This is a genomic window from Georgenia phoenicis (assembly GCF_047302425.1).
In the GTDB taxonomy this organism is placed as follows: domain Bacteria; phylum Actinomycetota; class Actinomycetes; order Actinomycetales; family Actinomycetaceae; genus Oceanitalea.
In genome coordinates this window covers 3212551-3270221 of sequence record NZ_CP154855.1, presented here as the reverse complement: position 1 = coordinate 3270221, position 57671 = coordinate 3212551, and the positions used below count along the sequence as shown (strand labels likewise).

44 protein-coding genes (2 of these 44 only partly in view) are annotated in these 57671 nt (G+C 74.0%); 25 read left to right on the top strand and 19 right to left on the bottom strand.

Annotation, left to right across the window (positions count from 1 at the left end; translation table 11 throughout):
• The 3 genes from AA0005_RS15500 to AA0005_RS15490 form a co-directional block, all read left to right on the top strand.
• Positions 1–1348: the 3' portion of a hypothetical protein gene (locus tag AA0005_RS15500; protein WP_413451028.1), read on the top strand. The gene continues 392 nt to the left of window position 1, outside the view; the window shows 1348 of its 1740 coding nt (coding positions 393–1740); its start codon lies beyond the left edge, outside the window; its stop codon occupies positions 1346–1348.
• A 103-nt stretch (positions 1349–1451) separates the two neighbouring features.
• Positions 1452–2747, top strand: coding sequence for a nucleotide sugar dehydrogenase (locus AA0005_RS15495; protein ID WP_413451027.1), 1296 nt, complete (start codon positions 1452–1454; stop codon positions 2745–2747).
• An 82-nt stretch (positions 2748–2829) separates the two neighbouring features.
• Positions 2830–3675, top strand: coding sequence for a glycosyltransferase family 2 protein (locus AA0005_RS15490; protein WP_413451026.1), 846 nt, complete (start codon positions 2830–2832; stop codon positions 3673–3675).
• A gap of 29 nt (positions 3676–3704) precedes the next feature.
• Here the strand turns inward: AA0005_RS15490 and rfbB are convergent, their stop codons facing one another.
• Positions 3705–4700, bottom strand: coding sequence for a dTDP-glucose 4,6-dehydratase (rfbB, locus tag AA0005_RS15485; RefSeq protein ID WP_413451025.1), 996 nt, complete (start codon positions 4698–4700; stop codon positions 3705–3707).
• Between the two features lie 173 nt (positions 4701–4873).
• Between rfbB and AA0005_RS15480 the strand changes: the two genes are divergently transcribed.
• Entirely contained in the window at positions 4874–6880 is a 2007-nt protein-coding gene (locus AA0005_RS15480) for a DUF6541 family protein (protein ID WP_413451024.1), read from the top strand.
• A 1-nt stretch (position 6881) separates the two neighbouring features.
• On the opposite strand, the gene AA0005_RS15475 is transcribed toward AA0005_RS15480, so the two are convergent.
• The 3 genes from AA0005_RS15475 to AA0005_RS15465 all read right to left on the bottom strand — a co-directional run bounded on the left by AA0005_RS15475 (position 6882) and on the right by AA0005_RS15465 (position 10371).
• Positions 6882–8102 (bottom strand): ABC transporter ATP-binding protein, encoded by a 1221-nt coding sequence (locus AA0005_RS15475; protein ID WP_413451023.1) that lies wholly within the window; start codon positions 8100–8102, stop codon positions 6882–6884.
• Between the two features lies 1 nt (position 8103).
• On the bottom strand, positions 8104–9006 hold the full coding sequence (locus tag AA0005_RS15470; RefSeq protein WP_413451022.1) for an ABC transporter permease: 903 nt from the start codon (positions 9004–9006) through the stop codon (positions 8104–8106).
• A gap of 75 nt (positions 9007–9081) precedes the next feature.
• Positions 9082–10371 carry a polysaccharide pyruvyl transferase family protein gene (locus AA0005_RS15465; protein WP_413451021.1) on the bottom strand — a complete coding sequence of 430 codons (1290 nt, stop codon included), beginning with the start codon at positions 10369–10371 and terminating at the stop codon, positions 9082–9084.
• A 241-nt stretch (positions 10372–10612) separates the two neighbouring features.
• On the opposite strand from AA0005_RS15465, the gene AA0005_RS15460 reads away from it, so the two are divergent.
• From AA0005_RS15460 to AA0005_RS15420, 9 genes are all read left to right on the top strand, one after another.
• A complete protein-coding gene (locus tag AA0005_RS15460; RefSeq protein ID WP_413451020.1) occupies positions 10613–11173 on the top strand; it encodes a hypothetical protein in 561 nt (186 codons plus the stop codon).
• Positions 11173–12765 (top strand): glycosyltransferase family 2 protein, encoded by a 1593-nt coding sequence (locus AA0005_RS15455; RefSeq protein WP_413451019.1) that lies wholly within the window; start codon positions 11173–11175, stop codon positions 12763–12765. The genes AA0005_RS15460 and AA0005_RS15455 overlap by 1 nt, the downstream gene beginning before the upstream one ends.
• The gene (locus AA0005_RS15450; protein WP_413451018.1) at positions 12762–14102 is read left to right on the top strand and encodes a glycosyltransferase; all 1341 of its coding nucleotides are present in this window, start codon (positions 12762–12764) and stop codon (positions 14100–14102) included. The genes AA0005_RS15455 and AA0005_RS15450 overlap by 4 nt, the downstream gene beginning before the upstream one ends.
• 33 nt (positions 14103–14135) lie before the next feature.
• The gene (locus tag AA0005_RS15445) at positions 14136–16652 is read left to right on the top strand and encodes a glycosyltransferase (protein ID WP_413451017.1); all 2517 of its coding nucleotides are present in this window, start codon (positions 14136–14138) and stop codon (positions 16650–16652) included.
• Positions 16649–19402 carry a YfhO family protein gene (locus AA0005_RS15440; RefSeq protein ID WP_413451016.1) on the top strand — a complete coding sequence of 918 codons (2754 nt, stop codon included), beginning with the start codon at positions 16649–16651 and terminating at the stop codon, positions 19400–19402. The genes AA0005_RS15445 and AA0005_RS15440 overlap by 4 nt, the downstream gene beginning before the upstream one ends.
• Positions 19403–19545: 143 nt before the next feature.
• A complete protein-coding gene (locus AA0005_RS15435; RefSeq protein ID WP_413451015.1) occupies positions 19546–20619 on the top strand; it encodes a glycosyltransferase family 2 protein in 1074 nt (357 codons plus the stop codon).
• On the top strand, positions 20616–21716 hold the full coding sequence (locus AA0005_RS15430; RefSeq protein ID WP_413451014.1) for a glycosyltransferase: 1101 nt from the start codon (positions 20616–20618) through the stop codon (positions 21714–21716). The genes AA0005_RS15435 and AA0005_RS15430 overlap by 4 nt, the downstream gene beginning before the upstream one ends.
• Positions 21713–22648: a lysylphosphatidylglycerol synthase domain-containing protein gene (locus AA0005_RS15425; RefSeq protein ID WP_413451013.1), complete on the top strand. Its 936-nt coding sequence runs from the start codon at positions 21713–21715 to the stop codon at positions 22646–22648. The genes AA0005_RS15430 and AA0005_RS15425 overlap by 4 nt, the downstream gene beginning before the upstream one ends.
• Positions 22649–22763: 115 nt before the next feature.
• A complete protein-coding gene (locus tag AA0005_RS15420; protein WP_413451012.1) occupies positions 22764–24035 on the top strand; it encodes a D-alanyl-D-alanine carboxypeptidase family protein in 1272 nt (423 codons plus the stop codon).
• Between the two features lie 7 nt (positions 24036–24042).
• On the opposite strand, the gene AA0005_RS15415 is transcribed toward AA0005_RS15420, so the two are convergent.
• The 3 genes from AA0005_RS15415 to AA0005_RS15405 form a co-directional block, all read right to left on the bottom strand.
• Positions 24043–24993 (bottom strand): glycosyltransferase family 2 protein, encoded by a 951-nt coding sequence (locus tag AA0005_RS15415; protein WP_413451011.1) that lies wholly within the window; start codon positions 24991–24993, stop codon positions 24043–24045.
• Positions 24990–25607, bottom strand: coding sequence for a dTDP-4-dehydrorhamnose 3,5-epimerase family protein (locus AA0005_RS15410; RefSeq protein ID WP_413451010.1), 618 nt, complete (start codon positions 25605–25607; stop codon positions 24990–24992). The genes AA0005_RS15415 and AA0005_RS15410 overlap by 4 nt, the downstream gene beginning before the upstream one ends.
• Before the next feature lie 90 nt (positions 25608–25697).
• Positions 25698–27653, bottom strand: a complete 1956-nt coding sequence (locus AA0005_RS15405; RefSeq protein WP_413451009.1) for a SpoIID/LytB domain-containing protein — start codon at positions 27651–27653, stop codon at positions 25698–25700.
• Between the two features lie 159 nt (positions 27654–27812).
• Here AA0005_RS15405 and AA0005_RS15400 point away from each other — a divergent pair, with 159 nt between their 5' ends.
• The gene (locus tag AA0005_RS15400; protein ID WP_413451008.1) at positions 27813–30638 is read left to right on the top strand and encodes a BNR-4 repeat-containing protein; all 2826 of its coding nucleotides are present in this window, start codon (positions 27813–27815) and stop codon (positions 30636–30638) included.
• A gap of 162 nt (positions 30639–30800) precedes the next feature.
• Here AA0005_RS15400 and rfbA read toward each other — a convergent pair whose 3' ends face one another.
• Positions 30801–31664, bottom strand: a complete 864-nt coding sequence (gene rfbA / locus AA0005_RS15395) for a glucose-1-phosphate thymidylyltransferase RfbA (RefSeq protein WP_413451007.1) — start codon at positions 31662–31664, stop codon at positions 30801–30803.
• A gap of 87 nt (positions 31665–31751) precedes the next feature.
• On the opposite strand from rfbA, the gene AA0005_RS15390 reads away from it, so the two are divergent.
• Positions 31752–32483, top strand: coding sequence for a hypothetical protein (locus AA0005_RS15390; protein WP_413451006.1), 732 nt, complete (start codon positions 31752–31754; stop codon positions 32481–32483).
• Between the two features lie 3 nt (positions 32484–32486).
• Here the strand turns inward: AA0005_RS15390 and AA0005_RS15385 are convergent, their stop codons facing one another.
• Positions 32487–33335, bottom strand: a complete 849-nt coding sequence (locus tag AA0005_RS15385) for a TIGR03089 family protein (RefSeq protein WP_413451005.1) — start codon at positions 33333–33335, stop codon at positions 32487–32489.
• 247 nt (positions 33336–33582) lie between these two features.
• Between AA0005_RS15385 and AA0005_RS15380 the strand changes: the two genes are divergently transcribed.
• Genes AA0005_RS15380 through AA0005_RS15370 form a run of 3 tightly spaced genes read left to right on the top strand, consistent with a single transcriptional unit; the run spans position 33583 to position 38804 of the window.
• Positions 33583–33897, top strand: a complete 315-nt coding sequence (locus AA0005_RS15380) for a WhiB family transcriptional regulator (protein ID WP_413453109.1) — start codon at positions 33583–33585, stop codon at positions 33895–33897.
• A gap of 6 nt (positions 33898–33903) precedes the next feature.
• Positions 33904–37245: a glycosyltransferase gene (locus tag AA0005_RS15375; RefSeq protein WP_413451004.1), complete on the top strand. Its 3342-nt coding sequence runs from the start codon at positions 33904–33906 to the stop codon at positions 37243–37245.
• Entirely contained in the window at positions 37242–38804 is a 1563-nt protein-coding gene (locus AA0005_RS15370) for a DUF5719 family protein (protein ID WP_413451003.1), read from the top strand. Before AA0005_RS15375 ends, AA0005_RS15370 begins: the two co-directional genes overlap by 4 nt.
• Before the next feature lie 9 nt (positions 38805–38813).
• Here AA0005_RS15370 and AA0005_RS15365 read toward each other — a convergent pair whose 3' ends face one another.
• Entirely contained in the window at positions 38814–39242 is a 429-nt protein-coding gene (locus AA0005_RS15365; RefSeq protein WP_413451002.1) for a metallopeptidase family protein, read from the bottom strand.
• A 101-nt stretch (positions 39243–39343) separates the two neighbouring features.
• Here AA0005_RS15365 and AA0005_RS15360 point away from each other — a divergent pair, with 101 nt between their 5' ends.
• Positions 39344–39745 carry a DUF3499 domain-containing protein gene (locus AA0005_RS15360; RefSeq protein WP_413451001.1) on the top strand — a complete coding sequence of 134 codons (402 nt, stop codon included), beginning with the start codon at positions 39344–39346 and terminating at the stop codon, positions 39743–39745.
• 54 nt (positions 39746–39799) lie between these two features.
• Positions 39800–40003: a Trm112 family protein gene (locus AA0005_RS15355; protein ID WP_413451000.1), complete on the top strand. Its 204-nt coding sequence runs from the start codon at positions 39800–39802 to the stop codon at positions 40001–40003.
• A 129-nt stretch (positions 40004–40132) separates the two neighbouring features.
• Here AA0005_RS15355 and AA0005_RS15350 read toward each other — a convergent pair whose 3' ends face one another.
• The 4 genes from AA0005_RS15350 to AA0005_RS15335 all read right to left on the bottom strand — a co-directional run bounded on the left by AA0005_RS15350 (position 40133) and on the right by AA0005_RS15335 (position 46117).
• Entirely contained in the window at positions 40133–41032 is a 900-nt protein-coding gene (locus AA0005_RS15350) for a glycine betaine ABC transporter substrate-binding protein (protein ID WP_413450999.1), read from the bottom strand.
• Between the two features lie 79 nt (positions 41033–41111).
• Entirely contained in the window at positions 41112–41978 is an 867-nt protein-coding gene (locus tag AA0005_RS15345; RefSeq protein ID WP_413450998.1) for an ABC transporter permease, read from the bottom strand.
• Positions 41975–43288 (bottom strand): quaternary amine ABC transporter ATP-binding protein, encoded by a 1314-nt coding sequence (locus tag AA0005_RS15340; protein ID WP_413453108.1) that lies wholly within the window; start codon positions 43286–43288, stop codon positions 41975–41977. Before AA0005_RS15340 ends, AA0005_RS15345 begins: the two co-directional genes overlap by 4 nt.
• Before the next feature lie 309 nt (positions 43289–43597).
• Positions 43598–46117, bottom strand: a complete 2520-nt coding sequence (locus AA0005_RS15335; RefSeq protein ID WP_413450997.1) for a glycoside hydrolase family 3 protein — start codon at positions 46115–46117, stop codon at positions 43598–43600.
• Positions 46118–46293: 176 nt separating this feature from the next.
• Between AA0005_RS15335 and AA0005_RS15330 the strand changes: the two genes are divergently transcribed.
• From AA0005_RS15330 to AA0005_RS15315, 4 genes are all read left to right on the top strand, one after another.
• Complete coding sequence (locus AA0005_RS15330) at positions 46294–47127, top strand: helix-turn-helix transcriptional regulator (protein ID WP_413450996.1); 834 nt, start codon at positions 46294–46296, stop codon at positions 47125–47127.
• Positions 47120–48271 carry a hypothetical protein gene (locus AA0005_RS15325; protein ID WP_413450995.1) on the top strand — a complete coding sequence of 384 codons (1152 nt, stop codon included), beginning with the start codon at positions 47120–47122 and terminating at the stop codon, positions 48269–48271. The genes AA0005_RS15330 and AA0005_RS15325 overlap by 8 nt, the downstream gene beginning before the upstream one ends.
• Positions 48268–50913, top strand: coding sequence for a multicopper oxidase domain-containing protein (locus AA0005_RS15320; protein WP_413450994.1), 2646 nt, complete (start codon positions 48268–48270; stop codon positions 50911–50913). The genes AA0005_RS15325 and AA0005_RS15320 overlap by 4 nt, the downstream gene beginning before the upstream one ends.
• A 133-nt stretch (positions 50914–51046) precedes the next feature.
• Positions 51047–51526 carry a DUF4262 domain-containing protein gene (locus AA0005_RS15315; RefSeq protein ID WP_413450993.1) on the top strand — a complete coding sequence of 160 codons (480 nt, stop codon included), beginning with the start codon at positions 51047–51049 and terminating at the stop codon, positions 51524–51526.
• A gap of 30 nt (positions 51527–51556) precedes the next feature.
• Here AA0005_RS15315 and AA0005_RS15310 read toward each other — a convergent pair whose 3' ends face one another.
• On the bottom strand, positions 51557–52417 hold the full coding sequence (locus AA0005_RS15310; RefSeq protein WP_413450992.1) for an RDD family protein: 861 nt from the start codon (positions 52415–52417) through the stop codon (positions 51557–51559).
• 18 nt (positions 52418–52435) lie between these two features.
• Here AA0005_RS15310 and AA0005_RS15305 point away from each other — a divergent pair, with 18 nt between their 5' ends.
• Positions 52436–53431, top strand: coding sequence for a stage II sporulation protein M (locus AA0005_RS15305; RefSeq protein ID WP_413450991.1), 996 nt, complete (start codon positions 52436–52438; stop codon positions 53429–53431).
• 1 nt (position 53432) lies between these two features.
• Here AA0005_RS15305 and AA0005_RS15300 read toward each other — a convergent pair whose 3' ends face one another.
• The 4 genes in view from AA0005_RS15300 to AA0005_RS15285 are tightly spaced (at most 59 nt apart) and all read right to left on the bottom strand, a layout consistent with a single transcriptional unit that may run on beyond the window.
• Positions 53433–54269 (bottom strand): carbohydrate deacetylase, encoded by an 837-nt coding sequence (locus AA0005_RS15300; RefSeq protein ID WP_413450990.1) that lies wholly within the window; start codon positions 54267–54269, stop codon positions 53433–53435.
• 59 nt (positions 54270–54328) lie between these two features.
• A complete protein-coding gene (locus AA0005_RS15295; protein WP_413450989.1) occupies positions 54329–55621 on the bottom strand; it encodes a DUF58 domain-containing protein in 1293 nt (430 codons plus the stop codon).
• Positions 55622–55661: 40 nt separating this feature from the next.
• Entirely contained in the window at positions 55662–56663 is a 1002-nt protein-coding gene (locus AA0005_RS15290) for an AAA family ATPase (RefSeq protein WP_413453107.1), read from the bottom strand.
• Positions 56664–56683: 20 nt separating this feature from the next.
• Positions 56684–57671, bottom strand: the 3' portion of a protein-coding gene (locus tag AA0005_RS15285) for a DUF4350 domain-containing protein (RefSeq protein WP_413450988.1). Its footprint extends 176 nt past the window's final position; 988 of the gene's 1164 nt are visible here — the last part of the coding sequence; the start codon falls outside the window, past its right edge; the stop codon is at positions 56684–56686.

Below are 57671 nucleotides of genomic sequence, written 5' to 3'. Positions count from 1 at the left end.
CGCCGTGCGCGCCACCGCGCAGGCCGCCGACATCCTCGCCACCGACGCCCTCGGCCCCGTCGTCACGCTCGCGGACACCCTGTGGTTCGGGCCTTACGACGAGGGTGACGGCTTCACCGAGCTCCTCCAGGCCACCGAGCTGCGCGGCGACGTCGAGACGGTCGCCGACGCCGTGGTCCGGGCGGACGCCGCCGTCGCCGGCGTGACGACGGACCTCGTCGTCCCCGAGCTCTCCGCGGCCTTCGCGCAGGGGCTCGCCGCGCTCGAGCAGGCAGCCGACGTCGCCGTGGGCCTCGGCCCCGGACTGGACGTCATGCTCGACATCTCCGGCTACCCGGAGGAGACGACGACCGCTGTCGTCGTCCTCGACGACAGCGCGGCGCGCCCGCTGGGCGGGGAGATCGAGCGGGTGTACCTCCTGCCCGTGGAGCGCGGGACCGTCCAACGGATGACCGTCCTCGACGTACCGGCCGTCCGGGCCGCGGCGGCCGCCGGCCCCACCTTCACGGCCGCTGCCGCGGGCCCGCAGGCTGCCCTGCTCACGACCCCCGACGTCACGCGGCTCGGCGCGGCCGCCGACGCGGGTGCCGCGCTGGCCGACGGCGTCGCCGCGGTCGCCGGTGTCACGCCGCGCACCGTCGTGCTCGTGACCCCGGAGGGGCTGGACCTCGTGCACGCCCCGGCCGCCGGGGACGCGGGCGCCTCGCTCGCCCAGACGGTGGCCGATGCGCCGCCGGAGCAGCGCGGTGCCCTCCTCGACGAGGGCGTGCGGACGGTCGTCCACGACGTCCTGGCCCTGCGCGCCGCCGCCGACGCGACGGCGCTCGCCGTGGGTGACGCGGTCGTCTCCGGCGAGCTGCGCGTGTGGTCGGCGGACCGGGGGCTCCAGGAGGACCTCGCGCCGATGCGCGGGGGCGGCGGCCTGCCGGGCGGGCCGGACCTCACGGTGACGGTGACGGCGGACGACGCCGGCGCGCCCAGCGGGCTGGCGCCGCAGCACGTCACCACCGCCACCGGGCAGTGCGGCGCGCTGTGGACGCGGCGCTCGGAGGCGGTGCTCACCGTCGCGATGGCGGACGTGCCCGATGCGCCCGAGGGCGCGGCCCCGCCGCGGCTCCTCGTCGGGCTGCCGCGCGGAGCCACCGTCCTCGGCGTCGAGGGGCCCGACGGGGCGCTGCCGCACGAGGTGCTCGACCTCCCCGGCCAGCAGCTCCTCGCCGTGACTCCCGCCGGCGCCGGTGAGGTCTCGGTGCGACTGGCCGGCGGGACGCGCTCGCTCGAGGGCGTCGACGTCGTCACCCGCGGCGGCCTGCCCGCCGCCGAGGAAGGGTCCTTCACCTGCGGGTGACGTCACCGCGCGGCTGGGCGGTGCGTCCCGGACGCCGGTGCCGACGACCTTCTATGATCGACGAGGCGCACCGCGCCGGAAGCCGTCATGAGGGAGCTGGAACTTGCGTATCGCCGTCGTTGCCCTGGGGAAGATCGGTCTGCCGCTGGCGGTGCAGTTCGCTGACGCGGGGCACGAGGTCGTCGGCGTCGACGTCCAGCAGTCCGTGGTCGACGAGGTCAACGCCGGCCGCGAGCCCTTCCCGGGCGAGGCCCACCTGCAGGAGAAGCTCTCCGAGCTCGTGCCGGCCGGCCGGCTGCGCGCGACCACCGACTACGGGGACGCGGTGCCCAGTGCCGACGCCGTCGTCGTCGTCGTGCCGCTGTTCGTGGACGACGCGACCTGGGAGCCCGACTTCGGGTGGATGGACGCGGCGACCCGCTCGCTCGCGGAGCACCTGACCCCCGGCACCCTCGTCTCCTACGAGACGACGCTCCCGGTCGGCACCACCCGCGGCCGCTGGAAGCCGATGATCGAGGAGATCTCCGGCTTGCGCGAGGGTGAGGACTTCCACCTCGTGTTCTCCCCGGAGCGGGTGCTCACCGGGCGGGTCTTCGCCGACCTCAAGCGCTACCCCAAGCTCGTGGGCGGGCTCAGCGAGGCCGGCGCGCAGGTGGCGCGGGACTTCTACGAGGCCGTGCTCACCTTCGACGAGCGCCCCGACCTCGCCCGCCCCAACGGCGTGTGGGACATGGGCAGCGCCGAGGCCGCCGAGATGGCCAAGCTCGCCGAGACCACCTACCGCGACGTCAACATCGGGCTGGCCAACCAGTTCGCCGTCTTCGCCGACACCGCGGGCATCGACGTCTACGCCGTCATCGAGGCCTGCAACTCCCAGCCCTACTCCCACATCCACCGGCCGGGCATCGCGGTCGGCGGCCACTGCATCCCCGTCTACCCGCGCCTGTACCTGTCCACCGACCCGGACGCCTCGATCGTGCGTACCGCCCGGCAGCACAACGCCGGCATGCCGGCCTACGCCGTGGGCCGCGCCGCCGAGCTGCTCGGCGACCTCACCGGCATGCGCGCCGTCGTCCTGGGCGCCTCCTACCGCGGCGGGGTCAAGGAGACGGCCTTCTCCGGGGTCTTCGCGACCGTCGACGCGCTGCGCGAGCGCGGCGCCCAGGTGCTGGTCCACGACCCCATGTACACGGACGCCGAGCTCACGGCCTTCGGCTGGGAGCCCTACCACCTGGGCGAGCCGGCCGACCTCGCGGTCGTCCAGGCCGACCACGCCGAGTACCGCGGGCTGGGTCCCGCCGATCTGCCCGGCGTGCGCCTCCTCGTCGACGGCCGTCAGGTGACCGACGCCGCGGCGTGGAGCGGCACCCCGCGCATCGCCATCGGCGCCGGCAGCTGACCACGCGCCCACACCGCGCGTGACTGACCACGCAGCACCCCGCGGTGCGGAGGCACCCGCGCCACCACATACCCTGGGGCCGATGAACGACGTACGCGTGGTGACCGTGGCCTTCAACCCCGGTGACGAGCTCGAGTCCTTCGCGGCGTCGCTGCGGGCGGCCACGAGCCGCACCGTCACCCTCGTCGTCGTCGACAACGGCTCCGAGGCGGAGGTCGTCGACGACGTCGCCCGCCGCCACGGCGCTCAGGTGCTGCGCACGGGGGAGAACCTCGGCTACGGCGGGGCGGCGAACCTCGGCGCCCGGGACGGCGAGGAGCCGTGGGTCGTCGTCGCCAACCCCGACATCGTCTGGGAGGCCGGGGCCCTGGACGCGCTCCTCGACGCCGGCGCCCGGCACGAGCGCGCCGGATCGCTCGGCCCGCGTATCCTCAACACCGACGGCACCGTCTACCCCTCGGCCCGGGCCGTCCCCTCGCTCACGCAGGGCGCGGGGCACGCCGTCTTCGTGCGGGTGTGGCCTGGCAACCCGTGGACCCGGCGCTACCACCAGCGCCAGGAGCAGGTGCAGCTCACCGAGCACGCCGTCGGCTGGCTGTCCGGCGCCTGCCTCCTCCTGCGCCGCGACGCGCTCGAGGAGATCGGCGGCTTCGACGAGAGCTACTTCATGTTCTTCGAGGACGTCGACCTCGGGGAGCGCCTGGGACTCGCCGGCTGGCACAACGTCTTCGTGCCGACGGCGTGCGTCGTCCACGACCAGGGCACCAGCTGGCGCGAGCGCCCGGCCCGGATGGTGCGCGCCCACCACCGCAGCGCGGAGCAGTACCTGCACCGCCGCTACGACGCGTGGTACCAGCTGCCCCTGCGGCTGGCGATCTCCGTCGGCCTGCGCGTGCGGGCCTGGTGGGAGACCCGCGGCGCACGGTGACCGCGCGCCGCGCGCCGCGGGCCGGTGGCCTACTGGCCCTGCTTGGCGTACTTCGCCTCGACCTCGGCCTTGCGCGGACGCCACCAGGCCTCGTTCTCGCGGTACCAGGCGATGGTGTCGACCAGGCCGGAGCGGAAGTCGGAGAACTGCGGCTCCCAGCCGAGCTCCTCGCGCAGCACCGTGTTGTCGATCGCGTAGCGCAGGTCGTGGCCGGGACGGTCGGCGACGTGCTCGTAGTCGCCGGGGTCGTGGCCCATGAGCTCGAGGATGAGCTCGATGACCGCCTTGTTGTTCATCTCGCCGTCGGCGCCGATGAGGTAGGTCTTGCCGATGCGGCCGCGGTCGACGATGTCCCACACGGCGCGGTTGTGGTCGCGCACGTGGATCCAGTCGCGCACGTTCTGGCCCGCGCCGTAGAGCTTGGGCTTGACGCCGTCGATGAGGTTGGTGATCTGCCGCGGGATGAACTTCTCGATGTGCTGGAAGGGCCCGTAGTTGTTCGAGCAGTTCGAGATCGTCGCCTCGACGCCGAAGCTGCGCACCCAGGCCCGCACGAGCAGGTCGGAGCCGGCCTTCGTCGAGGAGTAGGGGGAGGAGGGGTTGTACGGGGTGTGCTCGGTGAACTTCGCCGGGTCGTCGAGCTCGAGGTCCCCGTAGACCTCGTCGGTGGAGATGTGGTGCAGGCGGGTCTTGTGCCGGCGCACCGCCTCGAGCAGCGTGAACGTGCCCATGACGTTCGTGTGCAGGAAGGGGGAGGGGTCGTTGAGCGAGTTGTCGTTGTGGGACTCCGCCGCGAAGTGGATGACGACGTCGGACTCCGCGACGAGCGGGTCGACGACGTCCGCGTCGGCGACGTCACCCTCGACGAAGGTGATCCGGTCGGCGACCTCGGCCAGGGAGTCCCTGCTGCCCGCGTAGGTGAGCTTGTCGAGGACCGTGACGTCGGTGTCGGGGCGGTCCTGCAGGGTCTGGTGGACGAAGTTGGCGCCGATGAACCCGGCTCCACCCGTGATGAGTGCGCGCACGCCGCATCTCCTCCTGTTGTCTCGAGACGGCTCTACCCCGCGATTATGCCCCGGGGCGTGGGGCGGGGTCACCACGCCGTCACCGGTGCGACCGCGCGATGCCGTACCGTGATGCCGGTCGGGGACCGAGACGACGCCCCGCAAGGCCGCGAGGGCAGTGGGGAAGGGACGTCATGACGTGGGTTGAGATCGTGCCCACGGCTGCCCTCCTGCTCGCCGTGCTGCTCGTGCCCGGCTGGCTCTCCGCGCGTGCCCTGGGCGTGCGCGGGCTGCTCGCGGTGGCCGTCGCCCCCGCCGTCACCGCCGGGACGGTCGGCGTCCTCTCGGTGGCCTACGGCCTCGTGGGCCTGCGCTGGTCCCTGCCCACCGTGCTGCCGGGGCTCGCCCTCGTCGTGCTCGTGGCGCTCGTGTGCGGCCGCCTCCTCGTGCCCGCGCGCCCCCCGCGAGCTGCGCAGCCGCGGGCGCGGACCGGCCGGGGCGCGGGCTGGCTCGTCGCCGTCGGGGTGCTCGCCGGGACGGCGCTCACCACCACCGCCTTCGCGCAGGCCCTCGGCGCGGCCGACACCGTGCCGCAGATGCACGACTCGCTCTTCCACCTCAACGGCGCCGAGCTGGCCACGCAGACCGGGGAGGTGACGCCGCTGGGCGCGATGGGGGGCCTGTACGGCGACGGGAGCGGCGGCGGCTTCTACCCGACCCTGTGGCACGCGCTCGTCGTCCTCGGGGCGGTCGTCGGCGGCGTGGTCCCCGCGACGAACGCGCTGATCGTCGTCGGCATCGTCCTGCCGTGGATGCTGGGGGTGGCGGCGCTCGCCCACGTGGCGGCCCCGCGCCGGCCGCTCGTCGCAGCCCTCGCGCCGGTGGTCGCGGCCTCCGCCGTCGTGTACCCGGGTGTGGCGGTGATGTTCAAGGGCATGTACCCCTTCGGCCTCAGCGTCGCGCTCACGCCCGCCACCCTGGCCCTCGCCGCGGCCCTCCTGCGGGGGCTGCGGCTTGCCGGGGAGGGCCTGCCCCTGGACGCGCTGCGCGGCCGGGCCCGGCTCGCCCCGTGGCTCGCCCTCGCCGTGGCGGCCGCCGGCGTGGTCCTCGCCCACAGCAGCGGCCTGGCCGCGCTCGGCTTCCTCGCCGCCCCCCTCGTGGTCACCGCGGCCTGGCGGCTCGGCAGGGACCTGCGTGCCGCCGGCAGACCGATCCTCGGCTGGGCCCTCGCGCTGGCGCCGGTGGCCGGGCTCGTCCTCCTCGTCGCCGCGGTCTTCACCGTGCCCCGCCTCCAGGCGATGGCCGGGTACGCGAGCCCGGAGGGCTCGCGGCTGGCGGCCCTCGGCCAGGTGCTGCTCGGCTCCACGCCGGAGCAGACGGCCGGCACGCTCGGCGTCGCGCTCCTCAGCCTCGTCGGCCTCGTCACCGCGTGGCGCCGGGCGCGGTGGCTCGCGTGGTCCTGGCTCGTGGCCCTCCTGCTCTTCGTCTCCGCCGTGGGCCCGGACGGCCCGCTGCGCACGCTCACGGGCTTCTGGTACAAGTCCCCGGACCGCCTCGAGTCGCTCCTCGTCACGGTCGGGGCCGTGCTCGGCGCGTGGGGGGCGGTCGCCCTCGGCCGCGGCCTGCGGGTGCTCGTGCGCGACCGACGGCGTGGGCGCCGGCGTGAACCGGCTGCCGGGAGCGCCCTGGCCGGCGTCGTCGCGATCGCGCTCGTCGTCCTCGCCGTCACGGTGCCCGGCACCGCGGAGGAGCGGGAGGCGACGACGGCGGCCGCCTACCAGCCCGAGGTCATGGTCCACCCGGCGTGGGCGACTCCCGAGGAGCTCGAGTTCATCGAGGAGCTCGACGACGTGCTCCCGGAGGACGCCGTCGTCATCGGTGACCCGATGAACGGCGCCGCCTTCGTCCAGGTGCTCGCCGAGCGGCGCGCGTACATCCCCATCCTCGGGGACTCCGCCGTCTCGGCGGACCAGCGCTACCTGCAGGAGAACTTCCACGACCTCACGACCGACCCGGAGGTCTGCCGCATCCTGCGCGAGGACGGCGTCGAGTACTTCTACCAGGACGCCCCGATCCCCTACGGCGCCCAGGGCGTCGTCGGGATGCGCCCCGGGTTCTACGGGGTCGACGTGACGAACGGCCTCGAGCTGGTCGCCTCCTCGGGGACCGCCGCCGTCTACCGGATCGTCGCCTGCGGCTGACTCAGGCGGTGCTGACGGTGACCCGCGGCTCGGTGTGCAGGTAGCCCACCGTGCGGCCCTCGGTGACGACGGCGAAGTGCGCGGCCCGCGCGGCCCGGTCGACATCACGGCCCGCGGCGTCGCGCAGGGCGACGTTGACCGAGTAGTCGCCCTGGGCGATCGGCAGCGCCGGCAGGGTGACGGCGAAGGAGGCGGGGCCGGCGACGTCGGGCAGGTCCTGCTCGAGCAGCTTGGTGTCGGTCGCGAAGATGACCTGGCCGAGCGGGGTCTCGATCGAGGTGCCGAGCGACCAGCCGCTGAGCGGCTCCTGGGGGTCGATGAGGCCGGAGACCGTGAGGTCGTCGCCGGGGTGGATCGTCAGCGGCTCGCCCTCGCGGCCCGGGGCCGAGACGGCGACGGAGTGGAGGCGCGTGCGCTTGACGGCCTCCCCGCGCAGCTCGGCGGCGTCGCTCTCGCGGGCCTCGCGCTCGGCGATGTCCTGGTCGATGCGCTCCTCGTAGTCGTGGCGCAGGCGGCGCATGGCCTCGCGCGGGGAGCCGTCCTCGACGATGCGGCCGTTCTCGAGGACGACGGCGCGGGTGCACAGCTCGGTGACCTGCTCGGCCGAGTGGCTGACGAGGATGATGGTGCGGCCCTCGGACTGGAACTGGCGGATTTTGTCCATGCACTTGCGCTGGAAGGGCTCGTCACCGACGGCGAGGACCTCGTCGACGAGGAGGACGTCCGGGTCGACGTGGACGGCGACGGCGAAGGCCAGGCGCACGTACATGCCCGAGCTGTAGAACTTCACCTGGGTGTCGATGAACTGCTCGATGCCCGAGAACTCGACGATCTCGTCGAAGTGGCGAGCGGTCTCGCGGGACGTGAGGCCGAGGATCGAGGCGTTGAGCTGGACGTTCTCCCGGCCGGTGAGGTCGGGGTGGAAGCCGGCGCCGAGCTCGAGCAGCGCGGCGAGGCGGCCGCGGAGCAGCACCTCACCGCTCGTCGGCTGGATGATGCCGCCGATCGTCTTGAGCAGGGTGGACTTGCCCGAGCCGTTGGGCCCGACCAGACCGACGGTGCTGCCCGCCTCGATCGTGAGGTCAACCCCGCGCAGCGCCCAGAAGTCCTCCTTGTGCTGGGCGGAGCGGCCGGCGTTGACGATGCGCTCCTTGAGGGACTTCTCCTTGCGGATGACGAAGCGCTTGGAGACGTCGCGGACGTCGACGACAGTGGTGCTCACGTCACAGCTCCTGGGCGAAGTTGCGCTGCATCCGGGCGAAGAGGCGCTGGGCGAGGATGAGGAGCACCCCACCGATCGCGAGCGCCACGAGCAGCCGGAGGGCGTGGTCCGGGGGGAAGGCCTCGGCGGGCCCGCTCACCCACACCGCGCGCTGGAAGCCCAGCGTCGAGAGGGTGATCGGGTTGAGGAGGTAGATGTCGGCGAGGGCGTCGGGGATGGTGTCGGCGACCATCGACCACGAGTAGACGATGGGGGAGAGCCAGAAGCCCACCATGATCGCGACCTCGACGAGATACTGGATGTCGCGCAGGTAGACGTTGGCCGCCGCGAGCACGAGGGCCAGGGCGGTGCCCCACGTGATGATGACGAGGAGGGCGAGCGGCAGGTAGAGCAGCCGCTCGTCGATCTCGAGCCCGCGGACGAGGACCGCGGCGACGACGAGGATCCCCAGCTGGATGAGGAAGTTGAAGATCGCCGAGCCGACGACGCTGAGCGGGAAGATCTCCCGCGGCAGGTAGATCTTCTTGACGATGCCGGAGTTCGCGAGGATCGAGCCGGTGCCGCCCTGGACGATCTCGGCGAACAGGGTCCACGCGGTGATGCCGGCGAAGACGTAGATCGCGAAGTCGGGGATGGCCCGCTCGGCGCCGAGGATGCGGCCGATCGCGAGGTAGTAGATGAGGAGCTGGACGAGCGGGCGGGCCAGGGACCACATCAGTCCGAGGGAGGAGTCCTTGTAGCGGGCGCGCAGCTCGCGCCGCACGAGCATGTCGAGCAGCTCGCGGCGTCGCCAGATCTCGCTCAGGGACTCGCGGGCACCGGTGATGAAGCCGCTCCGCGGGCTCGCGGGGCGCAGCTCCTCCTGGGCGAGCGCGGCCGCCCGCGCCTCAGCCTCGTTGTCCATCGCTCCTCCACGGTGTCCACGCCGGCGGGCACGTCCCGGTGCGTGTCAGGGTCCGGGACGCCGTGGCAGCTCGTCTCAGCGTCCGTCCGTCTTCCAGCGCCCCACGATAGACCGTGCCGCTGAGCGACCACGACGCGCGAGGCGCCGCAGGCGGCGGTCGAGGGTCCGCTCGAACACGGCCCGGACCTGGCCGACCTCGCTCTGCAGGCCCCGGACGTGGTTCTCCAGGCCGGCGATGTGGTGTTGGGCACCCGCGAGGTTCTCGGCCGCGGTCGCGAGCTGCGCGTGGAGGTCGGCGTTGGCGGCGCGCAGCGACGCGGCCACCCGGGCGTTCGCGGCGATGAGGTGGTCGCGGTTGCGCAGCGCCTCCTCGCGCTGCTCCGCGGCGAGCACGATGACCGGGCGGGCGCTGTCCGCATCCTCGGGCGAGGGCGGGACGGGGACGACGGGGGAGCCGCCACTGCGGGCGGGGTCGTCCTCGCCGACGAAGGAGGCGATGCGGGAGAAGGCGTCGTGCACGGCGGCGCGGTCCTTCGCGACGAGCTCCTCGAGCGACGGCGGCCCCTCCTCCACGCGGGCGAGAGCCTCGCGCAGCGAGCGGTCGTCGGAGAAGATCCAGTCGGTGAGGCCGCGGTCGGTGAGGAAGTCGCGCACCTTGCGCTGGTCGACCGTCACGAACGGCACGTGCTGGGAGTAGGCGAAGAAGGTCGCGTGCAGGGAGGAGACGACGACGTAGGACATCTGCCCGATGACGGAGTGCAGCTGCAGGGGCGTGAGCCGCGGCAGGTCGATCGCCCGGGAGCGGTCGAAGGGCAGGGCCGCCATGAAGGAGTCGTCGTAGTTGTAGTGGGTGAAGGGGATGAACACCTTCGGGTGGTCGATCGCGTCGACGGCCTCGACGATCTCCGGCGTCAGCTGCATGGTGTGCGGGACGACGTGGATGCCGACGACGGGCTCCCCGGCCGGCAGGCCCGGGATCTCGTAGTGCTCCGACTCCAGCGTCATCGTCGTGTCGGGCAGCAGCTCGGCGTCCGGCACCACGGAACGCAGGTGGTCGACCTCGGCGGAGGTGCGGGCGCTGACGAGGCGGTACTCCCTGAGGTGGTCTAGCTGGTCCGCGTCGGGCCACACGCCCGCCGAGTTGAGGACCGCCGGCCCCTGGACGCGGAAGCGGTCGTAGAAGGGGTCACCGACGGGGCGGATGAGGTCACCGCCGCCGACGACGACGAGCTGCTCGCGCGCGTCGACGGGCTCGAAGGGGTTGAGGACCTCCGGCCGGGCGACACCGTGGCGCGCGAGCTCCTGCGCGACGGCGATGCCGATCGCCCAGTCTCCCGTGTTGGGACTGATTGAGTCGTAGAGCAAGCCCACCACGGCGGGACACCTTCCTTTCCGAGCCCGCACGCGCGTGCGGGCTCCGTTCACTCTAGTGGCGCGCCGCGGACCGACGCCGACTCCGGCAGGAGCGTTCGAGCAGCGGCGGCGCGGGACCGGGCGGCTAGACTTCACGCGGCACAGGGGCCGGCCCCCCGGCCGGGTCACCGCACACGGTGACGTGCTCGGCCGGCCCGCGCGAGGGGGCTGCCGCAGGAGCGGAGAGGACGACATGGGCAGGAACGAGACACCGGACGCCGCGGCGGGTCGGGCCCGAGTGGCCGAGCTCGTCGACGGGGACAGCACCGTGCTCGTGCTGGGCGCCGAGCCGGACGCGCTGGCCGAGGAGCTGCGCGCCCGCGGCCGCGAGGTCACCGCGCTCACCGCGCCGAGCGGTTCCGGGACCTTCGACGTCGTCGTCCTCGACGAGGGCGCCCTCAGCGCCGCCGGGGACCCTGCCGAGCTGCTCACGACCGCCGCCGAGCGGGTCGCTCCGCGCGGCCGGCTCGTCGTCGTGTCCGCGCAGTCCGCGCTCGCGCTGACCGTCCAGGAGGACGCCGCGGCGCCGGCCGCCGACGAGGTCGCCGAGCTCCGGCACCGCCTGCTCACCCAGCGCGACCACGTCATCGGCCTGGAGGCGACGACGGCCACCGCCCGCGCCCAGGCCGCCCGCGCCCAGCGCGAGGCGCAGCAGCAGCTGGAGGAGATGGCCGCCTCGGCGACCTGGCGCGCCGGCCGCCTCGCGGTCAAGCCGGCCTCCTGGGTGCGCAGCCGCCTCACGGGACGGCGCTGATGTCCCACCCGCTCCTGTCCGTCGTCACGCCCGTCTACGACCCGCCGCTCGACGCGCTGCGGGAGATGATCGACTCCGTCCGCGAGCAGACCTTCTCCTCCTGGGAGCTCATCCTCGCCGACGACTGCTCCACCGCCCCGCGCGTGCGGGAGGTGCTGCGCGCCGAGGCCGCCCGTGACCCGCGCATCGTCGTCGTCGAGCGGGAGCGCAACGGCGGGATCGTCGCCGCCTCGAACTCGGCCCTCGAGCGGGCCCGCGCCGAGTTCGTCGCCCTCCTCGACCACGACGACCTCCTCGTGCCCCACGCCTTCGAGACCGTTGCCGCCTGGCTCTCCGCCCACCCCGAGGCCGACTACCTCTACTCCGACGAGGACAAGGTCGACGAGACCGGCCGCTTCTACGACGCCTTCCACAAGCCGGACTGGTCGCCCGAGCGGCTGCGCGGGCAGATGTACACCTCCCACCTGTCCGTCCTGCGCACCTCGCTCGTGCGCGAGGTGGGCGGCTTCCGCGACGGCTTCGAGGGCTCCCAGGACCACGACCTCGTGCTGCGCGTGACCGAGCAGGCCCGCCAGGTGCTCCACGTGCCCGAGATCCTCTACCACTGGCGCGCGCACTCCGGCTCCACGGCCGCGGACTACGGCGTGAAGTCCCACGCCTGGGACGCCGGCCGCCGCGCAGTCCAGGACCACCTCGACCGCAGCGGGATCGACGCGACCGCGCACTTCGGTGAGCTGCCCGGCACCTACCGCATCGAGCGGGCCGTCCCCGCCGGCACACGGGTGAGCGTCGTCATCCCCACCCGCGGCTCCTCCGGCCTCGTGTGGGGCGAGCAGGACGCCTTCGTCACCGAGTGCGTCCGCTCCCTCCTCGAGCGCACCGGCCCGGACCTCGACGTCGAGATCGTCGTCGTCCACGACGACGACACCCCGCCCGAGGTGCTCGCGGACCTGCACACGATCGCCGGCGAGCGTCTCGTCCTCGCCCCCTTCTCCCGGCCCTTCAACTTCTCCGAGAAGTGCAACGCCGGCTACCTCGCCGCGAGCGGCGACGTGCTCGTCTTCCTCAACGACGACATCCGCATCACGTCCGAGCGCTTCCTCGAGTCGCTCGTGGGGCCGCTGTCGGAGCCCGACGTCGGGCTGACCGGCGCCCGTCTCCTCTTCGCCGACGGCACCCTCCAGCACGGCGGGCACCAGTACTCGCGGGGCGACATCACCCACATCTTCCTCGGCGTCAAGGGCACGTGGGGCGGGCCCTTCTCCGAGCTGACGATCAACCGCGAGTGCTCCGGGCAGACCGCCGCGGCCGCCGCCGTGCGCCGGGAGGTCTTCGAGGAGGTCGGCGGGTTCTGCGAGGCGCTGCCGGGCAACTTCAACGACGTCGACTTCTCCCGCAAGATCACCCACCTCGGCTACCGCACCGTGTGGGTCGCCGCGGCCTCGGCCTACCACTTCGAGTCGCGCACCCGGAAGCCCACCGTGCACGAGTGGGAGTACAGCTTCATCACCACCCGCTGGGACTTCGGCGGTGACGACCCGTACATGCCGGTGGAGCTGACGCGGACCCGGCGCGCCGAGGGCGAAGCGTGACCCGAGTCCTCGTCGTCACCCTCGACACGGTCGCCGAGCGCATGGCCGGGCCGGCCATCCGGGCGTGGGAGACCGCCTCCTTCCTCGCGGCGGAGCACGACGTCGAGCTCGTCACCTTCGGCGCCTGCGAGCGGACCGCCCCCACCTTCACGGTCCGGCGCACCAGCCCCGCGCAGTTCCGGCAGGACGTCGCGGCGGCGGACGTCGTCGTCGTCCAGGGCTACGTCATGCGCGCCTTCCCGTGGCTGCAGACCGTGCCCCAGTCGCTCGTCGTCGACCTCTACGACCCCTTCCACCTCGAGTCCCTCGAGGTGACCCGCGGGGACAGCGAGGAGCGGCGGGCCGCCTCGACGGCCAAGGCGGTCACCGAGCTCACCGCGCAGGCCCGGCGGGGGGACTTCTTCCTCTGCGCCTCGGAGAAGCAGCGCGACTTCTGGCTCGGGCACCTCGCCGCCGCCGGACGCGTCAACCCGGCCACCTACGACGACGACCCCTCCCTGCGCCGCCTCCTCGACGTCGTCCCCTTCGGGATCACCCAGGACGCGCCGGTGAGCACGGGCGGGGCGCTCAAGGGCGTGGTCCCCGGCATCGGCGTGGACGACCACGTCATCGTCTGGGGCGGCGGCGTCTACAACTGGTTCGACCCGTACACGGTGATCCGCGCCGTCGACCGGGTGCGCGAGACGGTACCGACCGTGCGGCTCTTCTTCCTCGGCATGAAGCACCCGAACCCCGACGTGCCCGAGACCGTCGCCGCCCGCCGCGCCCGCGCCCTGGCGGACGAGCTCGGCCTCACCGGCCGGCACGTCTTCTTCAACGAGGACTGGGTGCCCTACGACCGGCGCGCGGACTACCTGCTCGACGCCGACATCGGCGTCAGCGCCCACTTCGACCACGTCGAGACCGCCTTCAGCTTCCGCACCCGCATCCTCGACTACCTGTGGGCCGGGCTGCCGGTCGTGTGCACGGCGGGGGACGCCTTCGGCGAGCTCGTCGCGGCCGAGAACCTCGGGCGCGCGGTCCCCGCGGAGGACCCGGACGCGATGGCGGCCGCCCTCCTCGAGCTGCTCACCGACCGGGAGGAGCGCGCCGCCGTCGCCGCCCACGTGCGCGAGGCGGCCGCCCGGTTCCGCTGGCCGGTCGTCCTCGAGCCGCTGGCCCGGTTCTGCGCCGCCCCCCGCCGCGCGGCCGACACCGGCCGGGCGCTCGACGTCCTCGGGGGCGAGCCGGGCGCGCTCACCCGGGCGCGTCAGGACGTCACCGCGGCGGTCCGCATGCTGAAGGACGAGGGGGCCGGCGCCGTCGTACGCCGGCTGCGGGTGCGGCTGGGGCGCTGAGGGGGCGTCGTCCCGCCCGGCTAGGCTGTGCCGGTGCGCGTCGTCCAGGTCTCTGCCCACTTCCCGCCGAACTTCGTCAGTGGCGGCACCCTGGTGCCGCACCGGGTCGCGCGGGCGGTCGCGGACGCCGGGCACGAGTCCCTCGTCTACGCCGGGCACCTCGACGAGAGCCGGGAGCCGCTGAGCACCTGGACCGACGAGGACGACGGCGTCACCGTCCGCTGGGTGACGACCACCCCGTGGACCGGGTGGTCCGACCCGCGCAACAGCGACAACCCCGAGGTCGACGCCGACTTCCGTGGCTGGCTCGCCGAGGTGCGCCCCGACGTCGTCCACGTCCACTCCGTGCAGACCCTCGGCGGCTCCCTCGTGCGCGCCGCCAAGGACGCCGGGGCCGCCGTCGTCGTGACGATGCACGACTTCTGGTGGTTCTGCGCGCGCCAGTTCCTCGTCACCCGGGACATGCGGCCGTGCTCGCTCGTCGTCGGCTGCGGCACCTGCCCGTGCGAGGTGGACCACGAGTGGCTCGAGCAGCGCAACGCCGGGCTCGCCGAGCAGCTCGCGGCGGCCGACGTCGTCCTGGCCCCGTCCGCGAGCGCCGCCCGGGTCCTCGTCGCCAACGGGGTGGACCCCGAGCGGGTGCGGGTCGACGAGAACGGCCTGCCCGCGATCCCGGCACCCGCCGAGGGGCGCCGGCGCGCCGACCACGTGCGCTTCCTCTTCGCCGGCGGCAAGGACCCGATGAAGGGCGCCGACGTCCTGCGCGAGGCGCTGGCACCGCTCGCGCAGCTGCCCGGGTGGACCATCGACCTCTACGGCGTCACCGACACCACCGGGCTGCCCGCGGCCGCGACGGCCCGCCCCGGCTTCCAGCCGGCCGAGCTCGGGACGATCCTCGCCGAGCACGACGTCCTCGTCCTGCCCTCCGTCATGCGCGAGTCCCACTCGATCCTCACCCGCGAGGCGCTCAGCGCCGGCCTCGCCGTCATCTGCACCGACACCCTGGGCCCCGAGGAGGCCGTGAGCGACGGCGTCAACGGGCTCGTCGTGCCCGCCGCGGACGCCGCGGCGCTCACCGACGCCATGCGCCGGATCGTCACCGACACCGCGCTCGCCGACCGGCTCATCGGCGCCGGGCCGGTCACCCCGCCGCGCGACTTCGCCGACCAGGCAGCCGGCCTGCTCGACCTCTACGCCGAGCTCGACGCCGCCGCACCGCCGCCCCCCGCCGCCGCCGACCGGACCATCGACCGGGTGCTCTTCGTCGTCGGGATCCAGGGCGCGCCGCTGCGCTACCGGGTCCACCTGGCCGCCGAGGGGCTGCGCCTGCTCGGCGTCACCACCGAGATCCGCCACTACCGCGACCCCGGGCTGGAGACGGCGCTGGCGGGGGCCGACGCCGTCGTCCTCTACCGCGTCCCCGCGACCTGGCAGCTGCTCGCCCTGCTCGACCAGCTGCGCACGGACCGTCCCGCGGTGCCGGTGGTCTTCGACATCGACGACCTCATCTTCGACCCGCGGCTGCGCGGCCAGGTCGACGGCCTGGAGTCGCTGCCGCCCGAGGAGGAGGAGCTGTGGTGGCGGGGCGTGGCGCGCTACCGCACGACGATGGAGCGGGCCGACCTCTACATCGGCTCCACCCGGATGCTGTGCGAGCAGGCGACCGAGGTCGTCGGGCTGCCGGCCCGCCGCTTCGCCAACGGGGTCGGGGCGCTGCTCGCCCAGGCCAGCGACGAGGCGCTGCAGCGCCCGCGCACCGACGGCCCCCCGCGCATCGGCTACTTCTCGGGCACGACGACGCACGACGCCGACTGGGCCCTCGTCGAGCCGGCCGTCCTCGACGTGATGCGCGCGCGCCCGGACGTCGAGCTGTGGCTCGGCGGGCCGCTGGAGCCCACCCCGGCGCTCGCCGCCGTGGGTGACCGGGTGCGCCGCCTGCCCTTCGTGCCGTGGCACGAGCTGCCCGGGCTGCTGCGCGACGTCGACGTGTGCCTGGCGCCGCTGACCGACTCGCGCTTCAACGAGGCGAAGTCCGCGATCAAGTGGCTCGAGGCCGCGGTCGTCGAGACCCCGGTCGTCGCCAGCCCCACCGAGCCCTTCCGGGAGGCGGTGCGCGACGGGCGGACCGGCTACCTGGCCGTGAGCCGCGAGGAGTGGGTGGGCGCGCTGACCGCGCTGCTCGACGACGCGGTCCTGCGCCGCCGGGTGGGCACCCAGGCCCGGCGCGAGGCCCTGCTGCGGTGGTCGCCCCACCTGCAGGGACGGGCCTACCTCGCGGCCCTGGAGGCGGCGGCCGAGGAGGTCGCCGCCCACGGCCACCGGCCCCCGAGCGGCTGGGAACCGGTCGCCGACGACGAGCCGCTCTCCGCGGCCGACGCCTATGTCGAGCCCTACGCACGGCCCACGCGCCGCCGCCACCCGGCGCTGCGGCGCCTGGCCCGCACCGCGCCCGCGCGGCGGGCGCAGGCGGTGCTGCGTGTCCTGCGCGCCGGTGGCGTCCGCGCCGTCGCGTCGCGCGTAGCGTCCCGCCTGGGGAAGGGGCAGCGATGAGGCGGCCCGACCCGGGGACGCTGCTGGCCTGGCTGGCGCCCGTCGTCCTCCTCGTCGTCATGGTCGGCCCCTCCCTGCTGGGCCTGCGGCTCTTCGCCGCCGGCGACCTCATCGACAGCTCGCAGGCGCCGTGGATCGAGACGACGACGGTCGAGGAGGTCCGTAACGTCTGCGTCTCCGACACCGTCGACTCCGTCATCCCCTCCTCCCTGGAGTTCCGCCAGCGGATCGCCGGGGGCGACCCCGCCCCGCTGTGGGACGACGGCGCCTCCGCCGGGGCGATGCTCGGCGCCGCCCCGCCGCAGGGTGTGGCCTCGCCGCTCTTCCTCGCCACGCTGCCCTTCTCCGACGCCTCCTTCACCGGCTGGCTCAAGCTCTTCGAGGTCGTCGCGGCGGTCGCGGGCACGGTGCTGTGGGCCCGCCGCCTGGGCCTGTCGACGGCGGCCGGCGCCGTCGGCGGCCTGCTCTTCGCGACGAGCGGCTTCATGGTCATGTGGACCAACTGGCCCCAGACCCGCACCGCGGCGATCTTCCCGCTGCTGTTCTGGGCGCTGGAACGCATCGTCCAGGACCGCACCCTGCGCTCGGCGCTGCCGCTGCCCTTCGTCGTCGCCGCCCTCGCGCTGGGCGGCTTCCCGGCGGTCGCGGTCCACGCCGTCTACCTCGGCATCGTCTACGCCGTCCTGCGCCTCGTCCTCGTCAACCGCGCCGACCCCGAGCCCGGCGCCTGGCGCCGCTGGGGCAAGGCCCCGCTGCTCGCCGCCGGCGGCGCCGCCCTGGGCGGGCTCATGGTGGCCTTCCAGCTGCTGCCCTGGCTGGAGCAGCTCGGTGCCACGGACCTCGGCTACCGCGAGAACATGTGGGCCTTCACCTTCGGCATCCGCGAGCTCCTCACCGCGGCGTTCCCGCAGGCCCTGGGCACCTGCGCGACCGACGCGGTCCGCTGGGGCAGCGTCATCCCGGTGGAGGGCGTGTCCTTCATCGGCGCGGGCGCGCTCGTGCTGTGCGTCGCCGCCCTCGTCCTGCCCCGGGCGGGGGAGCGGATGGCCGGTGCCCGGACCTTCTGGCTCGTCGCCGGGCTGCTCACCCTCGCCGTCACCTTCCTCGGCGGCCGGCTCAACCAGACGATCGCCATGCTGCCGCTCATGGACAACTCCCCGATGCACCGCATGCGTGCCATCGGCGGGCTCATGTTCGCCATGCTCGCGGCCGCCGGCGTCGACGCGATCCGTCGCTCGGCCGGCACCCGGAGGGTGCTCCCGTGGCTCGGCGTCGTCGCCGCCCCGCTCGCGCTGGCCGGTGCGGCCTGGGCGGCCCGCCGGCTCGCGCCCGAGCCGGCCGCGTGGGCGCAGGTGCGCACCTCGGTGCTCCTCGGGCTCGCCGCGGGCGTCGTCGTCGCGCTCGCGTGGGCCTGGGTGATGTCCGGGCTCCGCGGCCGCGGCGTCGTCGTCGCCCTCATCCCCCTCGCGCTCGTCGGCGAGGCCCTCCTCTTCACCAGCGCCTTCTGGCCGCGCACCGACCCCGAGCTGCTCTTCCGGGAGACCGGCACCGACCGCTTCCTGCAGGAGAACCTCGGGCACGAGCGGATGGTCGGCGCCGGGTACGCGTACTGGAACGGCGCGAACAAGGTCGCCGGGGTGCGCTCGCTCTCCGGGCACACCTTCGTGCCGGCGGAGTGGCGGGAGCTGCTCGAGGAGGTCGACGAGGGCATGTTCCTCACGCCGACCAACCACACCCTCTCCAACCTCCCCGCCCTCACCCACCTCGTGCTCGACCGACTCGCCGTCCGCTACGGGGTCGCCGACCTCGCGGTCGCGCCGGTCGGCGACCTCCAGGGCGACGGCGAGCAGGACGCCTCCCGCTCGGTCGTGCTGCAGGAGACCGCCGCCCGCCGCGAGCTCGCGCCGGTGGGCCTGCGCGGGGTCGCCGTCGAGATCGCCGAGCCCATCGGTGACGTCGCCGAGTCGCAGGACCCGACGACGATCACCGTCGAGGTGCGCGACGGCGCGGAGGTGGTCGCCACCGCCGAGCGCCGCGTCCGTGACGGCTTCGCGGACCTCGTCACCATCCCCGTCGACGGTGAGCACCTCGCCGCGGCCACCGGCCCGCTCACCATCGAGGTCCGGGCCGAGGGGGAGCCGCAGGTCTCCGTCGTCGCCGGCCCCGACGGCGGCTGGGTCGGCGCGATCACCGCGCCCGACGACGGGCTCGACCTCGTCCTCACCGACGGCGCCCAGGTGTACGAGCGGACGACGGCGCTGCCCCGGTTCCGCTGGGCGCAGGACGCGCAGTCCTGCGAGGAGGCCTGCGCAGCGCTGCTCGCCACCCTGCCCCCCGAGGTCGCGCTCCTGCCGGACGCCGACGAGGTCGACTTCGCCGGGCTCCCGGCCACCGTCGACGTCGAGACGGACAGCGACGACCTCAAGCGGGTCCGGGTCGACGCCGAGGGGGCCGGCATGCTCGTCGTCGCCGACTCCTTCCAGGACGGCTGGCAGGCCTACGTCGACGGCGAGCCCGTGGACGTCCTGCGGGCGGACCACGCCCTGCAGGGCGTGCCGGTGCCCGCCGGCGAGCACGTCGTCGAGCTGTCCTACGAGCCCGTCGGCTGGTCGGTGCTGCCCTGGGTGGCGCTCGCCACCGGCACGGGCCTGGCCACGCTGTGGGTCCTCGTCGCCCTGCGCGCCCGCCGCGACCGGCCCGCCCGGCCCGTGTCGCCGGGACCGGCGGAGGACGACTCGGCCCAGGCGTGAAGCGGGACACGGTCCGCCGTCGCGCCCGCGGGACCGCGTATCGTGTCTCGCAGGTGTGACGTCGACACCGTGGGCGTCACCGCACGACACGCTGCTGGCCCGACGATCCAGCAGCCGCGCTCGACGACGGATGGGTTGAACCAGTGAAGCTGTTTGTCCAGGTCCCGTGCCTCAACGAGGAAGAGACCCTGCCCCTAGTGCTCCAGTCGATCCCGCGGGAGATCCCGGGCATCGACCAGATCGAGATCCTCGTCATCGACGACGGCTCCACCGACCGCACCATCGAGATCGCCCAGCAGCACGGGGTGAAGCACTTCGTGCGGCACGCCCGCAACATGGGCCTGGCCCGCTCCTTCCGCGACGGCATTGACTACGCCCTCGCCCACGGCGCGGACATCGTCGTCAACACCGACGGCGACAACCAGTACCCGCAGGAGCGCATCACCGACCTCGTCCAGCCGATCGTCCACGGCGAGGCCGACATCGTCATCGCCGACCGCCAGACGAGCACGATCAAGCACTTCTCGCCCTTCAAGAAGGCGATGCAGCAGGTCGGCTCCTCCGTCGTCAACAAGGCCGCCGGCACCGCGCTGCCCGACGCCGCCTCCGGCTTCCGCGCCTACTCGAAGAACTCCCTGCTGCGCCTCAACGTCATCACGCAGTTCTCCTACTGCATGGAGACGATCATCCAGGCCGGCAACAAGCGCCTGCGGATCGCGTCGCTGCCGATCGAGACGAACCCCAAGACCCGTGAGTCGCGGCTCTTCAAGAACATCTGGCAGCACATGTTCAAGTCCGCGGGCGCGATCACGCGGTCCTTCCTCATGTTCAAGCCGCACCTCGTGCTCGGCACGCTCGGCACGCTCATGCTCGTCGCCGCGCTCGTGCCCTTCGTGCGCTTCTTCATCTTCTGGCTGCAGGGCGAGGGCAGCGGCCACGTCCAGTCGCTGATCTTCGGCACCGCGATGCTCGTCGGCGCCCTCCTCAGCTTCGCCCTCCTCGTCATCGCCGACCTGCAACGCACCAACCGCGTGCTGCTCGAGGAGAGCCTCGAGCGGATCAAGGTCATGCAGTACCGCCCCCGCACCGAGGTGGCGGCCGACGGCGAGCACCGCAACGGCCACGGGCTGCTCGCGGCACACCTCGACCTCGTGGCCCCGCCGGAGAACGACCAGCACCCCACCACCCTCGCCACCGGCGAGACCGTCGAGCGGTGAGGATCCTCGCCTTCGGCACCTACGACGTCGGCAAGCACCCGCGCGTCCAGGTGCTCGTCGACGGGCTGCGCGAGCACGGCCACGAGGTCGAGGAGCTCAACCGGCCGCTCGGGCTGTCGACGGCGGACAAGGTCCGCGCGCTGCGCGACCCCCGGGTACTGCCCGGTGTCGCGCTCACCGTCGTGCGCCGCTGGGCGTCGCTCGTCGCCGGGACGCGCCGCTACCGCGGGGCCCGGCGCCCCGAGGCGGTGCTCGTCGGCTACCTCGGGCACATCGACGTGCTCCTCGCGCGCGTGCTCTTCCGGCGCTCCACCGTGGTCCTCGACCACCTCATCTTCGCCGCGGACACCGCCCGTGACCGCGGCACGCCCACCGGGCTGCGCACCCGCCTGCTCGGCGCCCTCGACACCGCCGCCATCCGCGCCGCGGACGTCGTCGTCGTCGACACCGAGGAGCACCGCGAGCTCGTGCCGCCGCGCTACCGCGACCGCGCCGTCGTCGTCAAGGTCGGCGCCACGAGTGCGTGGTTCCGGGCCGGCGAGACCGCCGCGGAGCGGACCGCGGACGAGCCGCTGAGCGTCGTGTTCTTCGGCCTCTTCACCCCCCTGCAGGGCACCGGGACGGTGGGCCGTGCGCTGCGCCTGCTCCACGAGCGGGGCGTGCCGGTGCGGGCCACCCTCATCGGCAGCGGCCAGGACGCCGACGCCGTGCGCCGTGAGGTCGGCGACATCCCGACCGTCACGTGGCACGACTGGGTCGACGGCGCCGAGCTGCCCGCCGTCGTCGCCGGCCACGACGTGTGCCTGGGCATCTTCGGCACCACCGGCAAGGGGCAGCGGGTCGTGCCCAACAAGGTCTACCAGGGCGTCGCCGCGGGCTGCGCCGTCGTCACGAGCGACACCCCTCCGCAGCGGCGGGTCCTCGGGGACGCGGCGCTCTACGTCCCGGCCGGCGACCCCGCCGCCCTGGCGGACGCCCTCGCCAGGCTCGCCGCGGACCGTGGCGCCTTGGCCGCGGCGCGGGACCGCACCCGCGGTGCCGACCAGCTCACCGCCGTCGCCGTCACCGCCCCGCTCGACGAGGTGCTCGCGCGGTGAGCCGCATCCTGTCCGCGCTGCGCTCGCGCTGGGCGCGGGCGCTGTTCCTCACCGCCGCGCTCGCCTTCGGCGTGTGGGCGGTGAGCAGCCAGTGGGACGACGTGTCCAGCGCGCTCGCCTCACTCTCGCCGGGCGCGATCGCCCTGGCCCTGCTCGTCAGCCTCGTCTACGTCGTCCTGACCATGCTGTCCTGGCGCGCGGTGCTCACCGACCTCGGCTCACCGCTCGCGGTCAAGGACGCCAGCCGGGTCTTCTTCGTCTCGCAGGTGGGCAAGTACCTGCCCGGCGGCGTGTGGAACATCGTGGCAGCGGCCGAGATGGGCGCCGACCACAAGATCCCGCGGCGCCGCTCGGTGTCCGTCATGGTCGTGTCGATCCTCGTCTCCATCGTCACCGGCCTGCTCCTCGCCGTCCTCGCGGTGGTGCTGGGCCCGGAGGAGATCCGCGAGCAGTACGGCTGGGTGGCCTGGACGCTTCCGGTCTTCGTCGTCGTGCTCGCCCCGCCGGTCCTCAACCGACTGCTCGGCCTCGCCCTGCGGCTCGTGCGCCGCCCGCCGCTGGAGCAGCCGCTCACCCTCGGGGGCGTGGCGCGCTCGGCGGGCTGGGCGCTGGCCGGGTGGGTCGTGGCCGGCGTGCAGGTCTGGCTCATCGCCACCTGGCTCGGGATGGAGGCGACGCTCGCGACGGCGGCGCTGTCGGTCGGCGGGTACGCGCTCGCCTGGATCGTCGGCTTCCTCGCCATCGTCGTCCCGGCCGGTGTCGGCGTGCGCGAGGCGGTGCTGGGGGCGCTGCTCGCCGGGCAGCTCGGTGCGGGCGCCGTCGTCGTCACCGTCCTGCTGGCCCGGGTGGTCCTCACCGCGGCCGACCTCCTCCTCGGGGTGGCGGCGATGGCCGTCGTCCGCAGCCGCGGCCGACGGCTCGCAGAGCGGTAGATCGGCAGCTTTCCCGCGATCCTTAGTGGTCGACAGCTGTGGTGTTTCCCATGGGCGGGTCCCTCCACGCGCGGGGGCGGGCTGGCTACGCTGGCCGGGACCCGAGGGGAGCACCATGAGAACTCGACGCTGGATCACCGGCGCACTCGTCCTGGCGATGACCGCCGGGATGGCCACTGGAGCGACGGCCAAGGGCGGCCAGAGCGAGGGCTGGGGCAACGACTTCTACCTGTCCGACAGCTTCGCCTCCGAGGCGAACACGGTCTTCACCTTCGGGACGCAGACCGACCGGTACTGGGTGGGCGACTGGGACGGCAACGGCACCGACACGATCGCCTCGCGCAACCTCACCAACGTGTTCTCGGTGCGCAACACCAACACGACCGGTGGCGCGCACGTGACCTTCGGCTACGGGCGCCCGTGGGACGAGGTGCTCGTCGGTGACTGGGACGGCGACGGCGTCGACACCCTCGCGGTGCGCCGCGGGCACATGTACCACGTGAAGAACTCCCTGACGGCCGGTCCCGCCGACGTCGTCTTCGGCTACGGCAAGCCGGGCGACGACGTCCTCGTCGGTGACTGGGACGGCGACGGCGTCGACACGCTCGGCGTGCGGCGCGGAGCGCAGTACCACGTGAAGAACTCTCTGGCGGCCGGCCCCGCGGACAAGATCGTCGTCTACGGCAAGCCCGATGACGACGTCCTCGTCGGTGACTGGGACGGCGACAGCGAGGACACCTTCACCGTCCGCCGCGGCCGCACGTACTACATCGCCGACGCCATCCGGCCCGGGCCCGCGGACCGCGTCGTCGTCTTCGGCCGCGAGACCGACGGCATGCTCGTCGGCGACTGGAACGGCGACGGCGTCGACTCCCTCGGCGTGCACCGCCTGCGCCCCGCGCTGCAGCGCCACGCGAACGGTCCGGTGACGGCCGCGCAGCTCCGGGGCGTGGACGCGACCTCCGGCAAGGCTGACTCCCGCAACGGACGCCTCAGCCACTCGGCCCTGTGCCCGATCCCCTTCCTGCCGACGCACGCGATCCAGTGCCGCGCGGTGGGGGACCTCGTGGCCTTCGATCGCGCCTACCGCGCCCGCTTCGGCAGCCAGCTCCCGATCAACCACGCGCCCTTCTCGACGTACCGCAGCCTCGCGGACCAGCAGTACATCTGGGCCGAGACCGGTCCGCCGACCGCCGCGCGCCCGGGCCGCTCCCCGCACGGCTACGGCCTGGCCATCGACTTCGGCGGGCGCACCGACATCGACTTCGGCCGCCAGCCCTACCTGTGGCTGCGCGACAACGGCCCGCGCTTCGGCTGGCACAACATGCCGTGGAACCGCGAGGGCGGCTCCAACCCGGAGCCCTGGCACTTCGACTACCGCAAGTAGCCCTCGGTCAGCGAGGGGCGGGGCCTGTGCGACGGAGGACGCCGTCGCGCAGGCCCTGCGCCATTCTCCGCACCCGCTCGCGGCGCGGGGCGGCGAGCAGGGAGTTGAAGGCGAGGTACTTGGCCAGCCACACGACGTAGCCGACCGACCAGCGGGCGCCGAGCAGGCCCGAGCGCAGGAGCAGCACGGTGTTGCGGGCCAGGTAGTAGGTCCGCACGGGGGAGTGGACGTGCACCTCCTGCGCGCGGCCGGGCAGCTTGGTGAGCCGGTCGCCGAGCGCGTGGTCCAGGTGCGCGCCCGGGACGGCGTACAGGCCGTAGCCGGCGCGGCGGGCGCGCAGCCCCCACTCGAGGTCGACGTGGTCGATGAACCACGCCTCATTCATCAGTCCGACGTCTTCGAGCACCGGGGCGGGCACGAGGCAGCCGGAGGCGATGAGGAAGGCCGCCTCCACCCGCTCGCTGCGCATCTCCTCCGCGGTGGCCCGGCGCGGGCCCCAGGGGCGCGAGACGTAGACCATCTGCTCGGTGGAGGAGCGGGTGTCGGAGGACACCGGCCCGACGGCGCCGACCCGCAGGCCGGCCGCCTCTGCGGAGCGGGCCGCGGCGACGAGGCGGGCCACCATGTCGGGGGCGGGCAGGGAGTCCTGGTCCATGAGGAGGACGTAGCCGGTGCGGGCGCGGTGGATGCCGACGTTCTGCGCGGCCGCGATCCCCTCGTTCGTCGCGAGCTCGACGAGCTCGGCACCGTGGTCCGCGCAGGCCGCGCGCAGCTCCTCACGCAGCTGCGGTGCGGAGCCGTTGTCGACCACCACGACGGCCCGGCACTGCTCGGCCAGGGCGCGCAGCAGCGGCCCGGTGGCCGCGGTGTCCGGCTCGTAGGTGACGACGACGGCGGTGACGTCCTCGCGCCCGTTCGCGCCGTCGGGCTCCGGGGAGCCGAGGGGCTCGGGGCTCACCCGCGCAGGGAGGCGAGGAAGTCCTGCACCTCGGAGAACTGCGGCAGCAGGCCGGCCTCCTGGGCCTCGCGGAGGCCCGGAGCCGCGGTGTCCTTGTCGGACAGCTGCAGCTCGAGGGGGCTACCGTCGCGCGCGGTCGTGGGCCACTCGATGCCCACCTCCTCGCTCAGCGGGTGGATGCCGTGCTCGCGGCCCGGGGCGTAGGGCTCGGAGCAGAGGTAGACGACGGTGGAGTCGTCCTCGAGGGAGCAGAAGGCGTGGCCCAGGCCCTCGGAGAGGTAGATCGAGCGGCGGTCGACGTCGTCGAGCAGGACGCTGTCCCACTGGCCGAAGGTGGGGGAGCCGACGCGGATGTCGACGACGATGTCGAGGACCGCCCCGCGCGGGCAGCTGACGTACTTGGCCTGAGAGGGGGGCAGCTCGGCGAAGTGGACACCGCGCACGACGCCGGCGGCCGAGACCGAGGAGTTGACCTGCTTGAGCGTGAAGGGGTGGCCGACGGCGTCGATGAAGGCCTGCTCCTTGAACACCTCGAGGAAGACGCCGCGCGGGTCGCCGTGCAGCTTCGGGGTGATCTCCCAGGCGCCCTTGATGCTCAGTTCGCGGAACTCCACAGCTTGTCCTCTCTCGTGGCCGACGTGCCCCCTCACCCTACCGGCGCGGGGGCCGACGGCCGGGAGGGCGCTGGACCCTCCCGGCCGCGGTCACTGCACGCGGTGGACGCCGAGGGTGTCGGTGCCGTTGCCGTCCCAGTCGCCGACGAGGACGACGTCGCCCGCGCGGCCGTAGGGCACCACCCGGTCCGCCGGGCCGGCCGCGAGGGAGTTCTTCACGTGGTAGATGTTCCCGCGGCGCACGGCGAGGGTGTCGGTGCCGTTGCCGTCCCAGTCGCCCGCGAGCACGGCGTCCCCGGGGCGGCCGTAGCCGAAGATCGAGTGCGCCGGGCCCGAGGTCATCGTGTTGCGCACGTGGTACATGTGGCCGCGCCGCACGGCGAGGGTGTCGGTGCCGTTGCCGTCCCAGTCCCCGACGAGGACCTGGTCGCCCGGCTTGCCGTAGGCGATGACCGTGGTGGCCGGGCCGGAGGCGATGGAGTTGTTGATGTAGAACATCCGCCCGCGGCGCACGGCGAGGGTGTCGACGCCGTCACCGTCCCAGTCCCCGATGAGCACCTCGTCGGCCGGCTTGCCGTAGGCGATGGTGCGGGCGGTGCGGCTCTGGTGCGCGTTGGTCAGGTGGTAGGTGTTGCCGCGGCGGATCCCGACGGTGTCGGTGCCGTTGCCGTCCCAGTCACCAGAGATAGCGACGTCGCCAGGCCGCCCGAAGGCGAACTCGTGGTTGGCCTGTGGGCCCCAGGAGTCGTTGAGGTAGAACCCGCTCGGCGGCTCGACGCCCGCGGTGGGCTTCCAGAAGTTGGAGTACATGCCGAAGCGGAGGGTGTTCCGAACTTCGTCATCCGCGGGCGGTTCCGACGTGAGCTTGACGTTACCGCCAGTGCACTCGAGCCGGATGCCCGTGATGCGCCCGCCCCACTGCCCGTACCCGTCGCGCTCGGTGATGACGAGCGTGCGAAGCTGGCTCTTGTTCGGGCAGTACTGCTGGAGCGTGGACACCTGCAGAGTGTCGGTCCACGTCGTGCGGCTGTCACCGGTCGCCGTCCCCGTGTACGGGTCCGGCTTGGCGACGAGGTAGGGCCGACTGCCGGGCGCGGTGTGACCACCGTTGGTCGAGCTGAACTGCGTGAAGGCGACGGCGCCCTGGTACCAGCGCACCTGCCCGGCGGTCTCGCGGATGGCGCGGTCGGTGCTGGCGGCCTCCTTCGGCTGCGGGCGGAAGGTCTCGCCGTCGGTGACGACGGCGGCCCGGCCGCCGTAGACCTGGCAGCGGTCGGTGTCACACAGGTCGAAGGCCGCGTTAGGTGCCATCACCGAGAGCCCGTAGCTGCGGGCTGCGACGGCCTGCGCCTTGAGCGCCTCGAGGTGCCAGCTCGAGGGCGATTCGCGGGGGACTACCCCTCGCAGGTACTGCTCCAGGTTCACGTGGTTAACGACGTCAAAAGTTCTTGCCGCCGCGCCACCGACAAGGTTGATGGTGCCGCGGTACCAGGTGCCGTCTGTGGCGTTCTGGCGGGGGAGCACGACGACACCGCCGCCCTCTGAGTTGCCGCCCGCGGAAACCGCGAGCGTGGCACCGCCCTCGTTCCACGTCCGCGTGGGCGTGGCGTCGATCTTCGTGCGGTGCTCGATCCGGTACTCGCTACCCGTGCGGGTGATCGTCAGCCGCCCGGGGGCCACGGTCTTGCCTGCGACGCTGAAGGAGATGCCGAGCGGACTCTGCAGCGTGACTGTGTCGGCCGGTGCATAGGCCGTGAGCGCCACCCGCAACAGGCGGTCGGGCACCGTGTTCATCGTGGTGCCCGGGTAGTAGAAGTCGAGGATCTGGCGGTAGTTCAGTCCGGACTTCGTGGCAGCGCCCTGAGAACCCCACTGGGACATCCCCACGCCGTGACCCCAGCCGCGGCCCTGGACCTCCCAGGCCCCGCCGGCGGGCACGTCGTAGCGCTCCTCGGCGGCACTGGCCGGTGCGGCGGTGACGACGAGCATGCTGAGCAGCAGCGCGAGGACGGAGCCGACGGACGCGGCGACGCGTCGTCTGTACATGGTTCCCCCAGGGGCGGGACGAAGGGCGGTCACGGCGATGGTAGCCGTGGTCCGGGCGGCTGAGGCGGGGACGGGTGTCACACCGTACGGGCCTCAGAAGACACCGCGGTGCGCCGATAGTTGTGGTGTAGCTTTTCGCCGATCGAAGGGGAATGGACCGTGGCGCAGGCCCGTCCGCTCATCCAGACCGTTGCCCGCACCCTGGCTGTCGTCGTGGTCGCCGCTCTCGGCCTCGCCGTCACGACGCCCGCCGGTGCGGACGAGCCCGAGCCGATCGGCCCGCTGAGCTCCTGGGTCTTCAACAACGGCTCCGGCTCGCTGGGCCGGGCCACGTCCTCCCAGTACCAGGTCGGCTTCAACGCCGTCGCCCGCGACTACGCCAACGGCCGCCTGTACGCGACCCCGTCCGGCGTCTACCCGGTCACCGGCCGCATCTTCAAGGTCTTCGTGAACGACGGCGGCCACGGCCAGCTCGGCTACCCGACCTCCGAGGTCGGCACCCTCGAGGGTGGCGCCGGCTACCAGACCTTCCAGTTCGGTGCCGTGTACGTGACCCCCGCCGGTGGCTTCTCCGTCAAGGGCCCGCTCTACGCGCCCTTCATCGCGCGCGGCGGCGTCGACGGCCTCGGCCTCCCGATCGGTCCGGAGATCACCGAGGGCCAGCGCCGCACCCAGCAGTTCGAGCGCGAGACCCTCTCGCTGCCGGTCGGCCACGGCCAGGACTCTCTCGGCGTGCGCCGCGGGAACATGTACTACCTGAAGAACGAGATCTCGCCGGGTGAGGCGCACGAGGTCATCGCCTACGGGCGCGCCGGTGACACGGTGCTCGTCGGCGACTGGGACGGTGACGGCGTCGACACCCTGGCCGTGCGCCGCGGCAACGTCTACCACTTCAAGAACTCCATCAGCTCCGGCCCCGCCGACAGGGTCATCGGCTACGGCCGCGCCGAGGACACCGTCATGGTCGGTGACTGGGACGGCGACGGCGTCGACACCCTGGCCGTGCGCCGCGGCAGCGAGTACCACGTGAAGAACTCGATCAGCTCCGGCCCCGCCGACCAGGTCATCGCCTACGGCAGGGCCGGCGACGACGCCTACCCGGGTGACTGGCTGGGCACCGGTTCGGACACCATCGCCGTGCGACGCGGGAACGAGTTCCACTTCAAGCGGACGATGTCGGGTGGGCCGGCGGACGTCGTCGCCCCCTACGGCCGCCCCGGCGACGTCGTCCTCGTGGGCGACTGGGACGGCAACGGCACCGACTCGATCGCCATCCGCCGCGGCACCGAGTACCACGTGAAGAACTCCCTCGCGGGCGGGCCGGCCGACCTCATGACCAACTACGGGCGCCCCGCCGACGAGGTGCTCGTGGGCGACTGGGACGGCCGCTCCCGCACCCGGGCGCACAGCCTTGCGCGGCCCACGCCCGTCGCGGCGGAGCCCGGCGTCGGTGAGATGTCCGAGCTGTCGGTGGCGTGGGCGAACAACTCGGTCAACACGACGGCCTTCCGCAAGAGCTCGATCGTCACGGCCGAGGCGCCGGACGGCACGAGGTGGCAGTTCACCGCCTACTACGACGCCGTCGGCACCCTCGTCCTCGCCCGCCGCGACCGCGACGGTGGCGACTGGGAGTACAGCTGGACCCAGCACACCGGCAACGTCATCGACGCGCACAACTCGATCAGCCTCACCGTGGATGGCAAGGGATACCTCCACGTCTCGTGGGGGCAGCACGGCTCCCCGCTCACCTACGCACGGTCGGTGGCTCCGTTCTCGATCGACCTCACAGCCAAGCGGGGGATGATCGGCGACGGCCTCGAGAACGGGGTGACGTACCCGGAGTTCTTCCGGCAGCCCAACGGCAACCTCTTCTTCCTCTACCGCAATGGCGGCTCCGGGGACGGCAACGTCGTCCTCAATCGCTACGACACGAGCAGGCAGCGGTGGGTGCGCGTGGAGGACAACCTCATCAACGGCGAACGCCAGCGCTCGGCCTACTGGCAGGCGGCTGTCGACGCCGAGGGACGCCTCCACCTGTCGTGGACGTGGCGCGAGACGGCGGACGTGGCGACGAACCACGACATCGCCTACGCGCGCTCTACCGACGAGGACGGTGATGAGTGGGTCACCGCGTCCGGGAGGCCGTACAGCGTGCCGATCAAGGAAGCTACCGCCGAGCTCGCACAGGAAGTCCCGGAGGAGAGCGAGCTCATGAACCAGACATCGATGACGGTGGACGCCGAGGACAACCCGTACATCGTCTCGTACTGGGACTCGGGCTCGGGCATCGTGCAGTACCAGGTCATGCGGTGGACCGGGACGCGATGGGAGCGCCGCGAGTCGGAGTTCCGAACGACCCCCTTCACGCTCAGGGGAGGCGGGACCAAGGCGGTGCCGATCGCGCGGCCGCAGATTCTCGTGACGGGATCGGGTGACACCGCCCAGGTGCACCTCATCATCAGGGACGTCGATCGCGGCGGCGTGGCGACTCTCGCGACGCTGACAGACTGGGACGACAACACCTGGAGGCTCCAGGACCTCACGAGCTCCCCACTCGGGGAGTGGGAGCCGAGCTACGACCTCGACCTGTGGCTCACCTCAGGCATCCTGGACGTCTTCGTGCAGCGCGTGCGGCAGATCGACGGTGAGGGCCTGGCTGACTTCCCGCCTCAGTTCGTCTACGTGTTCCAGGTCTCGCCGCACCTCGTCTCCCTGCCCGTCGACGAGCTCCCCGACCCGGAGCCGACCGAGCCCGCCCCGGAGCCGACCGAGCCCGCGCCGGAACCGACGCCCCCGGTCGAGGAGCCCACTCCGCCGGTGGACGAGGCCACTCCGGACCCGAACCCGTCCACCGAGCCGCCGCCGGCCACGGACCCGCCGACGGAGGACGAGGAGCAGCCCTCATCGGCTCCCACGGAGCCCAGCGACGAGGAGACCACCGAGGCGCCGTCGGACGACGCGACTGAAGCGCCACCGAGTCCGTGAGCGCCCGGCGGTAACTGCACTCTCACGAGAGTGCAGTTACCGCCCACAGCTCACTTACCGCCGACAGCACAGTTACCGCCGAGAGTGCAGTTGGCCCCGACCGGCCCCTGAATGCGACAACACCCGGGTGCGCAGTGCGCGCCCGGGTGTCGTTGCGTCAGCTCAGTGCTCGAGCAGGCTGAGCAGGTACTGGCCGTAGCCGGACTTGCGCAGCGGCTCGGCGCGCTCGCGCAGCTCCTCGTCGCTGAGGAACCCGCGGCGCCACGCGACCTCCTCGGGGCACCCGATCTTCAGGCCCTGGCGAGCCTCGACCGTGCGGACGAAGGCAGTGGCGTCGGCGAGGGAGTCGAAGGTCCCCGTGTCGAGCCAGGCGGTCCCGCGGGGGAGGACCTCGACCTGCAGCCGACCGGCCTCCAGGTAGACGCGGTTGACGTCGGTGATCTCGTACTCCCCGCGGGCGGAGGGCTTGAGGTCGCGGGCGATCGCGACGACGTCGTTGTCGTAGAAGTAGAGGCCGGGCACCGCGTAGGAGCTCTTCGGCTGGGCCGGCTTCTCCTCGATGGACAGCGCCTTGAAGTTCTCGTCGAACTCGACGACGCCGTAGGCCGTCGGCTCGGCCACGTGGTAGGCGAAGACGGCGGCGCCGTCGATCTGCTCGAAGCGGCTGAGCGTGGTTCCCATGCCCGGGCCGTAGAAGATGTTGTCGCCCAGGACGAGGGCGGCATCGTCGTCACCGACGAAGTCCGCGCCGAGGACGAAGGCCTGGGCGAGCCCGTTGGGCTCCTCCTGGACGGTGTAGCTGATCGAGATGCCGAACTGCGAGCCGTCACCGAGCAGGCGCTGGAAGGACTCGGCGTCGTGCGGGGTGGTGATGACGAGAACGTCGCGGATCCCGGCGAGCATGAGCGTGGTCAGCGGGTAGTAGACCATCGGCTTGTCGTAGACCGGGACGAGCTGCTTGCTCACTCCCTGGGTGATCGGGTGCAGGCGCGTGCCGGATCCCCCGGCCAGAATGATTCCTCGCATGGGCTCCAGTCTGGCCCAAAGGCTCCCACCTGCGGAACTCGGGCGAACACGCCTCCTCCGCCGACCGCTCCCGGTAGCGTGCCGGTGATGCCTGAGCCCGCTGACGTTCTCCCGGCCACCGACGACCGCACCCTGCCCTGGCGCGGGGTCCTCGGAGTGCTCGTCGGCGTCTCCCTGGCCTTCGTCGCCATCAGCTACATCACCCTCGAGCTCGTGCCGCACCGCTTCTTCCAGGTCGGCGGCGGTGGGCACGCGTACCTCAACGTCGGGGTGGAGGCCAACGTGCCGACCTGGTGGTCGGCCGGCATGTTCGTCGCGGCGGCGACCCTGCTGCTCCTGCTCGCCGCCCTCCTGCGGGCGGAGAACCGGGCCGGCGCCTGGGCAACCGCGGCGATCGCGGCGATCCTGCTCGCCTTCTCTCTCGACGAGCTCGCCTCGCTGCACGAGCAGCTGTACCAGGTGGGCCGCCTCATCGTCTCGTCGGAGACGCTGCCCTACGTCTGGCTGGCCGTGGGCATCCCGCTCGCGATCGGCGTCCTCGTGGTCGCCGTGCTCCTGGCCCGGCGGATCCCCGCCGCTGCGCGTCCGCTCCTGCTCGCCGGGCTGGCGACCTTCTTCGCCGGTGCCGTCGGGATGGAGCTCGTGGGCAGCCAGCTGCTCGACGGGCACGGACCCGAGGGGAGCGTCGTCGTCGCCGCGTACCACCTCGAGGAGGCCCTGGAGATGCTCGGTGCGGCGCTCGTGGTGGTCGCACCGCTGCGGACGGTGCGGGTGGGCCGCACGGCGCAGGGCGTCACCCTCACGGTGGCCGACGCGTAGGGCTCAGCAGCGCACGGCGACGCGCTCGTCGGCCGCGATCGTGTCGAAGCGGTCCGAGTCGACGTCGTCGCCGAGGAGCACGAGCGAGCCGCCCGCCCGCCAGGCGGCGACGGCGTGCGCGAGCATCTCGAGGTGGTCGCGCGGTGAGCACAGGACGCGTGGCCGCTCCTCGTCGCGGTGCGAGGCCGGGGTCTGCTCCCGGCACCAGTCGGCCAGCTCGCCGTAGCGGACCGGGCCGCCGGACGGGCCGGTGACCTCCGGGCCGGACAGCGCCGCGTCCTGACTCCCGGGCTCCTGGACGTAGCCGAGGTGGTCCCCGTAGGACATGAGGGCCGCGGCCGCGTCGATCGCGCCGCTGGGGATTGGCTCCTCCACGTGCATCGCCAGGGCGGGGAGGGCGACGACGAGCACGAGGCCCGCGCTCGGTGCGCCCGTGGGGCGGGAGGTGACGGCGATGTCGGGCTCCTCGCCCGTCTCGTCGGGCACGAAGGCCGACTCGTCGTCGTCCTGGTCCTCGTCCTCGTCGTCGGTGTCGAGGTCCTCGGGCTCGTAGTCGAGGTCGTCGTCGTCGGTGTCGTCCTCCTCGGCGGGCAGGACGAGCTCGCCACCGGCGCACCACGTGGCCAGCGCCCAGACGAGCGCGCGCCAGTGCACCGGGACGTCGAGGAGCACGCGGGAGCCGGGCTCGACCTCGCCCTCCTCGACGAGGAGGTTCGTGGCCTTGGTGACCCAGTTGGCCAGCACGCGCCCGGAGAGCTCGACACGCTCGTCCCCGGGGCCGTACCAGGTGAGGCGGGGCTGGTTGGGCTCGTCCCCGGTGAGGAGGTCGAGCACCTTCGTGGCGATGCTCATGGGACGAGCCTAGCCGCGCACGGTGCTCGGGAGGAGGGTGGTCGGAGCCCGGGTCGCGCTGGCGGCCACCGAGGGACAGGTGCGACCCTGGGGGTGGCCCCGGGGGAGCGGCGCGGTGTGGCGCCTGGGGCCAGTGGGGCTGGCGATGACGTGAACCATCCCTCATAGCACCGTTCCGCTTGACGCGAGGCGTATGACACGCGTGTAATTCAGTCAGAGAACGCGTTGGTCGACGATGGGAAGAGCAGTGTGGAACATTCTCGGTGATGGTCCGCTGAGCACCGGAGTCGCAGCGGGCACCCAGCAGGGCATCTACGCCATCGACGAGCTCCCGGAGGAGGGACTCCTCGGCTGGCAGGAGCGTGCCCTGTGCGCGCAGACCGACCCCGAGGCCTTCTTCCCGGAGAAGGGCGGGTCCACCCGCGAGGCCAAGCGCGTGTGCACCGCGTGCGAGGTGCGCGCGGAGTGCCTCGAGTACGCCCTCGCCAACGACGAGCGCTTCGGCATCTGGGGCGGCCTCTCGGAGCGGGAGCGTCGCAAGCTCAAGCGCCGGGCTGTCTGATGCTTGATGTCGGCCACTGACGCCGGCGCCGCCACGACCCTCGCTGTCGTGGTGAGCCCCGGCGTCTCGCCGTACCTGCCCCGCACGCTGCGCGGGCTGGCGGAGCAGACTCGTCCGGTCGGCACCGTCCTCCTCGTCGACACCAGCGCCCCCGGCCGCGAGGTCGGCACGGGCGTGCCCGTGCACGCCGCCATCGACGCTGCGGGCCTGCGCGAGGTGTCCACCGTCCGGGTGCTGCAGGTGCCCGCTCCCCGCAGCTTCGGTGCCGCCGTCCGGGCCGCCCTGGCCCAGTACGGGACGGACGACGCCCCCGAGTGGCTGTGGCTGCTCCACGACGACTCCGCCCCCGAGCCGCGCGCCCACGCCGAGCTCCTCCGCGCCGGTGAGTCCGGCCCCTCCGTCGCGGTCGCCGGCCCGAAGCAGCGCGACTGGGCCCGCCCGGACCTCCTTCTCGAGGCCGGTGTGCAGGCCACCTCCACCGGCCGCCGCGTGCCGGACATCGAGGACGGCGAGATCGACCAGGGCCAGCACGACTCCCGCGAGGACGTCCTCGCCGTCGGCACCGCCGGCGCGCTCGTGCGGCGCTCCGTGTGGGACGAGCTCGGCGGCCCGGACCCCGCGCTCGGACCCTTCGGGGACGGGCTGGACCTGTCCCAGCGCGCCTGGCTCGCGGGGCACCGCGTCGTCGTCGTGCCCGGCGCCGTCGTCCACCACGCCCGCGCCTCCTACCAGGGCCTGCGCGACCTCTCCTCCCCGCGGCCCGACCCGCAGACGGTGCCGGACGCGCGGCGCTCCTTCGCGGCCCGACGCCGCGCCCAGCTCTTCCTCTGGCTCACCTCGACGCCCTGGTACTGGGTGCCCCTCGTCGCCCTCGCGATCCTCGCCCTCGCCCCGGTGCGTGCGCTGTGGCGGGTGGCGACCAAGGAGATCGGGCTCGTCGGCGCCGAGATGCGCGCCGCGGCCGAGGTCCTCGCCCGTCCCGCCGCCGTCTGGCGCGCCCGCCGCCGCCACCGCGCCACCCGCCGCGTCCCGCTGCGCTACCTGCGCCCGCTGCGCGCCTCGTGGAGCGACGTGACCCGCGCCAAGCGCGACGAGCGCCGCTCTCAGGCCGCGGGCCGCGCGCACCGCGTGGCCCCCAGCGAGCTCGAGATGCGCGAGCGGGCGGTCCTGGCCCGCCGGCGCCGCGGCACCCTCGGGCTCGTCCTCCTCGGTCTCACCACCGTGGCTCTCGTCGCCCTCGGCCCGCTCCTCACCGCGGGAGCGCTGCGCGGCGGTGCCCTCGCCCCTCTCGACGCCGCCGCCCGCGAGCTGTGGCAGGCCGCCACCTCCGCGTGGCTGCCCGCCGGCCTGGGCCACGCCGGACCGGCGGACCCGCTCCTCACCGTCCTCGCCGTCGCCGCCCTCCCGCTCGCCGGGGCGAGCGGCAACGTGCTCACGACGGCGGTGCTCGTCCTCGCCGTCCCGCTCGCCGGGCTCGGGGCGTGGTTCGCCTCCGGCGCCGCCACCCGCTCGGTCCTCCTGCGCGCCTGGGCGGCGGTCGTGTGGGCACTGGCCCCGGCCCTGCTCGTCGGGGTCGGGCACGGTCGGCTGGGTGCCGTCCTCGCCCACGTCGTCCTGCCGTGGGCGGCGCTCGGCGTCGCCCGCGCCGTGGGCGTCAACCGGCGCGACGTCATCCTCTCCGGGCTCGTCGACGCCAAGCGCGTCTCCGACGACGACGAGGACGCCGAGGCCGAGGCTCAGGTCCCGGCCGCCGCGGCCCCTGTCGCGCCGCCGGCCACCGGGTCCATCTCGGCCGCCGCCGGTGGCGGTCTCGCGCTCGCCGTCGCGTGCGCCGGTGCGCCCGCGCTGCTGCCCGCTGCCCTGCTCCTCCTCCTGGTGCTCGCCCTCGTCGTGCCCCGCCGGCGGCGGCTGCTCGCGCTCGTCGCCGTGCCGCCCGTGCTGCTCCTCGGCCCGCTGCTCACGGTCGCGCTGGGCTCGCTGCCGGAAGGCGGGTGGCGGGTGCTCCTCGCCGACCCCGGGGTGCCGCTCGCGGCCGACCCCGGCGCCAGCTGGCTCGCGGCCCTCGGCTGGCCGCTCGCCCTGTCGGGACTCACCTCCCTCGGCGGCCCCTGGCCCACCGTCCTCGCGCTCGCCGGCGGGGTCGCCGTCGCCGTCGTCGCGGTCCTCGCCCTGCTGCGCGGCACCGCCCGTGCCCGCGCGGTCCGCGCCGGGTGGCTCGCCGTCGTCGTCGGTCTGGCGACGGCGGTGCTCTCCACCCGCACGCCCGTCGCCGTCGGCACCGACCTCGCCGGCGAGGCGCAGCTCGTCCACGGCTGGGCCGGGGCCGGCACCTCACTGGCCCTCCTCGGCATGCTCGTCGCCGCGACGTCGGCGGGCGACGGCCTGCGCGACTGGCTCTCCGCCCGCAGCTTCGGCTGGCGGCACCTCACCGTCGGGGCCGTCGCGCTCGTCATGGTCCTCGGGCCGCTCGCCACCGCGGGCGCCTGGCTCACGACCGTCGTCGAGCAGCGCGGCGACGGCGGCGGTGAGCTGCTCGCGATCGAGGGCCGGCAGGACCCCTCCGTCCCGGCGCTGGCCCGGGAGCTCCAGACCGGGGCCGAGCGCTCCCGCGTCCTCGCGCTCCACGCCGACGGCGACCGCGTGCGCCCCGAGGTGTGGCGCCACGCCGGCCCGCAGCTGAGCGAGACCTCCGCGATCGTCGCGGTGCGCGGGCTCACCCCCGGCGGCCACCCTGCCGAGCCCGACGACGCCACCGCCGAGCTCCAGGAGCTCGTCGCCGAGCTCGCGACCGGTACCGCGGACGCCGCGGGCGAGCAGCTGGGGCGGCTCGCCGTCGGCGTCGTGCTCGTCCCGCCGCTCGCCGACGCGGACTCGGTGACCACCCGCCAGGACCTCATCGCCCGGCTCGACGCGACCGCCGGCCTCGAGCGCGTCACGGAGAACGCCTCGGGCGTCATCTGGCGCACCTCCCGCTCCGCGGAGACGGCGGGCGCGGCGCAGGCCGTCTCCCGCGCCCGCGTGGTCTCCGCCGAGGGGGAGGTCCTCGACACCCCGGCCGCGCGGCCGGTGGGCGTGGGCGGACGCGTCGCCGCGGGCGAGGAGGGCCGCCTCCTCGTGCTCGCCGAGCGCGCCGACCCCGCCTGGCGGGCCACGTACAACGGCAGGCCGCTGCGGGCGACGACGGACGGCTGGCGCCAGGCCTTCGAGCTGCCGGCCCACACCGGCCGCCTCGAGATCAGCTACGAGCCTGCGTGGCTCACGCCGTGGCGCGTCGCGCAGGCGGTGGGCCTCGGTCTCGTCGTCCTGCTCGCCGTGCCGGTCCGCCGCCGCCGGGAGGAGACGACATGAGCAGCCCGAGCAGCCGCAGGACGCTGCGCCGCGTGACCACCGCCGTCTCGGGTGCCGTGCTCCTCGCCGCGGCCGCCGGCGTCGCGCTCGCCGGTGACGACGTCGCACCCGCCGAGCCCGTCGGCGTCGAGGATGTCACCGTCCCGGTGGACGCCGCGACGGTGGCGCAGGTGTGCCCCGGCCCGCCGCGGCTCGCCACCGCCCTCGCCGGGGAGGACCTGGGCTACGACGAGTTCGACCCGCAGGGCTCGGGCACGAGCGCCACCCTCGACGTCCTCACCATCGCTCGCGGCGAGGACGAGCCGCCCGGCGCGCTGAGCCTGCGCCCCACGCTCGACGCGCCGCCCGGAGAGGAGGTGCCGCTGGCCGGCGCTGCCCGGCTCGCGGAGCTCACGGACGTCGGCGAGGCCACCGCGCTCGAGGCCGAGCCGGTGGAGGACGTCGTCGCGCTCGCCGCGGGCACGAGCGCGGCCGTCACCGAGTCCGGGGACCTGCGCGGTCTCGTCGCCACCGCCTGCCAGAGCCCGTCCACCTCGGCCTGGCTCCTCGGCGGGTCCACCGAGCCGGGGGACTCCGCCCAGCTCGTGCTCTCCAACGTGGGGCAGACCCCGGCGAGCGTCACGCTCAGCGGCTGGGGCAGCACGGGCGCCCTCGACCTCTCGGGCGCGGGCTCGGTCCTCGTCCCGGCGGGCGGGCAGCGCGTCGTCCTCCTCGAGTCGCTCGTCGGCGACCCGCGGCTCGCCGTGCACGTCGCCGCCACCGGTGGTGAGGTCACCGCGCTGGTCCAGGACAGCCGCCTCCGCGGCCTCGTGCCCGGAGGTACCGACCTCGTGGCGCCGTCGGTCCCGCCGGCCGAGAGCGTCGTCGTACCGGGCATCTCGCTCGGCTCCGCGTCGGGCGAGGAGGCCGACGCGCCCGCGGTGCGCGTCGTCAACCCGGGGGAGGAGACGGCCACCGTCACCCTCGAGCTGCTCGGCGTCGAGGGTGTCGAGCCCGTGCCCGGCGCCGACGACCTCGTGCTCGACCCAGGCGCCGTCCTCGACATCTCGCTCGCGGGGATGCCCGGTGGCCCCTGGTCGGCGGTCGTGACGGCGGACCAGCCGGTCACGGCGGCTGCCGTCTCCACGCTGGTCGGGGAGCCCGGCGAGGACGACCCGAGCACGCCGCCGGTGGACCGTGCCTGGGCTCCGGCCACCACCGCCGTCGCTGGTGGCGTCATCGCCCTCCCCGGCGACGTCGTCTCCGCGGTCTCCCTCGTCCTCGCCAACCCGGCCGACAGCGCCGTCGACGTCGAGCTCGTCCCCGTCATGCGTGACGGCACGCGCGGTGAGCCCGTCAGTCGAACGGTCGAGGCCCGCACGAGCCTGCGTGAGGTCGTCGCGGACCTGGGGGACGTCGCGGCCATGGAGCTGCGGGTTGCTGACGGTGCCGTCCACGCGGCGGCGCTGCTGAGCGTTCCCGTGGACGACGGCAGTCTGATGTCGGTCGTCCCGGTGACCGAGGACGCCCGCGCCGCGCGCGCCGTCGTGCTGGCGCCGGGTCGGCGGTCGCTGGGCTGAGCCGAGCGCTCAGAGGTCCTCGGGGTCCCGCCCCAGGAGGTGGGCCACCTGCTCCCGGACGACCTCCTCGACCAGGAGGTTGAGCTCGGTGGCGTCCTCGCAGCGCGACTGGATCGGGCGGCGGTAGAGGACGATGCGGTCGGTGAGGCCGGCGGCCGCGTCGGCCGGGAAGTAGCGGCCGAGGGCGACGGCCTCGCTCTCCCACGGGCTCGGGTCCGACGGCGGGACCTCCTCGACGCCGAACTCGACCGCCGACAGCTGGCGCGACCACCGCTTCTCGAGGCGCTCGACAGCACCGAGCACGGCGTCGTCGAAGGCCTCGCTGCGCGTGCGCCAGCCCGGCAGGGTCGGCGGCAGGAGGGGCCCGCGCAGCCCGCGCCCGCGTCGGTCCCGCCGGCGGGCGGTCCGGCGGGAGGGGATCACGAGGTCGTCGGGCACCCCTCGATCGTAGGCGCTGTGCGCCTCCCCACCCTGCGGTGCGCGGGCCGTCCGGCGTGCCCGTGCCGGCGGTGTCGGTGGGACGTTGTACCGTCGTGGGCGTGAGAGCCTCCCGCCACTGCACCCGCGCTGCCTGCGGCCGTCCCGCGGTGGCGACCCTCACCTACGTGTACGCGGACTCCACCGCCGTGCTCGGCCCGCTGGCCACCCAGTCCGAGCCGCACTCCTACGACCTCTGCGAGGAGCACGCGCACCGCCTCACCGCCCCGCGCGGCTGGGAGGTCGTGCGCCTCGCCACCGAGTTCGTGCCCGCCCCGCCCAGCCCGGACGACATCGAGGCGCTGGCCGACGCCGTGCGCGAGGCCTCCCGCGCCCGCCCGGGCCCCTCGCTGCCGGCCACCCGGCCCGGCACGGCGGCCCCCGCCCCGGTCACCCACCGCCTGCCCGAGCCCGAGCTCGGCCGCCGCGGCCATCTGCGGGTGCTGCCCGGCGAGGCGGACTGACCCGGCGACTACGCTGGAGACCTGCGCACCGGGCGCAGGGAGACGGAGCAAGTGATGAGTGCGAGCGAGCAGCCGGCGACTATCGAGCCCTGGGTGCGGGACATCCTGCGCTGCCCCGTGACCGGCGCGGAGCTCGTCGAGGGCACCGCTCCCGACGGCACGCCCGAGCTGCGCTCCACCGACGCCGAGCGGCCGCTCGCCTACCCCGTGCGCGACGGCGTCCCGGTGCTCCTCCCCGAGGAAGCGCGCGAGCTCTAGCCGACCCGGAGAATCCGGCTCTCGCGCAGGGAGGGTGCTCCCTTCCCGCGAGAGCCGGGTTCTCCGTGACAACGACGACGGCCCCGCCGCCCGGGAGGGCAGCGGGGCCGTCGTTCACGACCCGTCGGGTCAGCCGACGATCGAGTCGACGAAGTCGGGGTTCGCCTCGAGCCACTGGTCCACGGCGGCGTCGTTGTCCGAGCCGTCCAGCTCGTTGAACATGATGTTCTCGAGCTCGTGGAGCTGGTCGTCGGTCATCGTGAAGTCCGCGAGCCACTCCGCGACCTCGGGGTAGGTGTCGGAGAAGCCGGCGGTGCCGTAGGTGTAGATGTCGTCCGGCTCGCCGAGCGCGCCCTCGGGGTCCGCGAGGTCCTTGATGGGGAACTCGTCGTAGGCCCAGTGCGGGCGCCACAGGGTGACGACGACGTTCTCGCCGGCGTCGATGGCCGCGCTCAGCTCGGTGAGCATGGCGGGGGTGGAGGAGATGAGGTACTCCATGCCCTCCAGGCCGTAGGTCGGGATGACCTGCTCCTGGGTGACGCGGGTGAGGCCGGCGCCGGCCTCGATGCCGATGAGGCGGTTGTCGAAGAGGTCGGCGTTGTCCGCGAGCTCGGCGAGGGAGTCGATGGGGGCGTCCTCGTTGACCGCGATGGTCAGCGGGGCCTCCTCGAACCAGGTGCCGAGCTCTTCGAGGTCCTCGCCGTACTGGTCGAGGTACTCACCGTGGGTCAGGGGCAGCCAGGTGTCGAAGTTGACGTCGTAGTCGCCCTGGGCGAGGCCGGTGAAGACGACGCCGGCGTCCGCCGTCTCCATCTCCACCTCGTAGCCCTGCTCCTCGAGGATGTGCTGCCACAGGTGGGAGACGGCGATGCCCTCCTCCCAGCCCGAGTGGATGCCGATGGTGATGGGTCCGGCGTCCGTGCCGGTCGCGGTGTCCTCGGAGCCGGCCTCGTCGGCGCAGGCGACGAGGGTCAGGGCGAGGGCGGTGGCGGAGGCGAGGACCGCTCCGCGGCGTCGGGTGTTCTTCATCATTCGTCCTTTCGTGTGCATGGTGAGGTTTCGTGGAGGTGCTGGTGTCGTGGGAGGGGCCACACGGCCCGGGGGAGGGTCAGTCCTCGGCGGCGCGGACCTTGAGGGCGCGCGAGACGGGCGCCCGGTCGCCGAGGGCGGCGGTGACCCGGTCGAGGTACATCGCGAGGATGACGACGGAGAGTCCCGCCTCGGCGCCCAGCCCGATGTTGACGCTCTGCAGGGACTGGACCACCGGCTGCCCGAGCCCGGGGGCGCCGACCATGCCGGCGATGACGACCATCGACAGCGAGAGCATGATGAGCTGGTTGACGCCGGCCATGATCGTCGGCAGCGCGAGCGGCAGCTGCACCTGGCGCAGGATGCGGCCCGGGGTGGCACCGAAGGCGTGCCCGGCCTCGACGACCTCGCGGTCGACCTGCCGGATGCCGAGCTCGGTGAAGCGCACGCCCGGGGCCATTGCGAAGATGATCGTCGCGACGATGCCGGGCACGACGCCCACCCGGAAGAGGATGACGGCGGGCAGGAGGTAGACGAAGGCGGGCATCGTCTGCATGAAGTCGAGCACCGGGCGCAGGGCCGCGGAGACCGTGCCGCTGCGGGCCGCCCAGATCCCCAGCGGGATCGCGATGACGGTGGCGATGACCGAGGCGACGACGACGAGCGCGATCGTCGCCATCGCGTTGTCCCACTGGTTCATGCCGACGATGAGCAGCAGCCCGACGACGGTGGCCAGCGCCAGCTTCCAGCTCTTGGCGAAGAAGGCGACGGCGGCGAGGACGAGGACGACGACCCAGAAGGGCGGGGTCAGGAAGGCGAGCTCGGCGAGGTCGAAGAGCGCGCGGAGCCCGTCGGCGACGAGGCCGAAGAGGGCCGAGAGGTTGGTCGTCAGCCAGTCGACGAGCGCGTCGGCCCAGTCGCCGACGGGGATGCGGAAGTCGTTCATCGGGCCTCACCCTCCAGCGGGGTCTGGACGGGGACGGCGGTCGTCGCCTCGTTGCCACCGGGCGCGTCGACGGCGGACGCGTCCGACGGCGGCTCCTGGTCGGCGGCGACGTCCGTGCCGTCGTCGTCGGCGGTCGGCGGGACCATCGCCTCGAGCATGGAGACGCGCGGGACCACCCCGACCAGGCGGCCGGCGTCGTCGGTGACCGCGAGGGGCAGCTGGGCCTCGGTGGCGGGGGCGAACATGTCCGACAGCGGGGTGTCGGGGGAGACGGCCGAGGTGTCCGGCCGGACGACGCCCTCCAGGGTGCGGTCCCCGCGCCGCTGGGCGGCGAGCAGGTCCTGGTCGTAGACGGTGCCGTGGAGGACACGGCGCCGGTCGACGACGTAGGCGGCGGTGCCCTGGGTGGCCTGCAGCTCGCGCAGGGCCACGCCCGGTCCGCCGCCGAGCTGCACGACGGAGATGGGCCGCCGCATGAGCGCGCCGGCCGTGATGACGCGGGAGCGGTCGACGTCGGCGATGAACTTGGCGACGTAGTCGTCCGCGGGCTCGGCGAGGATCTGCTCGGCGGTGTCGATCTGGACGATCCGGCCGTCGCGCATGACGGCGATGCGGTCACCGAGGAACATCGCCTCGTTGAGGTCGTGGGTGATGAAGACGATCGTCTTGCCGAGCGTCGACTGCAGCTCGACGAGCTGCTCCTGCATCTCGCGGCGGATCAGTGGGTCGAGGGCCGAGAAGGCCTCGTCCATGAGGAGGATGTCGGTGTCCGCGGCCAGGGCGCGGGCGAGGCCCACGCGCTGACGCATGCCGCCGGACAGCTGCGCCGGCAGGGAGTCCTCCCAGCCGGCCAGGCCGGTGAGGGCCACGGCCTCCTCGGCCTTGGCGAGACGCTCGGACCTGACCATCCCGCGGATCTCCTGCGGGTAGGCGACGTTGTCGAGGACGGTGCGGTGGGGGAGCAGCGCGAAGTGCTGGAAGACCATGGAGATCTTCGTGCGGCGGATCTCGCGCAGCTCGGCCGGCGGGACGTCGGTGATGCTCTGCTCACCGATGAGGACGCGCCCGGCCGTGGGGGTGAGCAGGCCGTTGAGCATCCGGATGAGGGTCGACTTGCCGGAGCCCGACAGACCCATGACGACGAAGGTCTCGCCCTGCTGCACCTCGAAGGACGCGTCGATGACAGCGGCCGTGCCCATGGGCTTGACCTCGTCACGGGTCGCGCCGGCCCGGAGCCGGCGGACGGCTTCCTGGGACCGGCGTCCGAAGACCTTGTAGACGTTCTCTGCGCGTAGCGCGCTCACGCTCACCTCACTGCGGCTCGGTGTGGTCACGGCGTGGAGGCGCCGTGGCCGCTCACGATCACCGCGCCTGGGGGCGGGCATCGCAAACTTCGGTGGACTGGGGGAACGGCAATCCACCATGCCACCGAAATGTGCTCGCGGCCAGCAGCGGAGGGTACGTCGGGGTCTCTCAGGCCGCTCGCTGAGCGTCGATATCGTCGAGCTGACCTGCGGCTTTACCACTTCCATAAAAGTTACTGAACTGTGACAGGTATAACGCGAGGAGGACGTGCCCCGCGCTCGGCGGGACACGTCCTCCTCGGTCGCTCGGGTGGCTCAGGGGGTGCGGCGCAGGCCGATCGTGTCGATGCCGTTGCCGTCCCAGTCGCCGACGTAGACCTCGTCGCCGGGGCGGCCGAAGTCCATGACGATCTCCGCGGCGCCGCCGCGCAGGCTGTTGGCGATGTGGAAGGTGCGCCCGCGGCGGACGCCGAAGGTGTCCTCGCCGTCGCCGTTCCAGTCGCCGGCCAGCACCTCGTCGCCGGCGCGGCCGTAGGTGAAGGTGGCGTCGGCGCGGCCGCCGGCCATCGCGTTGCGCACGTGGAAGGTGGCCCCGCGGCGCACGGCGAAGGTGTCCTCGCCGTCGCCGTCCCAGTCACCGACGAGGACGTCGTCCCCGGGGCGGCCGTAGGTGACGACGTGGTCCGCGGCGCCCCCGCTCAGGGAGTTCTTCACGTGGAAGGTGGCCCCGCGGCGCACCGCCAGGGTGTCCTCCCCGTCGCCGTCCCAGTCGCCGACGAGGACGTCGTCCCCGGGGCGTCCGTAGGCGAAGACGCGGTCGGCGGTCCCGCCCCTGGGGGCGTTGTTGACGAAGAAGGTGTTCCCCCGGCGCACGGTGATGGAGTCGCGGCCGTCGCCGTCCCAGTCGCCGATGAGGACCTCGTCGCTGAAGCGGCCGTACATGAAGGCGTGGTCGGCCACCCCGCCGCGCCAGCTGTTGGAGAGGAAGAAGCCGTGCTCCTGGTCCGGGTCCTGCGGGTGCTGCGGCTCCTCGTCCTCGTAGCCGAGACCGAAGCCGATCGGGTGGAGCACGCCCTCGCCGTCGGCGGTCGGGATGTTGACGGGGAGCTTGCCGGTCGGCTCGACGTTGCCGAGGACGACGTCGGCGACGGCCTGGAGCGAGGGGCGCTGGTAGCCGTAGGTGACGAGCTGCGCGGGCGCCGGGTTCTCCCAGGCGACGTCGTAGGGGTTGCGCACCGGCACGTGGACCACCGGGACGTCGGTCGCCTGGAGTGCCGCCAGGAGGTCGCGCTGCGACTGGGTCTGGGCGGCGTTCGCCGGGGTGTGGGTCATGAGGACGATCGCGTCGTGGCCCTCGGCGGCCTCCGCGGCCTGGGCGATCTGCTCGGCGCTCGGGAAGTTGGCCGTGTAGAGGTGGTCGGTCTCCACGCCGCGGTCCGTGAAGGCCTGGGCGAGGCCCGGCACCCCGCTCTGTCCCCACCCGGTGACGAAGACGGACTCGTCGCCGTCGAGCGGGAGCAGGTCGCCCTCGTTGCGCAGCAGGGTGACCGACCGGTCGGCGATCTCCTGGGCGGTGGCGGTGTGCTCGGCGCTGCCGACGACGTCCATGACCTCGTCCACCGGCACGCTCGGGTCCTCCTCCCACACCCCGCGCTCGACCTTCCACTCGAGGATCCGGGTGACCGACTCCTCCAGGCGCTCGCGGGTGATGTCCCCGGACTCGACCGCCGCGTTGACGGCCTCGAAGGTCGCCGGGACGTCGGGCGACATGAGGAGGATGTCCGAGCCGGCCTGGATGGCGAGGACGGCGATCTCGCCGTCGGTCAGCGGGTTGTCGGGCAGCTCCTTGAGTGCCTCCATGTCGAGGGCGTCGGTGGTGATGAGGCCATCGAAGCCGAGCTCCTCGCGCAGCAGGCCGGTGAGGACGGCGGGGGAGAGGGTGCCGGGCATCTCGGGGTCGAGCTCCTCGACGATGACGTGCGCCGTCATGATCATGTCGACGCCCGCGTCGATGGCCGCCTCGAAGGGCAGGAGGTGCTGGTCGAGGGTGGCGCGGTCGTAGGTGACGATCGGCAGGCCCGTGTGGGAGTCGGTCTCCGTGTCCCCGTGGCCGGGGAAGTGCTTGGCCGCGGCGGCGACGCCCTGGGACTGCATGCCCTCGATCTGGGCGACGCCGAGCGCGGCGACGTTCTGCGGGTCCTCGCCCATCGAGCGCACGCCGATGACCGGGTTGGCCGGGTTGGTGTTGACGTCGACGACGGGCGCGAAGTCCGCGTTGACGCCGACGGCGGCGAGCTCGGAGCCAAGGATCTCGCCCTGCGCCCGGGCGAGCGCTGCGTCGAAGGTGGCGCCCAGGGCCATGTTGCCGGGCAGCACCGTCATCGGGGCACCCATGCGGGCGACAATGCCGCCCTCCTGGTCGATCGTCGTCGCGAGCGGGATGCCGGATCCCTCGTCGCCCACGGACACGGCCTGCAGGCCGTTGGACAGCTCGGCGGTGAGCTCGGGGTCGCTGACGATGCCGGGGTTGGACCACGCGAAGTAGAGGACGCCGCCGAGGTCGAACGTCTCGACGACCTCCCGCGGGGTGTCGACGCCGTAGCGCTCCTGGTTCTGCTCGGCCATCGAGGCGTCGTCGGCGGAGTTGCCGTAGACGTAGGTCCACGTCATCTGGCCGATGAGCTCGTCGACCGTCATGTTGCTGACGATGTGGTCGATCGGGTTCGCCGAGTCCGGCGTGGACGTGGCGCCCGCGGGGACGGTGGACGCGAGCAGCATCCCCGCCGCGAGGCAGGTGGCGGCGCCGATGCGGGCGCCGGCGGTTCTCTTGGTCAACGTTCCTCCAGGTGTGAGTCGTCATCGATCACGAAGGGGTCGTGGCAACTCTTTTCCTGTGAACGCATATGGGGGAAAGTGCTGCCGCCCCTCACCCTACGCCAGAGCGCGGCGGCGGTCACGGACCGGACCAAGGTCCCAAGGAGAGCGCCGCCGCGAATAGGACGGTTGTTTCCGTGAATAAAGCTCTCGGGCCCCTCCCCACCCGCGGCCTGGCGCGGGAGGAGCTGTCCCCCGCCCGCCGGGTGACGCTGGACGCCCTCATCGACCTCGGCGGGCGCCGCACCGTCGCCGAGCTCGCCGATGAGCTGGGACAGCACCCCAACACGGTCCGCGAGCACCTCGAGGCGCTCGTGCGCGTCGACCTCGTCGAGCGCACGCTGCGGCACTCCTCCGGGCGGGGTCGGCCGGCCGCCCTCTACCGGGCGACCCTCGCCGCCACACCCGCCGGCCCGGAGTACGCCGTCCTCGCCGAGGTCCTCATCACCTACCTCGCCAAGGCGATCCCGGACCGGCGCGAGCGCACGGAGCACGCGCTGTCCGCCGGCCGCGACTGGGGCCGGGCCATCCGCTCCCGCCAGCTCGTCGAGGCCCGCCGCGAGGAGCGCCTCGCCGCCGCCGGCCTCCGCCCCGGGAACAGCTCCGCTGTCGCCGACAGCTCACTTACCGCCGACAGCTCACTTACCGCCGACAGTACAGTTGCCGCCCCCGAGGACCCCGCCGCGCTCGCGGACTCGGTGAACCGCCTCGGCGAGATGCTCGACCGCGCCGGCTTCGACTGCCGCACCACCGCGGAGGACGACGGCGGCTACACCCAGCGCCTGCGCCGCTGCCCCGTCCTCGCCCTGGCCCGCGAGCACCCCGACGTCGTGTGCACGAGCCACCTCGGCATGGCCCGCGAGATCCTCGCCCACGACGGCGTCGCCCCCGAGCGCGTCACCCTGGAGGCCTTCGCCGAGCCCGGCGCCTGCCTCCTGCGCATCGCCCCGCCGGCGGCCGACGATGAGTAACGGCGTCCTCACCCGCACCTCCTTCCGCCTGCCCTTCCTCCTCCTCGGCGGCCTCGCCCTGCTCGCCGGCCTCGACGCAGCGCTCGCCCTCCTCGGCCTGCCGCACGTCCTCGTCGGGGACCGCCTCGCCGAGGTTCACGGTCCGCTCATGGTGCTCGGCTTTGTCGGCACGGTCATCGGGCTCGAGCGCTCCGTGGCGCTGGGCCGCGGCTGGGGCTACCTGGCCCCGGCGCTCAACGGCCTCGGGGTCCTCGCCACCGTCTCCGTGCTGCCGCACGCCGTCGGGGCCGGTCTCGTCCTCGCCGGCCAGGTCGGCGGCCTCCTCGTCTACCGCGCGCTGTACGCCCGCCTGCCCGCGGCCGCCGTCGCGGTCCAGGTGCTCGGCCAGCTCATGGCGGTGGCGGCCGCGGCCCTGTGGCTGGGCGGCGTCCCCGTGCCCGCGACCGTGCCGTGGCTCGTCGGCTTCCTCGTCCTCACGATCCTCGGCGAGCGACTGGAGCTGGCCCGCCTCGGCGCGCTGAGCCCTCGGGACGCCACCGCCGCCCAGGCGGTTGCCGTCGCCGTCGTCCTCGCGGCCGTCGTCTCCCTCCTCGCCCCCGACGCCGGCTTCACCCTCCTGGGCGCCGCCCTCCTCGCCGCGGCGCTGTGGCTCGCGGTCAAGGACGTCGCGCGCCGCACCGTCCGCTCCACCGGCCTGCCCCGCTTCATCGCGCTCTGCCTGCTCGCCGGCTACGGCTGGCTCGCCGTCGCCGGGGCGGTGTGGGCGCTCGGCGGGCAGGTCGAGGGCCGGGCCTACGACGCCGCCGCCCACGCCCTCTTCCTCGGCTTCGTCATCTCGATGGTCATGGCGCACGCGCCGGTCATCATGCGGGCCGTCCTGCGCCGACCGCTGCCCTACCGGCGCGCGTTCCTCGTGCCCGCCGCCCTCCTCCACGCCACCCTCGTCCTCCGCCTCGCCGTCGGCGACGCGCGCGACCTCGAGTGGGCCGTCCAGGCCGGCGGGGTCGGGAACATCGCCGCGGTCCTCACCTTCGTCGCCGTCGCCGCCTGGTCCGCCCTCACGGCACGGAGGACGACGACGACGGCGCACCCGCCGTCGCAGCCTCGCGAGCTCAGCACCACGACCACCGGAGCGTCCTCATGAACATCGGCCGACCGAGCCGCCCGCCGATCGCCCGCCGGCCCTGGCACGTCAAGGTCAACGCGCTCGTCGTCGCCTGGTTCCTCGCCGCCTTCGTCGTCGCCGTCGCCCACCGGTGGATCCCCGAGGCGAACTACCTCATGGTCCACCTCACCCTGCTGGGCGCGGTGACGACGGCGATCCTCATCTGGTCGGCCCACTTCGCCGACACCCTCCTGGGGCGCCCTGCGCCCGGCGGGCAGGGGCTGATCTTCCTGCGCCTCGGCGTGCACACGGTCTCGGCGGTCCTCGTCATCGTCGGTGTCGCGACCGGCCGGTGGCCGCTCGTCGTCGTCGGCGGGGTGGGCGTCACGCTCGTCGCCATCACCCACGTCGTCGTCATCCTCGTCCAGCGGCGCGGGGCCCTCATGGCCCGCTTCGGTGCGCTGTCCCTCTTCTACGTGTGCGCCGGGCTGTGCCTCGCCGTCGGGGTGTGGCTGGGGGTCATGCTCGCCCGGACGACGCCCTCCGCCGAGGTCGAGGGCCGCCTGTACACCGCCCACACGACGACGATGCTCCTCGGCTGGGTCGGGCTCACCGTCCTCGGCACCCTCGTCGTCCTGTGGCCGACGATGCTGCGCACCAAGATGGTCCCCGGCGCCCCGCTGGCCGCGCGCCGCGCCATGGTCGTCCTCGTCGCGGGCCTCGCGGTCATCTGGGCCGCGGCCGCCACCGGCCAGCGCCTGCTCGTCGTCCTCGCGGTCGCCGTCTACCTCACCGGTGTCGTGCTCGTCGTGCGCCCGATGGTCACCATCGCCCGCGGCAAGCCGCCGCGCAGCTACGCGACGCTGAGCGCGGCGATGGCCGTCGTCTGGCTCGTCGGCTGCCTGGTCACGCTCGCCGTGCTCGCCGCGACCGCCCCCGGCTGGGCGGCGCTGCGCGAGAGCCTCGGCATCCTCGCCGCCCCCTACGCCGCCGGCTTCGCCGGCCAGGTGCTCCTCGGGGCGCTGAGCTACCTCGCGCCGGTCATGCTCGGCGGCGGCCCGCGCGTGGTCCGCCGCGTGGACGAGGAGATGAACCGGGCCGCCGGTGCGCGCATCGTCATCGTCAACCTCAGCCTGCTCCTCTTCGTCCTCCCGCTGCCGAGCCTCGTGCGCGTGACGACCTCCCTCCTCGGGCTCGCGGGGCTCTCCTCCTTCCTCGTCCTCCTCGCCCGCGCGCTGTGGGCACGCCGCCAGGCCGACCGGGAGAGCTCCGGCGCCGTCATCGCCGCCTCGATCAGCACCGGGCCGCCGCCGGTGCCGCGCCGCCTCGGCGCCCTGTACGGCGTCGGCGCGGTCGCGCTCGCGGTCGTCCTCGGGGTGGCCGGGGACCCGGCTGCCGCCGGCCTCACCGGCAGCTCCGCCGACGACGGCGTGGCCGCCACCGGCCGCACGACCACCGTGCGCGTGGAAGCCCAGGACATGCGCTTCGTGCCCGACGTCGTCGAGGTCCCCGCCGGTGACCGGCTCGTCATCGAGCTCGTCAACACCGACGACGACGTCCACGACCTCGTCCTCGACAACGGCGCGCGGTCCGGGCGCATGTCGGCGGGGGAGACCGTCGAGGTGGACCTCGGTGTCGTCGGGCGCGACGTCGAGGGCTGGTGCTCGGTCGCCGGGCACCGGCAGATGGGGATGACCCTCGACGTCGTCGCCGTCGGGGCCGCGCCCGAGGCGGCCGGTGCCGACACCCACGACGGCGACCACGCGCCGTCGTCGTCCACCGACCCGGCCCGCGACCACCTCGACCTGCGCGCCGACCCGGGCGAGGACTTCACCGCCCATCCGGCCGAGCTGCCTCCGGCGCCCGAGGGCGAGCTCCACGAGGTCACCCTCGCGGTCGGTGAGGTGACCGCGGAGGTGGCGCCCGGCGTCGAGCAGGAGCTGTGGACCTTCAACGGCACCGCGCCCGGGCCCACGCTGCGCGGGAAGGTCGGCGACGTCTTCGAGGTCACGCTCGTCAACGACGGCACCATCGGCCACTCCATCGACTTCCACGCCGGGGCGCTGGCCCCCGACGAGCCGATGCGCACGATCGCGCCTGGGGAGTCGCTGGTCTACCGCTTCACCGCCGAGCGCGCGGGCATCTGGATGTACCACTGCTCCACGGCGCCGATGTCGATGCACATCGCCCAGGGCATGTTCGGCGCCGTGATCATCGACCCTCCCGAGCTGGAGCCGGTCGACCGCGAGTACGTCCTCGTCCAGTCCGAGGTCTACCTCGGGGAGCAGGGCGGGACGGCGGACGCCGAGGCCATCGCGGCCGAGCGGCCCGACCTCGTCGTCTTCAACGGCTACGCCAACCAGTACGGCCACGAGCCGCTCACCGCCCGCGTCGGCGAGCGGGTGCGGGTGTGGGTGCTCGCGGCCGGGCCCAGCCGCGGATCGGCCTTCCACGTCGTCGGCGGGCAGTTCGACACGGTGTGGACCGAGGGGGCCTACCGGCTCGGTGGGCCGGGGGAGGTCGGCGGACCGAGCGGGGGTGCGCAGGTGCTGCCGCTCGTGCCCGCCCAGGGAGGCTTCGTCGAGCTCGAGATGCCCGAGGCCGGCCACTACCCCTTCGTCTCCCACGCGATGGTCGACGCCGAGCGCGGCGCCCACGGGGTCATCGAGGTCACCGAGTAGCGCGGTCGGCGCGGCGGCGTCGCTCCACGCCGCCGCGCCGGGTGCGGTCCGTCCCCAGGGTGCGTCCCTGACCCGGCCGTCCGTCACCGCCCCTTCCTAGCGTCGTCAGCACCGACGACGACGGGAGGTCGCGATGTGTCTCATCTGTGACGGGTGGACGTGGGAGGAGGTGCTGGCGCGCAACCTCGAGCTCATCGAGCGCCACGGCTGGATGGTCCAGTTCGTCGAGCCCAGCCGCAGCAGCCTGGCCTTCGCCTACACGGTCGGGCTCACCCGCTTCCACGACCACCCCGAGCTGCTCATCAGCGGGGCCACGGCGGAGGACTCGTGCCGGATGCTCAACGGGCTGGCGCAGCACGTGCGCGAGGGGCACCGCTTCGCCGCGGGCGACGTGGTGGCCTCGATGTCCCCGCACCGCTACCGGCTGATCCGGGTCAACGACCCGCGGCACCTCGCCACGGCCCAGGAGATCTACGGGCAGGGCGGGCGGACGGTGCCGGGCCTGCAGCTCGTGTGGTCCAACCACGAGGGGCAGTGGCCGTGGGACCCGGCGTGGGCCGACGGGCGCCGCAGGCAGAAGCTCTTCGGGCACACCCGGTGGCCGGGCCGATGAGTGCGGACCGCTTGGCGCGGCGGGCGCCGGTCAGCGCATCTGGAAGGGCAGCCGGCGCAGCTCGGCGGTGGTCCTCGCGAGCGTCTCCCGGGCACGCAGGCCCACGGCGTACTCCCGGTCCCGGCGCGCCACGAGCACCGCCGCGAGGAAGCGCTCGGGGTGGGTGCCCCACGGCGGGGGCGGGGCGACGAGCGGCTCCACCCGGGCGGCGAGCTGACGCCCCAGCTGTTCGCGCGAGGCCGGGTCGAGGGTGCCGGTGCGGTCGAGGAAGCGCCGCGCCGCGAGGGCCAGGCCGTCGGGCATCGCCCGGATGTCGGCGGTGCGGGCCCAGGACTCGAGCTCGGGCGGCATGAGGAGCGGCGGCGCCTTGCGGTCCGCGCCCCGGGTGCGCACGGCGTAGGTGCCCGCGAGCAGGTCGCCCAGCCGCTTGCCGCGGCCGTTGAGGAGCGCCGTCATGACGGCGATCGAGCCCGCCGTCAGCCACAGCTCCCCGAGGCCGGTGAGCGAGCGGATGAAGGCGTGCCGCAGTCGGACGGGTCCGCCGTCGTCGCGGACGATGCGGATGCCGGTGGCGAGCTTGCCCAGGGAGCGGCCGCGCGTGAGCGTCTCGACGACGGTGGGCGCCACGACGACCACCGCCGCGAGCGTCGCGATCGACACGGCCGTCGCCCGGGCCTCGTTGACCTCACCCATGGCGGAGAGGACACCGAAGGAGAGGGCAACGAGCACGACCGCGTAGGCGGCGGCGTCGATGAGCCCGCTGACCACCCGCAGGAGGAAGGCCGCGGGGCGGACCTCCAGCGCCACGGCCTCGCCGGTGATGATGAGGTCGTCGGTCAGGTGGGCGGCCTGCAGCGCACGGCCGGGGGAGTGCGCCGCGTGCGTCGTCATGTGTGGCAGGGTACCCGCGTGGACATCGACGCCTTCGCGGCCGTGCACCGCCCGGAGTGGGAGCGCCTGCGGGCGCTGTCCGCGCGGCGCCGCCTCGCGGGCGGCGAGGCCGACGAGCTCGTGTCGCTCTACCAGACGACGGCCGGGCACCTGTCCGCGCTGCGGACCTCGGCGCCCGACCCGCTGCTCGTCTCCGAGCTCTCCGGCCTCCTCGCCACGGCCCGCGGCCGGATCGCCGGTGCCCACGAGGCCCGCCTCTCGGACGTCTCCCGCTTCTTCCTCCTCTCGCTGCCCGCAGCCTTCTACCGGGTGCGCTGGTGGACGGTGTGGGTCGGCCTCGCCTTCGTCGCCCTCGGCGCGGTGAGCGGCTGGTGGGTGGCGACGAACCCGGCGGCGCTCGCGGCCATGGGCTCGCCGGCCGAGCTCGAGCAGTACGCGGAGGAGGCCTTCGCGGCCTACTACTCCAACTACCCGGCCGGCGACTTCGCCGGGCAGGTGTGGACGAACAACGCCTGGATCGCCGCCCAGTGCATCGCGCTCGGTATCACCGGGTTCTTCCCGGTGTACGTGCTCGTGGCCAACGCGGTCGGGGTGGGCTCCTCGGGCGGCGTCATGGCCGCCCACGGGCACCTCGACGTGTTCTTCGGCCTCATCCTGCCCCACGGGCTCATGGAGCTGACCGCGATCTTCATCGCCGCCGGCGCCGGCCTCAAGCTCTTCTGGGCGTGGGTGTCGCCGGGGCCGCGCACCCGCTCGCGGGCGCTCGCGGAGGAGGGCCGCTCGCTGTTCGTCGTCGCGCTGGGCCTCGTGCTCGTGCTCGCCGTCTCCGGCGTCGTCGAGGGCTTCGTCACGCCGTCCGCGCTGCCCACCTGGGCCAAGATCACCATCGGTGCGCTCGTCCTCGCCGGCTACTGGGCCTACACCCTCGTTCTCGGCCGCCGCGCCGTGCGCGCGGGGGAGACCGGGGACCTCGAGGAGGACCTCGCCGGCCACACCCTCGCCCAGGCGGGCTGAGTCACCAGGCGGGCACGATCTCGATGCGCTCGCGCCGCAGCGTCCGGTGGAAGGCGGGGTCGCGCAGCAGCCGCAGCTCCCACAGCCGCTTGCGGCCGTCCGCGGCCGGCAGCCGGGCCGCAGCCGCCCGCGGAGCCGGGTGGACCATGAGCTCGGAGGTGCCGAGCGGCAGCCGGCGCAGCTGGGAGAGGACCTCGGCCCGCAGCTGCGGGTAGCTCAGAGTCAGCCGGCCCGGCAGCCACGCGCTGACGAGCACCTCCGGCAGGCGCACCCCGAGCTCGTCGGCGCGGGCCACCGCGCCCCGGTGGGCCGCACGCAGCCCGCGCGCCGCCAGCCCGAGCACCGGCCCGAGCCGCCGGGGCAGGCGGAAGGCCAGCCCGTGGGCGGCACAGAAGTCGACGGCGATGTCCGCCAGCGACCGTCCGTGCAGCCCGTAGAGGGTCCCGGAGTGGGAGTCGAGGGCGGGCGGGCGCAGGCCGGCGGCCCTCATCCACTCGAGCTGGGCGCTCATCTCCCGGGTGACGTCCACGGCGGTGGCGCGGCGCTCGGCGACGCCACCCTCGACCGGGAGGGCGCCGTCGGGACCGGTGAGCGAGTCGACGCCGGCGGCGAGGGGGCGCCAGCCCGCCCACTCGTGCCCGGTGGACAGGGCGACGTGGAGGCGCGGCTCGTCCAGCCCCGCGGTGCGTAGCCGGGTGACGGCGTCCTGCGCGGCGGGCGCGACAGGGATGAGGGTCGTCGCCGAGACGAGCCCGTCCCGGATGAGCTCGACGACGACCTCGTCGATGTCGGGGTCCACGCCGAGGTCGTCGGCCGTGATGACGAGCTGGCGCTTCACGAGGCCCACGCTAGGACGGCCCCCGCGCCCCCGCACGCCGTCGCCGGGCGCCGGTGGCGCTACAGGCGGCCGGCGGCCTTGAGGGCGAGGTAGGTGTCGGCCAGGGCGGGCGGCAGCTCGTCCGGCGTCGCCTCGACGACCTCGACGCCCCGCCGGCGCAGCCGGGCCGCCGCGGCCGCCCGCTCAAGGGCGGCCCGCTCCGCCGCGGCCGCGTCGAAGACCTCCTCGCTGCTGCCGCGCCGGCGCCGGATCTCCTCCGCCTCCGGGTCCGCGGCGGAGGCCAGGACCACCTGGTGGTCGCGCGTCATCGCCCCGACGACGGGCAGCAGGTCCGACATCACCGCGGCGGTGTCGAGCGCGGTGAGGAGCACGACGAGAGAGCGCTGGGAGAGCGTGTCCCGCACGACCTGGGTGACGGTCGGCCAGCTCATCTGGACGAGGGACGCCTCGACCGGAGCCAGCCCCTCGGCCAGCGCCGACATGAGCCGCGGCCCCTGCACGCCCGAGACCCTGGCCCGGACGGCGGAGTCGACGGCGACGACGTCCACCCGGTCCCCGGCCCGCGAGGCGAGGGCGGCGAGGAGGAGCGCCGCCTCGATCTGCGCCTCCAGCCGCGGCGCCTCACCGAGCCGCGCCGCCGACAGCCGCGAGGAGTCGACGACGACGAGCACCCGCCGGTCCCGCTCGGGACGCCACGTGCGCACGACGACGTCGCCCCCGCGGGCGGTGGCCCGCCAGTCGATGGCGCGCACGTCGTCGCCGATGACGTACTCACGCAGCGAGTCGAACTCGGTGCCCTCCCCGCGGACCTGGACGGCGGCGCGCCCGTCCATCTCCCGCAGCCGCGCGAGCCGGGAGGGCAGGTGGCGCCGGGAGGTGAAGGCGGGCAGCACCCGCAGCCGGGCCGGGGCGGGCAGCGAGCGCTGCCGGGCGGCCAGCCCGAGCGGTCCGTGGCAGCGCAGCGTGACGAGGTCGGCCTCCCGGTCCCCGCGGCGGGTGGGCCGCAGGGTGGTGCGCACCCGCCGCGCCTCCCCGGCCGGCACGGTGAGCCGGTGGCGGTTGCGCTCTGCGCCGGCCGAGGGCACCCAGGCGTCACGCACGAGCAGCCGCGCGCGCCGCGTGCCGGTGTTGACGACGGTGAGCGTCGACGTCGTGGGCTCGCCCAGCCGCACCGAGTGCGGGACCTGCCGCCCGGGCTGAAGCGCGCGCGGTGAGGCGGCGAGGACGAGGTCGGCGACCACGCCGAGGACGAGCACGAGCACCCACGCGAGCACCGTCGTCGTGCGCGGCACGAGGAGCACCGGCAGCACGCCGACGACGGCGACGAGGACGGCGCGCCGGGTCAGCGCCATGTCACCTCCTCGGGCGTGGGACGGGACGGTCGCACGGCGCTCAGCGGGGGACCGGGACGGTGCGCAGCACGCCGTCGAGGACGGTCTCGGCGGTCACGCCCTCGAGCTCGGCCTCCGCGCGCAGCTGGACGCGGTGGCGCAGGGTGGCGTGGGCGAGGGCCTTGACGTCGTCGGGGGTGACGTAGTCGCGGCCGGTGAGCCAGGCCCAGGCGCGCGCGGTGGCGAGCAGCGCCGTCGCCCCGCGCGGGGAGACGCCGAGGGACAGCGACGGCGAGGTGCGCGTGGCGCGGCAGATGTCGACGACGTAGCCGAGCACCTCGGGAGCGACCTGGACGCGGGCGACCTCCTCGCGGGCGGCCGCGAGGTCCGCCGGCCCGGCGACCGGCCGCACCCCGGCCCCGGCGAGGTCGCGCGGGTCGAAGGCGTGCGCGTGCCGGTTGAGCACCTCGATCTCGTCGTTGCGCTCAGGCAGCGGGACGAGGAGCTTGAGGAGGAAGCGGTCGAGCTGGGCCTCGGGCAGCGGGTAGGTGCCCTCGTACTCGACCGGGTTCTGGGTGGCGATGACCATGAACGGGTCGGGCAGCGGCCGCGGCTGGCCGTCGACCGACACCTGCCGCTCCTCCATCGCCTCGAGCAGCGAAGCCTGCGTCTTCGGGGGCGTGCGGTTGATCTCGTCGGCGAGCAGGAGGTTGGTGAAGACCGGCCCCTCCCGGAAGGAGAACTCCGCGGTGCGCGAGTCGTAGACGAGGGAGCCGGTGACGTCACCGGGCATGAGGTCCGGGGTGAACTGCACCCGGGTGGTCCCCATGTCGAGGCTCGCGGCGAGCGTGCGCACGAGGAGGGTCTTCGCTACGCCCGGCACCCCCTCGAGCAGGACGTGCCCGCGGCACAGCAGGCCGATGACGAGGCCGGTCACCGCGGCCTCCTGGCCGACGACCGCCTTGGCCACCTCCTGCCGCAGCGCGGCCAGGCGCGCCCGCGGCGAGTCGGGCGCCGGGGCGGGGGCCGGCGGCGGGACGGGCGCCTGCGTGGGCGGCGGCAGGGGCTGGGGGTCAGGGGTGCTCACGACGGGTGGACCTCGCTTTCCAGGGTGTCGAGCTCGTGGGTGAGTCGGGTGAGCCCGGCGTCGGACGTCGGGGGTGGGCCGTACAGGAGTGCGCCGACGGCGGCCTCCTCGCGCCCGGTGGCGCGGGCGACGGCGGCGACGAGGACCTCGGCACGCGCGGAGGCCGGCACGCCGAGGCGGGCGGCGACCCTGCTGGCGCAGCCGGCGCGCAGGCCGGCGGCGGCGTGGGCGTGGTCGCGGGCGCGGCGGTACAGCCGCCCGCGTCCCAGAGTCGTCTCCGCGGAGCGGACGACGACGGGCATCGGCTCAGTCACCACGCGCCCCAGCCGCCGCGCGCCCCACAGGACGACGACGACGGCGACGACGAGCAGCTGCAGGCCCAGCGCCCGGGCGGTGGGCGGGACGAGGTCCGCGGCCGAGCCGGAACCCTGCCCGCCGTCGTCGGCGCCCACGGTGTCGCCGATGGTCGGCAGGTACCAGACGAGCTCGTCGTTGGCACCGAGCAGGCGCAGGACGAGGGCGGCGTTGCCGGCGTCGGCAAGGTCCGCGTTGCTCATGAGCGTGGGGTCGGCGAGGGCGGCGATCTGGCGGCCGTCCTGCTCCCAGGTGGCCAGCGCGCCGGCGCCCTCGGCGGTGGGGAAGCACAGCTCGACGTCGTCGCTCAGCGGCACGACGCCACCGGTGCTGCGGGACAGCTCCCCGGCGGCCCGCGCGTGCGGGTCAGCGCAGCTCGCGGCGAGCGGCTCGTCGCTGCCGACGGGGGAGGGCTCGACCTGGTCGCTCAGCGGCTCGAGGTCGGGCAGGAAGGTGAGCTGGCCGAGGACGAGGTCGGCGCCGGTGTCGCGCACGGCGGCGAGCTGGTCGTCGTCGAGCCGGCCCGTGGCCGTGACGAGCAGGGTGGTGCCGGGCCGGGCGACGCGGACGGCGTCGTCGGTCGTCGAGACGGTGCTGATCTGCACGCCCTGCTCGCGCAGGATCGTCGCG

What these genes read in the sequence shown, in the direction of transcription:
- rfbA (WP_413451007.1), bottom strand. Translation starts at nt 31,664, where the DNA reads ATGCGAGGAATCATTCTGGCCGGGGGATCCGGCACGCGCCTGCACCCG.
- AA0005_RS15440 (WP_413451016.1), top strand. Translation starts at nt 16,649, where the DNA reads ATGAGGCGGCCCGACCCGGGGACGCTGCTGGCCTGGCTGGCGCCCGTC.
- AA0005_RS15490 (WP_413451026.1), top strand. Translation starts at nt 2,830, where the DNA reads ATGAACGACGTACGCGTGGTGACCGTGGCCTTCAACCCCGGTGACGAG.
- AA0005_RS15325 (WP_413450995.1), top strand. Translation starts at nt 47,120, where the DNA reads ATGAGTAACGGCGTCCTCACCCGCACCTCCTTCCGCCTGCCCTTCCTC.
- AA0005_RS15310 (WP_413450992.1), bottom strand. Translation starts at nt 52,417, where the DNA reads ATGACGACGCACGCGGCGCACTCCCCCGGCCGTGCGCTGCAGGCCGCC.
- AA0005_RS15355 (WP_413451000.1), top strand. Translation starts at nt 39,800, where the DNA reads ATGAGTGCGAGCGAGCAGCCGGCGACTATCGAGCCCTGGGTGCGGGAC.
- AA0005_RS15345 (WP_413450998.1), bottom strand. Translation starts at nt 41,978, where the DNA reads ATGAACGACTTCCGCATCCCCGTCGGCGACTGGGCCGACGCGCTCGTC.
- AA0005_RS15350 (WP_413450999.1), bottom strand. Translation starts at nt 41,032, where the DNA reads ATGAAGAACACCCGACGCCGCGGAGCGGTCCTCGCCTCCGCCACCGCC.
- AA0005_RS15295 (WP_413450989.1), bottom strand. Translation starts at nt 55,621, where the DNA reads ATGGCGCTGACCCGGCGCGCCGTCCTCGTCGCCGTCGTCGGCGTGCTG.
- AA0005_RS15455 (WP_413451019.1), top strand. Translation starts at nt 11,173, where the DNA reads ATGTCCCACCCGCTCCTGTCCGTCGTCACGCCCGTCTACGACCCGCCG.
- AA0005_RS15480 (WP_413451024.1), top strand. Translation starts at nt 4,874, where the DNA reads ATGACGTGGGTTGAGATCGTGCCCACGGCTGCCCTCCTGCTCGCCGTG.
- AA0005_RS15420 (WP_413451012.1), top strand. Translation starts at nt 22,764, where the DNA reads ATGAGAACTCGACGCTGGATCACCGGCGCACTCGTCCTGGCGATGACC.
- AA0005_RS15390 (WP_413451006.1), top strand. Translation starts at nt 31,752, where the DNA reads ATGCCTGAGCCCGCTGACGTTCTCCCGGCCACCGACGACCGCACCCTG.
- AA0005_RS15385 (WP_413451005.1), bottom strand. Translation starts at nt 33,335, where the DNA reads ATGAGCATCGCCACGAAGGTGCTCGACCTCCTCACCGGGGACGAGCCC.
- AA0005_RS15370 (WP_413451003.1), top strand. Translation starts at nt 37,242, where the DNA reads ATGAGCAGCCCGAGCAGCCGCAGGACGCTGCGCCGCGTGACCACCGCC.
- AA0005_RS15405 (WP_413451009.1), bottom strand. Translation starts at nt 27,653, where the DNA reads ATGTACAGACGACGCGTCGCCGCGTCCGTCGGCTCCGTCCTCGCGCTG.
- AA0005_RS15460 (WP_413451020.1), top strand. Translation starts at nt 10,613, where the DNA reads ATGGGCAGGAACGAGACACCGGACGCCGCGGCGGGTCGGGCCCGAGTG.
- AA0005_RS15315 (WP_413450993.1), top strand. Translation starts at nt 51,047, where the DNA reads ATGTGTCTCATCTGTGACGGGTGGACGTGGGAGGAGGTGCTGGCGCGC.
- AA0005_RS15470 (WP_413451022.1), bottom strand. Translation starts at nt 9,006, where the DNA reads ATGGACAACGAGGCTGAGGCGCGGGCGGCCGCGCTCGCCCAGGAGGAG.
- AA0005_RS15375 (WP_413451004.1), top strand. Translation starts at nt 33,904, where the DNA reads ATGTCGGCCACTGACGCCGGCGCCGCCACGACCCTCGCTGTCGTGGTG.
- AA0005_RS15320 (WP_413450994.1), top strand. Translation starts at nt 48,268, where the DNA reads ATGAACATCGGCCGACCGAGCCGCCCGCCGATCGCCCGCCGGCCCTGG.